This is a genomic window from Gordonia sp. SL306, assembly GCF_026625785.1.
In the GTDB taxonomy this organism is placed as follows: domain Bacteria; phylum Actinomycetota; class Actinomycetes; order Mycobacteriales; family Mycobacteriaceae; genus Gordonia.
Map to the genome: position 1 here is coordinate 686,162 of NZ_CP113063.1, position 56,746 is coordinate 742,907.

Annotated in this window: 58 protein-coding genes and 1 pseudogene (2 of these 59 cut by a window edge); 25 read left to right on the forward strand and 34 right to left on the reverse strand. The window is 67.4% G+C overall.

The window, feature by feature from the left end:
* Positions 1-2,599, reverse strand: partial view of an ATP-dependent helicase gene (locus OVA31_RS03295; RefSeq protein ID WP_267629690.1) — the 5' portion only. Its footprint begins 965 nt before the window's first position; 2,599 of the gene's 3,564 nt are visible here — the first part of the coding sequence; the start codon lies at positions 2,597-2,599; its stop codon lies off the left edge, out of view.
* Positions 2,600-2,702: 103 nt separating this feature from the next.
* Here OVA31_RS03295 and OVA31_RS03300 point away from each other — a divergent pair, with 103 nt between their 5' ends.
* Together OVA31_RS03300 and OVA31_RS03305 are read left to right on the forward strand one after the other, a co-directional pair.
* Entirely contained in the window at positions 2,703-3,503 is an 801-nt protein-coding gene (locus OVA31_RS03300; RefSeq protein WP_267629691.1) for an alpha/beta fold hydrolase, read from the forward strand.
* A gap of 1 nt (position 3,504) precedes the next feature.
* The gene (locus tag OVA31_RS03305; protein ID WP_267629692.1) at positions 3,505-3,807 is read left to right on the forward strand and encodes an MGMT family protein; all 303 of its coding nucleotides are present in this window, start codon (positions 3,505-3,507) and stop codon (positions 3,805-3,807) included.
* Positions 3,808-3,984: 177 nt separating this feature from the next.
* Here the strand turns inward: OVA31_RS03305 and OVA31_RS03310 are convergent, their stop codons facing one another.
* From OVA31_RS03310 to OVA31_RS03345, 8 genes are all read right to left on the reverse strand, one after another.
* Positions 3,985-4,731: a sirohydrochlorin chelatase gene (locus tag OVA31_RS03310; RefSeq protein ID WP_267629693.1), complete on the reverse strand. Its 747-nt coding sequence runs from the start codon at positions 4,729-4,731 to the stop codon at positions 3,985-3,987.
* Complete coding sequence (locus OVA31_RS03315) at positions 4,728-5,906, reverse strand: uroporphyrinogen-III synthase (RefSeq protein WP_267629694.1); 1,179 nt, start codon at positions 5,904-5,906, stop codon at positions 4,728-4,730. Before OVA31_RS03315 ends, OVA31_RS03310 begins: the two co-directional genes overlap by 4 nt.
* Entirely contained in the window at positions 5,903-6,322 is a 420-nt protein-coding gene (nirD, locus tag OVA31_RS03320; protein WP_164308852.1) for a nitrite reductase small subunit NirD, read from the reverse strand. Before nirD ends, OVA31_RS03315 begins: the two co-directional genes overlap by 4 nt.
* Positions 6,319-8,892, reverse strand: coding sequence for a nitrite reductase large subunit NirB (gene nirB, locus OVA31_RS03325; RefSeq protein ID WP_267629695.1), 2,574 nt, complete (start codon positions 8,890-8,892; stop codon positions 6,319-6,321). Before nirB ends, nirD begins: the two co-directional genes overlap by 4 nt.
* A 40-nt stretch (positions 8,893-8,932) precedes the next feature.
* Positions 8,933-10,408, reverse strand: a complete 1,476-nt coding sequence (locus OVA31_RS03330) for a nitrate/nitrite transporter (protein WP_267629696.1) — start codon at positions 10,406-10,408, stop codon at positions 8,933-8,935.
* A gap of 181 nt (positions 10,409-10,589) precedes the next feature.
* Positions 10,590-11,444, reverse strand: coding sequence for a TIGR02569 family protein (locus tag OVA31_RS03335; protein WP_267629697.1), 855 nt, complete (start codon positions 11,442-11,444; stop codon positions 10,590-10,592).
* Positions 11,445-11,568: 124 nt separating this feature from the next.
* Entirely contained in the window at positions 11,569-12,744 is a 1,176-nt protein-coding gene (moeZ, locus tag OVA31_RS03340) for an adenylyltransferase/sulfurtransferase MoeZ (RefSeq protein WP_267629698.1), read from the reverse strand.
* A gap of 101 nt (positions 12,745-12,845) precedes the next feature.
* Entirely contained in the window at positions 12,846-13,898 is a 1,053-nt protein-coding gene (locus OVA31_RS03345) for a DUF3152 domain-containing protein (RefSeq protein WP_420714189.1), read from the reverse strand.
* A gap of 195 nt (positions 13,899-14,093) precedes the next feature.
* Between OVA31_RS03345 and OVA31_RS03350 the strand changes: the two genes are divergently transcribed.
* Positions 14,094-14,738, forward strand: a complete 645-nt coding sequence (locus OVA31_RS03350; RefSeq protein ID WP_267629699.1) for a TetR/AcrR family transcriptional regulator — start codon at positions 14,094-14,096, stop codon at positions 14,736-14,738.
* 71 nt (positions 14,739-14,809) lie between these two features.
* On the opposite strand, the gene OVA31_RS03355 is transcribed toward OVA31_RS03350, so the two are convergent.
* Together OVA31_RS03355 and OVA31_RS03360 are read right to left on the reverse strand one after the other, a co-directional pair.
* Complete coding sequence (locus OVA31_RS03355; RefSeq protein ID WP_267629700.1) at positions 14,810-15,043, reverse strand: DUF3107 domain-containing protein; 234 nt, start codon at positions 15,041-15,043, stop codon at positions 14,810-14,812.
* A 156-nt stretch (positions 15,044-15,199) separates the two neighbouring features.
* Complete coding sequence (locus OVA31_RS03360) at positions 15,200-15,901, reverse strand: ferritin-like fold-containing protein (RefSeq protein ID WP_267629701.1); 702 nt, start codon at positions 15,899-15,901, stop codon at positions 15,200-15,202.
* A 305-nt stretch (positions 15,902-16,206) separates the two neighbouring features.
* Here OVA31_RS03360 and OVA31_RS03365 point away from each other — a divergent pair, with 305 nt between their 5' ends.
* The 3 genes from OVA31_RS03365 to OVA31_RS03375 are packed head-to-tail and all read left to right on the forward strand — an operon-like array spanning position 16,207 to position 19,568.
* Complete coding sequence (locus OVA31_RS03365; RefSeq protein WP_267629702.1) at positions 16,207-17,850, forward strand: DEAD/DEAH box helicase; 1,644 nt, start codon at positions 16,207-16,209, stop codon at positions 17,848-17,850.
* A gap of 41 nt (positions 17,851-17,891) precedes the next feature.
* Positions 17,892-19,175, forward strand: a complete 1,284-nt coding sequence (locus OVA31_RS03370; protein WP_267629703.1) for a hypothetical protein — start codon at positions 17,892-17,894, stop codon at positions 19,173-19,175.
* Between the two features lie 60 nt (positions 19,176-19,235).
* Entirely contained in the window at positions 19,236-19,568 is a 333-nt protein-coding gene (locus OVA31_RS03375) for a VOC family protein (RefSeq protein WP_267629704.1), read from the forward strand.
* Positions 19,569-19,593: 25 nt separating this feature from the next.
* On the opposite strand, the gene OVA31_RS03380 is transcribed toward OVA31_RS03375, so the two are convergent.
* Both OVA31_RS03380 and OVA31_RS03385 read right to left on the reverse strand, forming a co-directional pair.
* Positions 19,594-20,379, reverse strand: a complete 786-nt coding sequence (locus OVA31_RS03380; RefSeq protein WP_267629705.1) for a ParA family protein — start codon at positions 20,377-20,379, stop codon at positions 19,594-19,596.
* 85 nt (positions 20,380-20,464) lie between these two features.
* Positions 20,465-20,884 carry a hypothetical protein gene (locus OVA31_RS03385; RefSeq protein WP_267631388.1) on the reverse strand — a complete coding sequence of 140 codons (420 nt, stop codon included), beginning with the start codon at positions 20,882-20,884 and terminating at the stop codon, positions 20,465-20,467.
* A 216-nt stretch (positions 20,885-21,100) separates the two neighbouring features.
* On the opposite strand from OVA31_RS03385, the gene OVA31_RS03390 reads away from it, so the two are divergent.
* Entirely contained in the window at positions 21,101-22,069 is a 969-nt protein-coding gene (locus OVA31_RS03390) for a diacylglycerol/lipid kinase family protein (protein WP_267629706.1), read from the forward strand.
* Here the strand turns inward: OVA31_RS03390 and OVA31_RS03395 are convergent.
* A complete protein-coding gene (locus OVA31_RS03395) occupies positions 21,997-23,172 on the reverse strand; it encodes an MFS transporter (protein WP_267631389.1) in 1,176 nt (391 codons plus the stop codon). The genes OVA31_RS03390 and OVA31_RS03395 overlap by 73 nt on opposite strands.
* A 434-nt stretch (positions 23,173-23,606) precedes the next feature.
* On the opposite strand from OVA31_RS03395, the gene OVA31_RS03400 reads away from it, so the two are divergent.
* The gene (locus OVA31_RS03400) at positions 23,607-23,861 is read left to right on the forward strand and encodes a WhiB family transcriptional regulator (protein ID WP_161062209.1); all 255 of its coding nucleotides are present in this window, start codon (positions 23,607-23,609) and stop codon (positions 23,859-23,861) included.
* A 190-nt stretch (positions 23,862-24,051) separates the two neighbouring features.
* Here the strand turns inward: OVA31_RS03400 and OVA31_RS03405 are convergent, their stop codons facing one another.
* Together OVA31_RS03405 and OVA31_RS03410 are read right to left on the reverse strand one after the other, a co-directional pair.
* A complete protein-coding gene (locus tag OVA31_RS03405) occupies positions 24,052-25,557 on the reverse strand; it encodes a sensor histidine kinase (RefSeq protein ID WP_267629707.1) in 1,506 nt (501 codons plus the stop codon).
* Positions 25,558-25,630: 73 nt separating this feature from the next.
* Positions 25,631-25,846 carry a biotin/lipoyl-binding carrier protein gene (locus OVA31_RS03410; protein ID WP_267629708.1) on the reverse strand — a complete coding sequence of 72 codons (216 nt, stop codon included), beginning with the start codon at positions 25,844-25,846 and terminating at the stop codon, positions 25,631-25,633.
* Positions 25,847-26,018: 172 nt separating this feature from the next.
* Here OVA31_RS03410 and OVA31_RS24740 point away from each other — a divergent pair, with 172 nt between their 5' ends.
* On the forward strand, positions 26,019-26,093 hold the full coding sequence (locus tag OVA31_RS24740) for a 50S ribosomal protein bL37 (protein ID WP_370452957.1): 75 nt from the start codon (positions 26,019-26,021) through the stop codon (positions 26,091-26,093).
* Positions 26,094-26,258: 165 nt separating this feature from the next.
* Here OVA31_RS24740 and rsrA read toward each other — a convergent pair whose 3' ends face one another.
* Both rsrA and OVA31_RS03420 read right to left on the reverse strand, forming a co-directional pair.
* The gene (rsrA, locus tag OVA31_RS03415; protein WP_223309103.1) at positions 26,259-26,552 is read right to left on the reverse strand and encodes a mycothiol system anti-sigma-R factor; all 294 of its coding nucleotides are present in this window, start codon (positions 26,550-26,552) and stop codon (positions 26,259-26,261) included.
* A 29-nt stretch (positions 26,553-26,581) separates the two neighbouring features.
* On the reverse strand, positions 26,582-27,508 hold the full coding sequence (locus OVA31_RS03420; protein WP_420714190.1) for a sigma-70 family RNA polymerase sigma factor: 927 nt from the start codon (positions 27,506-27,508) through the stop codon (positions 26,582-26,584).
* Between the two features lie 152 nt (positions 27,509-27,660).
* Between OVA31_RS03420 and OVA31_RS03425 the strand changes: the two genes are divergently transcribed.
* A complete protein-coding gene (locus tag OVA31_RS03425; protein ID WP_267629709.1) occupies positions 27,661-28,158 on the forward strand; it encodes an aminoacyl-tRNA deacylase in 498 nt (165 codons plus the stop codon).
* 52 nt (positions 28,159-28,210) lie between these two features.
* Positions 28,211-29,047: an SOS response-associated peptidase gene (locus OVA31_RS03430; RefSeq protein WP_267631391.1), complete on the forward strand. Its 837-nt coding sequence runs from the start codon at positions 28,211-28,213 to the stop codon at positions 29,045-29,047.
* A gap of 6 nt (positions 29,048-29,053) precedes the next feature.
* On the opposite strand, the gene OVA31_RS03435 is transcribed toward OVA31_RS03430, so the two are convergent.
* Together OVA31_RS03435 and OVA31_RS03440 are read right to left on the reverse strand one after the other, a co-directional pair.
* Positions 29,054-30,082, reverse strand: coding sequence for a zinc-binding alcohol dehydrogenase family protein (locus OVA31_RS03435; RefSeq protein ID WP_267629710.1), 1,029 nt, complete (start codon positions 30,080-30,082; stop codon positions 29,054-29,056).
* A gap of 31 nt (positions 30,083-30,113) precedes the next feature.
* Entirely contained in the window at positions 30,114-31,592 is a 1,479-nt protein-coding gene (locus tag OVA31_RS03440) for a flavin-containing monooxygenase (RefSeq protein ID WP_267629711.1), read from the reverse strand.
* 229 nt (positions 31,593-31,821) lie between these two features.
* Between OVA31_RS03440 and OVA31_RS03445 the strand changes: the two genes are divergently transcribed.
* Complete coding sequence (locus OVA31_RS03445) at positions 31,822-32,247, forward strand: globin domain-containing protein (RefSeq protein ID WP_267629712.1); 426 nt, start codon at positions 31,822-31,824, stop codon at positions 32,245-32,247.
* A 21-nt stretch (positions 32,248-32,268) separates the two neighbouring features.
* Here the strand turns inward: OVA31_RS03445 and OVA31_RS03450 are convergent, their stop codons facing one another.
* Positions 32,269-33,468, reverse strand: coding sequence for an ATP-grasp domain-containing protein (locus tag OVA31_RS03450; RefSeq protein ID WP_267629713.1), 1,200 nt, complete (start codon positions 33,466-33,468; stop codon positions 32,269-32,271).
* Positions 33,469-33,678: 210 nt separating this feature from the next.
* Here OVA31_RS03450 and OVA31_RS03455 point away from each other — a divergent pair.
* Positions 33,679-34,825 (forward strand): annotated as a pseudogene (locus OVA31_RS03455) (MFS transporter).
* Positions 34,826-34,831: 6 nt separating this feature from the next.
* On the opposite strand, the gene malQ reads toward OVA31_RS03455, so the two are convergent.
* Positions 34,832-36,985, reverse strand: a complete 2,154-nt coding sequence (malQ, locus tag OVA31_RS03460) for a 4-alpha-glucanotransferase (RefSeq protein ID WP_267629714.1) — start codon at positions 36,983-36,985, stop codon at positions 34,832-34,834.
* Between the two features lie 139 nt (positions 36,986-37,124).
* Between malQ and OVA31_RS03465 the strand changes: the two genes are divergently transcribed.
* On the forward strand, positions 37,125-37,739 hold the full coding sequence (locus OVA31_RS03465; RefSeq protein ID WP_267629715.1) for a cysteine hydrolase: 615 nt from the start codon (positions 37,125-37,127) through the stop codon (positions 37,737-37,739).
* A gap of 12 nt (positions 37,740-37,751) precedes the next feature.
* Here OVA31_RS03465 and OVA31_RS03470 read toward each other — a convergent pair whose 3' ends face one another.
* The 4 genes from OVA31_RS03470 to OVA31_RS03485 form a co-directional block, all read right to left on the reverse strand.
* Positions 37,752-39,107, reverse strand: coding sequence for an MFS transporter (locus tag OVA31_RS03470; RefSeq protein ID WP_267629716.1), 1,356 nt, complete (start codon positions 39,105-39,107; stop codon positions 37,752-37,754).
* A gap of 100 nt (positions 39,108-39,207) precedes the next feature.
* Positions 39,208-40,584, reverse strand: a complete 1,377-nt coding sequence (locus OVA31_RS03475) for an FAD-binding oxidoreductase (RefSeq protein ID WP_267629717.1) — start codon at positions 40,582-40,584, stop codon at positions 39,208-39,210.
* A 48-nt stretch (positions 40,585-40,632) separates the two neighbouring features.
* A complete protein-coding gene (locus tag OVA31_RS03480; RefSeq protein ID WP_267629718.1) occupies positions 40,633-41,280 on the reverse strand; it encodes an SDR family oxidoreductase in 648 nt (215 codons plus the stop codon).
* 47 nt (positions 41,281-41,327) lie between these two features.
* Complete coding sequence (locus tag OVA31_RS03485) at positions 41,328-41,597, reverse strand: GlsB/YeaQ/YmgE family stress response membrane protein (RefSeq protein ID WP_267629719.1); 270 nt, start codon at positions 41,595-41,597, stop codon at positions 41,328-41,330.
* 258 nt (positions 41,598-41,855) lie between these two features.
* Here OVA31_RS03485 and OVA31_RS03490 point away from each other — a divergent pair, with 258 nt between their 5' ends.
* Entirely contained in the window at positions 41,856-42,305 is a 450-nt protein-coding gene (locus OVA31_RS03490) for a MarR family transcriptional regulator (RefSeq protein WP_267629720.1), read from the forward strand.
* Positions 42,306-42,352: 47 nt separating this feature from the next.
* Positions 42,353-44,143 (forward strand): MFS transporter, encoded by a 1,791-nt coding sequence (locus tag OVA31_RS03495; protein ID WP_267629721.1) that lies wholly within the window; start codon positions 42,353-42,355, stop codon positions 44,141-44,143.
* Between the two features lie 122 nt (positions 44,144-44,265).
* Here the strand turns inward: OVA31_RS03495 and OVA31_RS03500 are convergent, their stop codons facing one another.
* From OVA31_RS03500 to OVA31_RS03520, 5 genes are all read right to left on the reverse strand, one after another.
* The gene (locus OVA31_RS03500; protein WP_267629722.1) at positions 44,266-44,556 is read right to left on the reverse strand and encodes a hypothetical protein; all 291 of its coding nucleotides are present in this window, start codon (positions 44,554-44,556) and stop codon (positions 44,266-44,268) included.
* A gap of 16 nt (positions 44,557-44,572) precedes the next feature.
* Positions 44,573-45,223, reverse strand: a complete 651-nt coding sequence (locus OVA31_RS03505) for an LpqN/LpqT family lipoprotein (RefSeq protein WP_267629723.1) — start codon at positions 45,221-45,223, stop codon at positions 44,573-44,575.
* A gap of 114 nt (positions 45,224-45,337) precedes the next feature.
* Positions 45,338-45,847: an O-acetyl-ADP-ribose deacetylase gene (locus tag OVA31_RS03510; protein ID WP_267629724.1), complete on the reverse strand. Its 510-nt coding sequence runs from the start codon at positions 45,845-45,847 to the stop codon at positions 45,338-45,340.
* A 21-nt stretch (positions 45,848-45,868) separates the two neighbouring features.
* Positions 45,869-46,087 carry a hypothetical protein gene (locus tag OVA31_RS03515; RefSeq protein ID WP_267629725.1) on the reverse strand — a complete coding sequence of 73 codons (219 nt, stop codon included), beginning with the start codon at positions 46,085-46,087 and terminating at the stop codon, positions 45,869-45,871.
* Between the two features lie 93 nt (positions 46,088-46,180).
* Positions 46,181-46,666, reverse strand: coding sequence for a hypothetical protein (locus OVA31_RS03520; RefSeq protein ID WP_190265728.1), 486 nt, complete (start codon positions 46,664-46,666; stop codon positions 46,181-46,183).
* A gap of 90 nt (positions 46,667-46,756) precedes the next feature.
* On the opposite strand from OVA31_RS03520, the gene OVA31_RS03525 reads away from it, so the two are divergent.
* The gene (locus OVA31_RS03525; RefSeq protein ID WP_267629726.1) at positions 46,757-47,230 is read left to right on the forward strand and encodes an NUDIX hydrolase; all 474 of its coding nucleotides are present in this window, start codon (positions 46,757-46,759) and stop codon (positions 47,228-47,230) included.
* A gap of 28 nt (positions 47,231-47,258) precedes the next feature.
* Here OVA31_RS03525 and OVA31_RS03530 read toward each other — a convergent pair whose 3' ends face one another.
* Positions 47,259-47,795 (reverse strand): SRPBCC family protein, encoded by a 537-nt coding sequence (locus tag OVA31_RS03530; protein WP_267629727.1) that lies wholly within the window; start codon positions 47,793-47,795, stop codon positions 47,259-47,261.
* Positions 47,792-48,202 (reverse strand): ArsR/SmtB family transcription factor, encoded by a 411-nt coding sequence (locus OVA31_RS03535; protein ID WP_267629728.1) that lies wholly within the window; start codon positions 48,200-48,202, stop codon positions 47,792-47,794. The genes OVA31_RS03530 and OVA31_RS03535 overlap by 4 nt, the downstream gene beginning before the upstream one ends.
* Before the next feature lie 124 nt (positions 48,203-48,326).
* Here OVA31_RS03535 and OVA31_RS03540 point away from each other — a divergent pair, with 124 nt between their 5' ends.
* The 4 genes from OVA31_RS03540 (at position 48,327) to OVA31_RS03555 (ending at position 52,622) form a co-directional block, all read left to right on the forward strand.
* Positions 48,327-49,256, forward strand: a complete 930-nt coding sequence (locus OVA31_RS03540; RefSeq protein WP_267629729.1) for an NADP-dependent oxidoreductase — start codon at positions 48,327-48,329, stop codon at positions 49,254-49,256.
* Between the two features lie 39 nt (positions 49,257-49,295).
* Positions 49,296-50,132: an aldo/keto reductase gene (locus tag OVA31_RS03545; RefSeq protein WP_267629730.1), complete on the forward strand. Its 837-nt coding sequence runs from the start codon at positions 49,296-49,298 to the stop codon at positions 50,130-50,132.
* A 67-nt stretch (positions 50,133-50,199) separates the two neighbouring features.
* Positions 50,200-51,384: a pyridoxal phosphate-dependent aminotransferase gene (locus OVA31_RS03550; RefSeq protein WP_267629731.1), complete on the forward strand. Its 1,185-nt coding sequence runs from the start codon at positions 50,200-50,202 to the stop codon at positions 51,382-51,384.
* 35 nt (positions 51,385-51,419) lie between these two features.
* A complete protein-coding gene (locus OVA31_RS03555; protein ID WP_267629732.1) occupies positions 51,420-52,622 on the forward strand; it encodes a serine hydrolase domain-containing protein in 1,203 nt (400 codons plus the stop codon).
* Between the two features lie 209 nt (positions 52,623-52,831).
* Here OVA31_RS03555 and OVA31_RS03560 read toward each other — a convergent pair whose 3' ends face one another.
* The gene (locus OVA31_RS03560; protein ID WP_267629733.1) at positions 52,832-53,506 is read right to left on the reverse strand and encodes a DUF6891 domain-containing protein; all 675 of its coding nucleotides are present in this window, start codon (positions 53,504-53,506) and stop codon (positions 52,832-52,834) included.
* 113 nt (positions 53,507-53,619) lie between these two features.
* Here OVA31_RS03560 and OVA31_RS03565 point away from each other — a divergent pair, with 113 nt between their 5' ends.
* From OVA31_RS03565 to OVA31_RS03580, 4 genes are all read left to right on the forward strand, one after another.
* The gene (locus OVA31_RS03565) at positions 53,620-54,276 is read left to right on the forward strand and encodes a class II aldolase/adducin family protein (protein WP_267629734.1); all 657 of its coding nucleotides are present in this window, start codon (positions 53,620-53,622) and stop codon (positions 54,274-54,276) included.
* A complete protein-coding gene (locus OVA31_RS03570) occupies positions 54,273-55,172 on the forward strand; it encodes a carbohydrate kinase family protein (protein ID WP_267629735.1) in 900 nt (299 codons plus the stop codon). Before OVA31_RS03565 ends, OVA31_RS03570 begins: the two co-directional genes overlap by 4 nt.
* A 97-nt stretch (positions 55,173-55,269) precedes the next feature.
* Positions 55,270-55,680, forward strand: coding sequence for a RidA family protein (locus OVA31_RS03575; protein ID WP_267629736.1), 411 nt, complete (start codon positions 55,270-55,272; stop codon positions 55,678-55,680).
* Positions 55,681-55,865: 185 nt separating this feature from the next.
* Positions 55,866-56,746, forward strand: the 5' portion of a protein-coding gene (locus OVA31_RS03580) for an FAD-binding oxidoreductase (protein ID WP_267629737.1). It continues 463 nt past the right edge of the window; the window shows 881 of its 1,344 coding nt (coding positions 1-881); its start codon is at positions 55,866-55,868; its stop codon lies off the right edge, out of view.

Consider the following 56,746-nt stretch of genomic DNA (forward strand, 5'->3'; position numbering starts at 1 on the left):
CTCCGCTCCCGGCGCCGGCCACATTCGGCCCGCTCGCTCCGCTCCCGGCGCCGGCCACATTCGGCCCGCTCGCTCCGCTCCCGGCGCCGGTGACATTCGGCCCGCTCGCTCCGCTCCCGGCGCCGGTCACCACTGCGGACCGCAACGTCGCGATCAACGACGGCAACGACAACACTCGATCGACGCCGGGATCCAGCGGCAATTCCGCGAACGGCTCGGCCGGTTCCCCGTCGACCGCGTCCGCCGAGCCCTCCCGACGTGTGGCGAGGGCATCCGCGATCTCCGCGACGAACCGCGACGGCGACGCATCGCCGCTCCCGTCCTCCACGGCCGTCACCAGCAGACGACGCCGCGCCCGGGTGCACGCCACCAGCAGCAGCCGCCTCTCATCGGCCAGCGCAGACGTGGTGCGGGCCACCGTGTCCAGCGCCTCCGGATCCACTCCGTCGAGCAGATCGACCAGCTGACCCGTCCCCAGCACACTGCCCCGGCTGCGCAGCGACGGCCACAGACCGTCCAGTACGCCGGCCACCGCGACGACGTCCCACTCGCGGCCCGCGGCGGCATGGGCCGACAGCACGGTCACCGCGTCGGCACCCGCACCCGGAACGCGGCTGTCCCGTGGGATCTGCAGTGCCGCAAGGTATCGGACAAAACCGGCAGGTCCCGCCGCAGGCAGGTTGTCGGCGAATCCCGCGGCCGCCTCGAACATCGCCATCACCGCGTCGAGATCGCGGTCGGCCTGCTCCCCGGCCGGGCCACCGCGGATCGCACTCGCCATCCACCGACGTTCCAGACCGGTCGCCTGCCAAGCCGCCCACAGGGTTTCCTCCACGCCGCGGCGTGCCACATCTGCGCGATGGGCGGCATCGACCACCTCGAGTACGCGCACCAGCGGCCGAGCCTCGGCGTCGGTCAGAGCTCGGAGATAGCGCTCGGCCTCCATGCGGTCGAGGATCGCGCGCCGCAGGGCGATCAGCGAATCGGTGGCCGCTCCGCCGTCGCCCGTCCGCTCGTCGAAGCGGCGGACCCCGCGACGCAGTCGGCGCATGGCGCCCGGGTCGGCGCCGCCGACGGGACCGGACAGCAATGCGACCGCGTCCTCCACCGCGAACGCCTCCACGGCCTCGTCGTCGGACAACCCTCGTGCGGTGACGGCGCGCAAAACCTGCATCAGCGCCGCGACAGCACGCTGACGGTGCAGCGGCAGGTCGCTGGTCGGCGTGGTGACCGGGACACCCGCGGAACGGAATGCGCGACGCAACGCCGGCAACGCCAGCGATACCGACCGCACGATCACCGCCATCCGGGACCACGGGACCCCCGAGAACAAGTGCGCGCGACGCAACAGGTCAGCGACCGCGGTGGCCTCCTTGGCGCCCGAACTGAAGACCCTGACCTCGGCTCCGCCAAGCGGGTCGTCGTTCGGGTCGGTTCCGTCCCACCTCACCTCCGGCGGCAACGGATAGGGATGAGGACGAGCCCCCGGGAGCCGCGACACCAACGCCTTGCCGACCACGGCGACCGCCGGATGATTTCGAAAACCTTGTGTCAGCACGATGTCCCGGTCGGAACCGCGGTCGGCCAGCTCGTCGGCGAACCGAGGGCTGGCACCCCGGAAACCGAACACCGACTGATCGGTGTCGGCGGCGATCACGGTCGAATCGGTGCCGGTGCCGATCAGCGTCACCAGCGCCGATGCCTGCGGATCGAGATGCTGAGCATCGTCGACCAGGAGATGCCGGATTCGTCGGCGCTGACCGGCGAGAAGATCGGGGTCCGTGGCGAACGCCGACAGGGCCGACCCGACTAGTTCCGCGGCATCGACCGCGGGCGCCGAAGCGCCCGGGGCGTCGGCGCCGACCGCGCCGCGCAACAGCATGTTCTGCTCGTACTGGCCGTATGCCCGGCCGGCCGCCACCCACTCCGGGCGGCGATGACGGCGGCCCAGGGCGGACAGTTCCTCCGGGCCGACCCCACGTTCGGCGGCGCGCATCATGAGATCGCGCAACGCCTGTGCGAACCCATCGGTGCCCAGGGCCGGCCGCAGCCGATCCGGCCAATACTCTGCGCCGTCCTCGAGGTCACCTGCCAGCAGTTCACGCAGCACCATGTCCTGTTCGGAGCCGGTGATCAGCCGGGGCGGCGGATTTCCGTGCGCCGAAGCCTGCAAGCGGAGGACGGCGAACGCGTAGGAGTGGACCGTGCGCACCAAGGGCTCCCGCAACGCGTGGCCGGCGCCGTCGGCATCACCGCCCGGCCGCGCCGCCAGCACCCGGCGGGTGATCTCCTCACGGAGCATTCCCGCGGCACGTCGCGACGACGCCAGGACCAGCACCGACTCGGGATCCACCTCGGGCCGCACCAGCCGGGACACCGCGGCGTCGACGATCAGGGCAGTCTTCCCGGTGCCCGGACCGCCGTGGACGCGGATCGGCGACCACGGACGTCCGGGATCCGCCGACGACGAACCGCTGATCGCATCCTCGACGTCGGCAGGCCACTGCCGGGCGGCATCGTCGGCGCCGACCCGGGTGGCGATCAGTCGGGTGCGCAGCGCGGTGCCCGCCCCGGGCGTGGAATCGACGCGACGTGCCATGACCCTATGGAATCACGGGGCCACGACACCGCTGGGCGCTCGACCCCCGTGCGTGCCCGATCCTTCGATGTCGGGCCCCCTGGCATGCGGCAGGATGGCAGTCATGTCGTTGACCACCTACGTCTTCGGGACCGACACACCCGAGGCACCGCACGTCCTCGCCATCCACGGGCTCACCGGCCACGGCAGGCGATGGGAGTCACTCGCCGCCGATCACCTCACCGACCTGCGGGTGATCTCCCCCGACCTGCTCGGGCACGGGCACTCGCCGTGGGTGCCGCCGTGGTCGTTGGAGGAACACGTCGCGTCGCTGGTCGACGTGGTCGACCAGTACATCCCGGTGGCCGCCCGGCCGTTCGTCATGGTGGGGCACTCGTTCGGGGGCGCCGTCGCGGTGCGCCTCGCCCAGCGGTTGGGCAGCGGATCGGTGCGCGGACTGGTCCTGCTCGACCCGGCCCAGGGCCTCGATCCCGCCATGGCCCTGCAGGTCGCCACCGACAGCCTCGAGCACTGGGACTACCCGGATGCGGCGGCCGCCAAGTCGGCCAAACGCGCCGAAGGATGGGCAGACATCCCGGAATTGCTGTTGGACAAGGAGATCGAAGATCACCTCACCGACAGCGCACCGGGGCGGGTGGGCTGGCGGGTATCCGCCCCGGCCGCGGCCACCGCGTGGAGCGAGATGGCCAGTGACGCCGCGGTGCCGCCGCCGGGTCTACCGACGACGGTCGTCGTCGCCGATCGGGTCGACCCACCGTTCGTCCGGCCCGCCTTTCTCGAGGCCTGCGCCACCGACCGCCCTGACTCTGTGGAGATCGTGCACGCCGATTGCGAACACATGGTGCCGTTCCTGGCGCCCGAGCTCACCGCGCGAGTCATCCGGTCGATGGTCGATCGGGGCTGACATGGCGGCGGTCACCGACGACGAGGTCGAGCAGGTGCGCGCGCTCGTCGGCGCGATCCCGGTCGGTCAGGTCACCACCTACGGCGACCTGGCGGCGGCCGTGGGACTCTCCAGTCCTCGGATCGTCGGATGGATCATGCGGACCGACTCGGCCGACCTGCCGTGGCATCGCGTCATCTCCGCGAGCGGGAAACCTGCTGCCCACCTGGCCGGCCGACAACTCGAACGCCTACGGGGCGAAGGGGTACCGGTCCGCGACGGCAAGGTGATCCTCCGTCAGTGCCGGTGGACGCCGATCGGGTGAGCGCGTGGTCTCGATACGCTGCCCCGCTTCGCTCGGCGGCTACTCGACCAGCGGAACAGGACGCGGCTACTCGACCAGCGGAACAGGACGGCGCCCTCGATCTCCACTGCCGATCGAGTGGCCGGCGAGCCGCCAGGCGAGCCGGTGTATCGAGATCATCCGCCACGACAACGACTTTCAGCGACGGACCACGGCGTTCCGCCGATACGGGCTCACCGCGGCGCGCATCCGGGTGACGATCAGATCGACGATCCGGCGATCCGCGCCGAGCGGATCGGCGACCGCGTCGGCACCGTGGGTGTGCAACCGGTTGTGGAACAGGCCCGGCGCCAGCAGATGACTCGCGATCACCACACGGCGACCTTGTCGGGAGGCACGCTCGAGCGCTTCCGGCACCGATGGTGATGCGGTCGCGATGAACCCCACCTCCACCCGCCCGCCGATCAGCGACTCGAGCTGGCGTGCCGCGAGATGAACCTGACCGCAGGCACTTTCGTCAGAAGACCCGGCAGCGGCCAGCACCACGGCGTCGCCCGGCACCCAGCCCGCCTCGATCAGCCGTAGCCGCGCCACCGCCGCGATGGCGGGGTCCGGTCCGAGCGCGCGGGTCACCACAGTGTCCGCCCGGCCCGCTTCGACGACGTGCCGGGGGATGTCCTTGCGCACGTGATATCCCGACGCCAGGAAGGCGGGCACGAGAACAGCCGGCCGATCGACATCCGCGATCACCTCGGCAGGTGTCGGTCCGAGCACGTCGACGAACGCTGTCCGGGTGGTACCGATCCGATCACTGACCGCCTCGGCGATCTCGGCGATCACGTTGACACCATGCGGGTTCCGGGTGCCGTGGGCGACCAGGACGGGACTGATGTCGCGAAGTCGGTCCCCGGTCGGCAAGATCGGGTCGCTGTTCCTGCGCGTCATTCGGGGTCGTCCTCTCCGTCGTACTCCAGGTCGACCGCGAGTCGGTACCCACGCTTTACCACGGTCTGGATCATCTTGGGGTCCCCCAACGCATTACGCAGGCGGGCAACGGCGACCTCGACGGCGTGCGTGTCACAGCTGTCGCCGGGGAGGCCGGCCAGGAGTTCCTGACGGGAGACGACCCGGCCGGGAGCCGCGGCAAGCGCCTTGAGTAGGCCGAGGCTGGTCGCCGACAGATCACGGAGGTCACCGTCGACGACGACGGCCTGACCGCGGATCGCGGTGTTGTGGCCGTGGATTCGCAGATTGTGACTGCGCCGCGGGAGCTCTTCGGTGATCAGTCGCGCGAGCGCACCGAGACGGAATCGCTTGGGATAGATCGTCGGGATCTGCAAGGCCTCGAGTGGTCCGGCCGTCACCGAACCGACGCACATCACCGGTACCGCGGTTCTCATGGCATGCACGAACTGCGAGAGCTTCCCCAGTTCCTTGGCACGGGTGAGGATGGCTGCCGCGGCAGGCGCGCTGGTGAACGTGATGGCATCGAGGTCGCCCCGGGTGACCGCCCCGACCATCCGGTCGATCCGGTCGACGTCGGGATGCATGTGCCAGCGGTAGACCGGCACCGGCAGCACCCGTGCGCCCGCGGCACGCAGCACCGCACAGAAGTCCGGCAGGGGCTCCCACTCGGTGGTCGCCCCGTGCAGCTGCACGGCGATCCGCACTCCGTCGACGCCCTGCTCGAGCAGCCGGTCGAGTACCTCCGACGACGACTCACTCTCGGGCGACCATTCCTCCCGCAGGCCTGCGGCTCGGATGGCGCCCTTTGCCTTCGGCCCGCGAGCGATGAGCCGACTCTTACCGAGGGCGTCGATCAACGACTCGGCACTTCCCCATCCGTCGGCCGCCTCCACCCAGCCGCGGAAGCCGATACCCGTCGTGGCGACCATCAGTTCCGGCGGATCACCAATGATCTCCTTCGTCACGCGCTCGAGCTCGGTGTCGTCGGTGAGCGGCAGGATCCGGATGGTCGGTGCGGCCATGATCTCGGCGCCCCGCCGGGTCAGCAGCGCCGCGAACTCGTCCGCGCGACGTGCTGCGGTGATCCCGATGGTGAAACCCGCCAACGGCAGGCTCTCCGGGGCATCGGAGTCCTTGTGCTTGTGTGTGCTCATCGGCGCGGGAAGAACACCTCGACCATGTCGTCGACGACATGGACGGCGTAACTCGCCACCGACGTCGTCTCGTCGTCGAGGCACAGCCCGGTGCGCAGGGAGAACACCTGCTTCCCCAGCGGACTCGCAACGGTCGGCTCACCCGAACGGTCGCCGCTCACGCCGCGTGAGAGCACCGCGGCACGAGAGAACGGATCGATGTTGCCGATCGCATACAGCCGTGTTCGGCCGACGACGGCCTCGCGGTCGGTCTCCACCGCAGGCACACGGAACAGAGCGGCCTGTTCGAAATCCGGCCCGAGAACACCGACGCCGCGCCCGATCGCCAGATCGGCCACTGCGCAGGCGCGCACCCACTCCCCGGGCACCGCGTCGGGATGGGTCCCGGGTTCGGCGGGTTCATGAGCGAGAATCACGTCGGCACTCCTTCACGTTCGGGTTCGGTCACGTCACGGACCGCGGTCTGCGCCGCGCTCTCACGTGCCGGCATCGCAGGCATGTCGAGCAGCACCGGCACCTTCCGGTCGACGTCGGCGAATCTGATCGTCGGGTCGACCACGTCGGGTGCGTTCACGAACGAGACGAAGCGCTTGAGCTTCTCCTCGTCGTCGAGAACGGCGGCCCACTCGTCCCGGTACCCGGCGACATGCGCTTCCATCGACGCCTCCAACTCGGTGGCCAGTCCGAGGCTGTCGTCACAGACCACCGCGCGCAGATGGTCGAGACCGCCCTCCAACGACTCCAGCCACGGCGCGGTGCGCTGCAGCCGATCGGCAGTTCGGACATAGAACATCAGGTACCGATCAATGTATGCGACCAACGTCCGGTCATCCACTCCACCGGCCAGGAGTTGCGCGTGCTTCGGGCTCTGGCCGCCGTTGCCCGCGACGTAGAGATTCCACCCGTTCTCGGTGGCGATGACGCCCACATCCTTGCCACGCTCCTCGGCGCACTCACGTGCACAACCCGAAACCCCGAACTTCAATTTGTGGGGCGACCGGAGGCCGCGGTATCGCTTCTCCAGGAACACGGCCATGCCGACGGAGTCCTGGACCCCGTAGCGACACCAGGTCGACCCGACGCAGCTCTTCACGGTGCGCAGACTCTTGCCGTACGCGTGGCCCGATTCCATACCCGCGTCGACGAGCCGACGCCAGATCTCCGGTAGCTGATCGACCCTGGCCCCGAACAAGTCGATGCGCTGGCCGCCGGTGATCTTGGTGTAGAGCCCGAAGTCACGAGCGATCTCGCCGATCACGATGAGCTGCTCGGGGGTCACCTCGCCGCCCGGCATCCGCGGGACCACCGAGTACGAACCGTTCTTCTGCATGTTCGCGAGGAAGTGGTCATTGGTGTCCTGTAACGCGACCTGCTCGCCGTCGAGGATGTGATCGCTGGACGTGGATGCCAGGATCGAGGCGACGGTCGGCTTGCAGATCTCGCACCCCTGCCCGGTCCCGTACCGTTCGATCATCTCCGAGAACGTCCGGATCCCGGTGACGGAGACGATCTCGAACAACTCGCTGCGCGACTGCCCGAAGTGTTCACACAGGGCCTTGGAGAGCTCCACGCCTGACGCGGCGAGCAACGCCTTCACACTCGGCAGACAACCGCCGCACGTGGTGCCCGCGCAGGTTGCCTTCTTGACATCGGCGATCTCGCAGGCGCCTGCCGCGATCGCCGAGCAGATCGCGCCCTTGGAAACACCGTTGCACGAACAGATCTCGGCATCGTCGGGCAGCACGTCGATACCGACACCCGGGCCGGCGGCGGGCGCGATCAACGCGGCCGGATCGCCGGGGATCTCCCGGCCGACCATCGGCTTGAGCATCGCGTAGGCCGATGCGTCGCCGACCAGGATGCCGCCGAGCAGCGTGGTGGCGTCGTCGGACACCACGACTTTCGCGTACCGGCCGGCCACCGCATCGTGATAGACGATCTCGAGCGCGTTCTCCGTCGTCGCCATGGCGTCGCCGAAGCTGGCGACGTCCACGCCGAGGAGCTTGAGCTTGGTCGACATGTCGGCCCCGGGGAAGGTGCTCTCCCGGCCCAACAGCTGATCGGCGACCACCTCGGCGGTGCTGTACCCCGGCGCCACCAGCCCGTAACACCGGCCGTCCACCGCGGCCACCTCGCCGATCGCGTAGACATCCGGATCGTCGGTACGACAGTTCGTGTCAACGAGGACACCTCCGCGCTCGCCGACGGCGATGCCCGCGTCGCGGGCCAGCTGATCGCGTGGTCGGACACCCGCCGAGAACACCACCAGCGCGGCATCGATCTCGCTGTCGTCGCTGAGTGTGACGGTCACACCGTCGGACTCGCCGTCGGCGATGTTCGCGGTGCCGACACCCGTGTGCACGGTCAGCCCGAGGTCGGTGACCAGGTTCTTCAGCACCGCGCCGCCGCCGTCGTCGACCTGCATCGGCATCAGCCTCGGGGCGAACTCGACCACATGTGGCGTCATCCCCATCGACTTCAGCGCATTGGCGGCCTCGAGCCCCAGCAGGCCGCCACCGACCACGACACCCGGGGCGCCGGGACCTGCGGCCTCGGCGGCCACCCGGATCGCGTCGAGATCGTCGAGGGTGCGATAGACGAAACACTTCTCGTGGTCGTGACCGGGGACCGGGGGCACGAACGCGTACGATCCGGTGGCCAGGATCAAAGCGTCGTAGTCGATCTCGCGGCCGTTCGAGGTGACGACGCGACGTCCGGACCGATCGATGTCGGTGACGGTCTCGCCGAGGTGTGTCACGACGAGATCGTCGCCTGCGTAGGTGTTGCCCTCCAAAGCCAGCGAATCACGCTGCCACGAGCCCACATACGACGACAGTCCCACACGATCGTAGGCCGGATCCGGCTCTTCGCACACCACCTCGATGCGCCAGAGCCTCTCGGTGTCGCGATCACGTAGCGTCTGCACGAAACGATGACCCACCATGCCGTGGCCGACCACGACTGCCGTTCTGGATTCGCTGGTCACTGGTAACTCCCTCGCGTTCGACGGCGGACCGGACTCGCGGTCAGGCCATCGCCTTGTCGGTGGACCCGGGGTCCGTGGTCGGCTGGGTCGTCGCGGCGGTGGGATCTGCCACCTGCAGGTCGGTGGTCGCCGCGGCGACGATCGGGCGGCGAGCGTAGAACCACCAGGTGATGATCCCGGCCACCACGTAGAAGACCATGAAGATCCAGAAGGCCACGGTGGCCGACTGATTCGACTTGTAGCTGGCCCGCAGGACGAGGTTGATCCCGACGCCGCCCAGGCCTCCGGCGGCACCGGCGATCCCGATCAGCGCACCCGACATGCTGCGCGACCATTTGGCCTTGCCGTTCACGTTGAGACCGGTGATGCTCTGCGACTTGTGTTCCCAGATCGTCGGGATGATCTTGTACACCGATCCGTTGGCGATACCGGAGATCAGGAACAGCAGGATGAAGCCGACGATGAACGCCGCGAGGACGCCGCCGCCGATGACCTTGCCGTTGGCGTCGGCGATCGAACCCGCGACCACGAGGATCGCGGCCGAGAACGTCATCGCGACGAAGCTGTACATGGTCACCTTGCCGCCGCCGACACGGTCGGCCAGCTTGCCGCCGTACGGGCGGGACAGCGATCCGAGCAGCGGACCGATCCAGGCGATCTGCGCGGCCGCCAGCGCCGGCTTGGCAGCGCCTGCGGAGGTGAAACTGATGTTGAGGACCTGACTGAACGCAAAACCGAACCCGATGAATGAACCGAACGTGCCGATGTAGAGGAAGCAGATCAGCCAGGTGTCGCGGTGCCGGAGGCAGTCCAGCATCGCGCGAGCGCTCGACGTCTGGTGATCGAGATTGTCCATGTAGATCGCCGCGCCGACACCCGCGACCGCCAGGGCCACCAGATAGACGGCACAGACGATCTCGGGCTGATCGGACGCGAGCCAGATCACCAGCAGACCGATCAGCTGGACGACCGGGACACCGATGTTGCCGCCGCCCGCATTGAGACCGAGCGCCCACCCCTTCAGTCGCTGCGGATAGAAGGCGTTGATGTTGGTCATCGACGAGGCGAAGTTGCCGCCACCGAAGCCGGTCAGCGCGGCAACGGCGAGGAACCAGCCGAACCCGAACTCGCCGGGATTCATCATCAGCATCATCGTGAGGCCGGTGGGGATGAGCAACACGATCGCACTGAAGATCGCCCAGTTGCGCCCACCGAAGCGCGCAGTCGCCTGGGTGTAGGGAATTCGCAGGCAGGAGCCGACGAAGGTCGCCGTCGCGGCGATCACGAACTTCTGATCGAGGCTGATGCCGTACTCCGGCCCCATGAAGAGGGCCATCACCGAGAACAGCGACCAGATCGAGAAACCGACGTGTTCGCAGATCACCGACCAGATCAGATTGCGCTTGGCAACGGCCGCATTGCCGCCGTCCCAGGCCTCTCGGTCCTCGGGATCCCAATCGGTGATCTTGTGGTCACGTTTCAGCGCGCTCCGCAAAGAGGCGACGGGTGCAGGCATGGGCCATCCAATCGTGGGTCGGGCTGGTTGGCCGACGACGGTGTCGGACGATTGGATGCCACGTTAGGTAGCCAGTGTTGCCGGCATTTTCCCTCGCGTGACCGAAGAGTCACGTTGTGCTCACTTTGTGGCGCGTTCCCTGTGAGAAGGCGCCGCAAGGGCCTTACCTGCGGCGATTGCCCTAGAGTAGCAATCGAACGAGGTCGACGACCCGCTGCAGACCGGGCAGGGCGCCCGCCGTTGCCCGTGGATGCAACGCGTGGACCCCCAGCCGGAACATGGTCGCGCGCAGCATCATCTGGGGCCACTCCGGCTGATCCGCCCAGCGATGGACGAGGTCGTCGTCGGCGCCACCCCACGCCAGCGAGTCGACGACGACGACGGCGGCAGCCCAGGGCGCGGGCCGCCAGTACGGGACGATGTCGGTGATGCCGGGCGCCGCGGCACCTGCGAACAGCACCGTGCCGAACAGGTCGCCGTGCACGACCTGCGACTTCAGATCCACGTTCTTGCGAAGCGTGGCAAGAGTTTTCAGCATCTGGACGCTCGCCACACCGTCTTCAGAGGTCGGCTCACCCATGCCGGCCGCGCGCGCCGTGCGCATCGGGACGTCCTCCCAGGCGGCGCGGTCGGCGGCGGTGAAGACGTCGACGTCGGTGTGCGGGGGCGCAGGCGACTGCAGCAGGAACCTCGGCCGCTCGAGTTCGGCCGTCGCCGCGTGCAGCCGATCGGCCACCAGGACGACCTCGTCATGGCGCGGCTCGGGTACCCCCGCGATGTAGGTGTCCGCGCGCCAACCCGACACCACATAGCGGCCGTCGGTGGCGCGGAAGGGGCGCGCGACCCGCAGCCCTTCGACGTAGAGCGACTCCCGCACCGATGCCGACCACGCCGCACGTGCGTGGTCGGGAACCAGCGACAACACGACCTCACCGACACGCCAGCCACCGATCCAGGAATCGCCCATGGGGATCGGCGGGTGGGCGGTCAGCCCGAACGTGTTGAGCACGTGTTCGGGTGGCTCGAGGGTCTTCACAACTGCAGAGATTACCGATCGAACCAGGGAGAATGCGGGAGCGACGCGGTGCCGCGGGCTACCGAGATGACCGATCGGGTGCTGTTCGTGCCGCGAGTGCGCACAAACAGCAACCTGCCAGCGGTCAGTAGACCGGCAGTGTCTTGTCCACCTGATTAGCCCAGGCCGTGACGCCGCCCTGCAGATGGCTGGCGTCGGCGAATCCTGCGCGCTTGAGCGCTGCGAGCGCCTCGGCGGACCGAATTCCGGTCTTGCAGTAGAGGACCGTCGGACGATCCTGCGGCACCTTCGCCAGACCCGCGCCGGAGAGGATCTCGTCCTTGGGGATCAGCGTCGCGCCCTCGATGTGGACGATGTCCCATTCGACGGGCTCACGCACGTCGATCAATGCGAGCTTGTCGCCCTGGTCGATCTTCTCCTTGAGCTCGGCCGGGGTCAGTGTGGAACCCGCCGCGGCATCGGCCGCGTCAGTGGAGACCACGCCGCAGAAATCGTCGTAGTCGATCAGCTCGGACACGCGTGCACCCTCCGGATCCTTGCGGATCTTGATGGTGCGGTAGGTCATGTCCAGGGCGTCGTAGACCATCAGTCGACCCAGCAACGGTTCACCGATGCCGCAGATCAGTTTGATCGCCTCGGTGCCCATGATCGAGCCGATGGAGGCACACAGGATGCCGAGCACCCCACCCTCCGCGCACGACGGCACCATGCCCGGCGGTGGCGCCTGCGGGTACAGATCGCGGTAGTTGAGGCCGCGACCGTCCGGGGCGTCCTCCCAGAACACCGACGCCTGACCTTCGAACCGGTAGATCGATCCCCAGACGTAGGGCTTGTGGGCGAGCACCGCGGCGTCGTTCACCAGGTATCGCGTCGCGAAGTTGTCGGTGCCGTCGAGGATCAGGTCGTACTGCGAGAACAGTTCGATGGCGCCCTCGGGTTCGAGCCGTTCGTCGTGGATGTTCACGGTGACGTACGGGTTGATCTCGGTGATCGAGTCGCGCGCGCTCTCGGCCTTCGGACGTCCGACGTCGGACTGGCCGTGGATGACCTGGCGCTGCAGATTCGACTCGTCGACGACGTCGAATTCAACGATGCCGATGGTCCCGACCCCGGCGGCGGCAAGATAGAGCAGCGTCGGTGAGCCGAGGCCGCCGGCGCCGATCACCAGCACTTTCGCGTTCTTCAACCGCTTCTGCCCGTCCATCCCGACGTCGGGGATGATCAGGTGCCGACTGTAGCGCGCCACCTCTTCGTTCGACAGTTCCGCTGCGGGTTCGACCAGCGGGGGCAAGGATGACACGGGCGCCTCCAGTACATCTGACTCAAAAGTGGACTGTTGTGCTCAACGGTCTCGACGCCGCGGTCATTCCGTCGCGGCGGGTGACACGTATGCCGCGAGGCTCACTTGTTGGGGAACGGCCAGGGGTTCGGCTTGCAGACCAGGTTGCGATTGGCCTGCATCTGCGGATCGAGAGCCATGATCTGGCTGTTGGCGACCCCGAACGACTGCTGCATCATGACTGGGGCGAGCGCACCGTTCTCCTTGCAGGGTTCGTGCGACTCGTAGCCGATGCCGTGGCCGGTCTCGTGGTTGACCAGGTATTGGCGATACAGCAGATCGTCGCCCTCATAGGACAGCGCACCCCGCACCCACCGCGCCTCGTTGAGGGTGACGCGTTTCTCCGGCGGATAGAAGCACGATGTCTCGAGTTGGATCTGGTAGCCGCAGAGTTCGCGGGCGGTGGCCGGTGAAGCGAGTGTGATCCGCAGGTCGGGTTCGCCGCCTGCGATCCGGCGGAAGGCCACCTTTCCGTCGCCGATCCAACTGCGCGGGTTGGCCAGAGTGGAGTCGACCATCTTGGCGAACGAGCGGTCACCTCCGAAGTCCTGCGAGTTGACGCCGTTCTCCACCTCGACGGTGTAGGTGTACACCTGCGGACCGGTCCCGACCTGCTTTCCCGCGCCGGGGACCACGTGATAGGACTCCCGGCCCTTCTGCGTGTACGGCCCGCCCGGCGGCAGGGTGCCCGCCGGAAGCGACGCGGCCTGGATGGTGCCGGTGGGCGCACCGATCGGTTTGGTCTCTTTGCTGACGTCGGTGTTGCGCGATGCCGAATCCGGATTGACGTCGGCTGCGGGTGTCACGGCGGCGTCGTTCCCGTCCCGAACGGTCATCACGATGAGCACGATCGTCAGGATCACGAGCAGCGGGATCGCGTAGGCCCGCCACCCGTAGGTCGCCACGAACCGGCCGAGAGCACTCTGCTTCTTCCGCTCCGGCTGGGCATCGCGGTCGACACGGACACGTCCGTTGTCGTCGGTCGGGTCCCAGCGCGCCCGTAACGGCTGGTCCGGTCTGGGGCGGGTCCGGGGACCCGCCTCCATGGTCGACGATCCGCCGGTCGCCGGTCCGCCCGACGACCCACTGTCCCGCCGGGGCGCCCGCGGCCCCATGTCCTTGGCACGTGCTCGCGTGCCGCCGACCCCGGCGTCGGGTGCGCCGGCACCTGCGCTCCCGGAGTTCGGCCCGCCTCCTGGGTGACTCACAGGGTCAACTTTCTCACAGGTCAGCGTGGATCCGGGGAACCGAGGGCCGACGACGGTCTGTGCGAATCGGTTCCGCCGATGGACCCCGAGTACGCTCAACGCATGTCGACCACCACGAACTCTGCGCACAGCGCGGGGCGCAGCACGCGTCTGCCACGTAGTGCACGTCGGATGCAGCTACTCGACGCCGCCAGCGAGATCTTTGTGGAGCGTGGCTATCACTCGGCCGGGATGGATGAGATCGCGGTACACGCCGGGGTGAGCAAACCTGTTCTCTACCAACATTTTCCGTCGAAGCTCGACCTGTACATCGCCGTCGTGGATTCGCATGCGGAGAAGTTGGTCAGCGATGTGAACCGCGCGCTGCTCACGACCACCGACAACAAGCAGCGCGTCCAGGCAGCCGTCCAGGCCTTCTTCGATTTCATCGATCAGGACAACTCGGGATACCGACTGATCTTCTCCTCGGACGCGATGGACCCCGCGGTGATCCGGCGGGTCGAGGGCGCCACCGAGGCCTGTGTCGACGCCGTTTACGGACTGGTCATGCACGACTCGGGTCTGGATCCGTATCGATCGCGGATGCTGGCCGCCGGACTGGTCGGTGCGAGCCAGGTGAATGCGCGCTACTGGCTCGAGGCGAAACGTCCCGTGGGCAAGCAGGCCGCCGTCGACACGACGGTCGCGTTGCTCTGGGGTGGACTGTCGCACGTGCCGATGCACGAATCGGCAGACGACGAATCCTGATCGATCGGCGGCTGCCGGGCACCCGGAGCGCAATGCCCGGTCCCGACAGCAACCGATCGCAGGAGGTCGGGTCAGGTGGCGCCGAAACCGACCCGGCGATTCTCCGAGCTACCCACCTCGACGTAGGCGATCTTCGTGACCGGCACCAGGAACCGTGCACCCTTGTCGTCGACAAGTGCGAGCAGTTGCTGCTTGCCCGACAGTGCAGCCTCTACCTCGGCGTACGCCTTGTCACTGGTGAGCGTGGTCTGAATGGACAGCTCACGTGAACTGTCGGTGATACCGATCTTCACTTCAACGGCCATGGCCACCCTTCTTCTCCTCTGACGGCGCCCACGCCGACGGGCCGACACCGGTGGTGCCGACGCCGATGGCGCACGACGACTCTGTGCCGCACCAGGCTAGTTCAGCCCGCGACGGCGCCGACAGCGGCTCCGCTCACAGCGCAAACAGTGGGCGCCTCATCCGAGACCGAGCTCGCTCATCCTCTTGCCGTGCTCGTCGGCGATCGCATCGAAGAAGCTCGCGACCCCGTGCAGGGACGCCGCCCCTGCGAACAGCAGATCGGTGACCTCCTCCTCCGCCGCGAGGACCCACTGCGCATGGGTGACCGCCTCGCCGAGCAGCCGACGCCCCCACAGCGTGAGGGGCGACTTGAGCGCCGGATCGGCGGCCACGGCCGCCGCCACCTGCTCCCGGGCGAACCGCGAGTTGGCGGTCTCCGCCATCACCTCGCCGACGATCGCCTGGGCCTCGACGGGCAGCACGCCCGCGACCTCGGTGTAGAAATCAGCCGCGAGCCCATCACCGAGATACGCCTTGACCAACGCCTCATACCAGGTCTTGGGTGTCGTGACCTGGTGATACTGGTCGAAGATCCCGCGATACCGTTCGACGGCCTCGGTCGGGTCGATCCCGCGGGACGCCACCTGCGCGGCGAGCGTGTCGAAATGTCCGATCTCCGAAGCGGCCATGCGGGCGATCGCGATCCGGCTGTGGACGTCCGGCGCCATCCGCGATTCGTCGATCAGACGGTAAAAAGCGGCGTACTCACCAGCGAGGAGTACGGCGAACAGCTTGGCGATTCCACCACCGTCGCCGTCGATTACTGGACGGGCTGCGGGATCGGGCGTGACTCCGGATGGGGGCGGCGCGGTCGACATGGTGGAGATGGTAGGCGGGGCCGAAGCGTTCACCAAGTACACTTGACAACGGTGCACTGACGCGACCATGACGATCCGGTGTCAGCCCGACTGCCGCATGGCCGGTCGACCGATCCGGATCACCCGCGCAGGCACCGGACAATGTGCGCGCACTCATGTCGGGCGATGCAGCCCGACCTGGCCACCACACAGTCACCGACCACGGTTTGCCCGGTCCACCCGGACCCCTTTCTCCGCAAGCCGCTCGATCCCACTGTGGTGCCTTTCGTGCGTGCGGGAAAATGCAGAAAGGCATACAACCTCACATGAGCGATTCCATCGCGACACAGACGAACGACACCGCGCCGACCAGCGGCACGGACGACGACGTGAAGACCACCATCGTCGACGAGACCCACACCTCCCCCACGTTCGCCGAACTCGGCGTCGACGAACGGATCGTCTCGGCCCTGGCCGACGACGGCAAGACCCACACCTTCGCGATCCAGGAACTGACCCTCCCCCTCGCTCTCAGTGGCGACGACCTGATCGGACAAGCCCGCACGGGCATGGGCAAGACCTTCGGCTTCGGCGTTCCCCTGCTCCACCGCCTCGCACACGCCGAGGAATCGGGCCTGCGCGCCCTCGACAACACGCCGCGCGCCCTGATCATCGTCCCGACCCGCGAGCTGTGCCTGCAGGTCACCGGCGACCTGGAGGTCGCCGCACCCAAACTCGACGTCACCCTGGCCGACGGCACCAACCGGCCATTGAAGATCACGTCGATCTACGGCGGCCGGCCGTACGAGTCGCAGATCGCCGACCTCCAGTCCGGCGTCGACGTGGTGGTGGGTACACCGGGCCGATTGCTCGATCTGGCCCAGCAGGGCCACCTGGTCCTCGGCAAGGTGTCGATCCTCGTCCTCGACGAGGCCGACGAGATGCTCGACCTCGGCTTCCTCCCCGACATCGAGCGGATCATGTCGGCGCTGCCCACGCCGCGGCAGACGATGCTCTTCTCGGCGACCATGCCCGGCCCGATCGTCACCCTCGCCCGGACGTTCCTGCATCGACCGACGCACATCCGCGCCGAGCACGCCAATGATTCGGCCATCCACGAACGCACCACCCAGCACGTCTACCGCGCCCACGCACTGGACAAGGCAGAGCTCGTCGCTCGTATCCTGCAGGCCGAAGGCCGTGGCGCCACAATGATTTTCACGCGAACCAAGCGCACCGCGCAGAAGGTCGCCGACGACCTGGGCGAACGCGGGTTCTCCGTCGGCGCCGTCCACGGCGACCTCGGCCAGGTGGCACGCGAGAAGGCGCTCAAGCGATTCCGCACCGGCGACATCGATGTCCTGGTCGCCACCGACGTCGCGGCCCGCGGCATCGACATCGACGACGTCACCCACGTCATCAACTACCAGTGCCCTGAAGACGACAAGACCTACGTGCACCGCATCGGCCGCACCGGTCGCGCGGGCCGCACCGGCATCGCGATCACCTTCGTCGACTGGGACGAGATGCACCGCTGGGAGCTGATCAACTCGGCACTCGGCCTCGACATGGCCGACCCTGTCGAGACCTACTCGACCTCCGAGCACCTGCGGTCGGAACTCGGAATCCCTGAATCGGCCACCGGACGGATCGCCGCGCCGAAGACCAGCTCGGACAGCGACTCGAAGTCGGAGCGACGTCCGCGGTCGGAGCGCCCCAAGTCGAATCGGACCCGTCGGCGCACCCGCGCCGGCCGCCCCGCGTCCGCCGACGGCTCGCCTGCCGGTTCCGAGAAGTCCACGAGCACGACCCCGGACACCCCGGCCGCCGACAACACCGACGCCTCCGCGGACGAGACCGGCGACAAGCCACGTCGACGTCGCCGTCGCCGTGGCGGTGCCAAGCGCGGCGGTTCCTCGTCGAACGGACAGCACACCGAGGAGACGCCGGCCGCCTCGGCCGCCGAGTGATCCCGGCCTAGTCACTTCCCAGCGCGGCGACCGGAGGGTGCGTGGTACGAATCCGACCTGAGCGACGAACACCGGTCGACCTCGTCGTCAGTGCTGCCATCGTGGTGATCCTGCTCGTCGCCGGACTGTTGGTGTGGGCCCACAGCGCGGTGCGTCACACCGACAGCGCACAGGCCGCAGCGTCGGTGCCCGACGTCGCCCCGGCCACCGCCGTACCGGCTGCATTCACGCCGCTCTGGCGTGCGCGATCGGCGGTCACCCACACCCCCGCGATCGCGCGGTCGGTGGTGGTGACGGCCGACGGTGGCTCCGTGGTCGGCCGGGATCCCGCCACCGGCCACGAGGTCTGGCACTACCGGCGCGATCTCGGCCTGTGCGCCGTACTCGCGGCCTGGCCGTCGAGCAACAACGAGGTCCTGGCCGCCTACCGGAATTCGCGCGGGTGCGGCGAGGTCACGGCTCTCGACGGTTCATCCGGGCAGCGCCAAGGCGGCCGAAGCTCGGACGCCGACGACCGCATCCACCTGGTCTCGGACTCGGGTTATGTTGTGTCCCAAGGCTCCACGCGACTTGAGACCTGGGGGTCGAATCTCGTCCGCGGTATCGAGTACGGACGTGTCGACGCGCCCGTCAAACCGGATGTGCAGCCCGGCCGGACCGGATGCCGACTCATGTCGGCGACAACGGGAGGCGATCGCGTCGCGGTCATCGAACACTGCGGAGACGAACCCGGGTACCGGCTGACCGTCCTCGGAGCGGTACTGAACAAGGACGAGGAGGTCCAGCAGTACGGGTCGTCGCTGATCACCGACGGCACATCCGGGCCTGCGCCGGTCGCGATCGCCATGAGCAGCTCCGGGATCGCGGTCTACGACGGCGGCGGCAATCGTCCGGCCCCGGCGTCGAACGACGCCCCGGCGGGACCGGTCGCACCGTCGGTGCGGCAGTTCACCACCGACGGCGCGCCCACCGTGGTGAATACGGTCGCCGGCGCCCCCGCTCCACCCGACGACGTCGAGCCTGTCACCAACGGCGGGCTGACCTCCTATTTCACCGGCGGTACCACTGTCGTGCTCGACGCCCAGAACGTGCGTCCGATCTACCAGGTGCCGGGTGCCGTCGGCACCGGCGACGTGATGGCCGGTCAGCTGCTTCTCCCGACTGCGACGGGGATCAGCGTGCGCGACGCGGCCACCGGCCGTGAGGTGCGATCGATCCCGGTCCGGCGTGACGGATACACCCGCGGGCCGATCAGCCTACGAGTACTGGGTTCCACCGTGATCGAACAGTGGGGATCGACGGTCGCAGCATACGGACCGGCGTAGCGTCGGCAACGAAGGCTGCGGCCGACGCCGTCGCGGCGATTTCCTCGAGGACGGAGCGCGATGACGATCCACGGAGTGCTGGCCCAATCGACGGTGGCGGATCTCGCCCGTGCCGAATCCTGGTACACCGCAGTACTCGGCACCGGCCCCACCGACCGTCCGATGGACGGTCTCGTCGAGTGGCAGTTCGGAGAACAGTACGGACTGCAGGTCGAGCTCGAGCCCGAGTGGGCGGGCCGATCGACAGTGGTCCTGGTCGAGTCGGACCTCGACGCGTTCGAACGTCATCTCGACGCGGTGGGCGTCGATCACCCCGAGATCGTCGATGCGACGGCGGTGCGATTCCTGCAGCTCGAGGATCCCGACGGGAATCGGGTCGTCGTCGTCCAATGACGCCAGGCGGCCCGTCCCGTGGCGGTCAGGCGGAGGTACGGACCGGCTCTCCGGCGTCCCAGTACTTCCACAGATTCTCGGCAAGTTCGCGATATGCATTGGCGCCCTTGTTTTTTCGGCCGCGCATCACTGATGTTCCGGACGCCGACGCCTCCGCGAACCGGACCGTGCGGGGAATCGGCGGTTCCAGTACCGGGAGGTCGTAGCGGTCCGAGACGTCGGACAACACGTCACGGCTGTGAGTGGTCCGCGCGTCGTACAGCGTGGCCACCGCCCCGAGCATGGTCAAGCCGGGATTCGTGATCTGCTGCACCTCGGTGACGGTCCGGAGGAGTTGCCCCACGCCGCGATGGGCCAGCATCTCACACTGCAGTGGCACCACCACCTCGTCCGCGGCGGTCAAACCGTTGAGGGTGAGCACCCCCAGCGACGGTGGACAGTCGATGAGGATGACGTCGTAGTCCTCGGTCACCTCGGCGAGCGCCCGTTTGAGTGCGTACTCGCGCCCCGGCCGCATCAGCAGCAGTGCCTCGGCACCGGCCAGATCGATCGTGGCCGGCAACAGGGTCACGTTGTCGTCGGTGTCGAGGAGGACGTCGGCGATCTCCTCCTCGCCGAGCAGCACGTCGTGCACCGAGACCTCGAGTTGGTCGGGATCGTGCCCCAGTGAAAAGGTAAGACAGCCTTGGGGATCGAGGTCGACCACGAGGACGGAGACGTCGAGGTCGGCAAGCGCCGCCCCGAGCGACGCCACCGTCGTCGTCTTGGCCACCCCACCCTTTTGGTTCGCGATGGCGAGCATACGGGTCATGTGCCAACTGTACGGCCCATCAGCGCCGTCGTCGGGGTTAACGCCGGGGCGGGCCGAGGAATCGCGGTCGGCGGCGCGAGAAAACTCAGCGCTTGCGCGCCCGGGAGCCGTTGTCGGACGGGCCGTCGGGCTCGTACTCCCCCACCAGCCAGCGCGTCGACGACGGACTGAAGATCAGAACCAGGACCGCCAGCGCGGCGATGGCCAGCGGAATCCCGAACCACGGCTGATGACTGTCGGTGAGCAGTGCGTAGGCGACCGGTAGCAGCAGGATCTGGGCGACCACCGCGATCGCGCGCCCCCAGCGGCGCCCGGTCAGCAGAGCGATCCCGCCGATCACCACGCCTGCGCCGATGATGCCGAACCACGCTGCCGTTCCGTAGCCGCTGATCGCGGCTTCCCGGTGACCGCCGGCCTCGCGAATCGCCAGGACGACGGCCACGATGACCGCGATCGCACCCTCCATCGCGGTGACCGCCCCGGCCACCCGGATCGTCGTCGGCACCTGCTCGGAATCGGCCTGTTCATCCGGCTCCCGGTGCTGGTCGTCGCCTCCATCGGCGTTGCCGCCCCGCTTCGTGCTCACCCGTCCAGACTATGGGTGAGTACTCGTGCGGCGCCGCTCGCCCCCGGACGAGACGCCGCCCGAGACGGACGCCGCGCCCGCACCGACGACGGGCGGATGTACGTCACACCTGCACACCCAATATCGTGGGGTCTCGTGCGCGTCATGCTCATCGTCAATCCATTCGCGACGGCCACCAGTCCGGCGGGCCGCGATGCGCTCGCGCACACCCTCGGTTCCCGGTTCACCCTCGACGTCGAACACACCACGCACCGCGGACATGCGGGCGAACTGGCGCAACGAGCGGTCGCCGAGGGCGTCGACGTCGTCATCGTGCACGGCGGCGACGGATCGGTGAACGAGGCCGTGAACGGAATCCTGGGGGCCCCGGGCGCCACCGATCCGACCCGCAGGCTGCCGAGCGTCGGAGTGATCCCCGGCGGTAGCGCCAACGTGTTCGCCCGCACCCTGGGCATGCGCTCGGACCCGCTCGCGGCCACCGCGCAGATCATCGAGCTCCTCGAGGCCGGTCGGTGCAGGCGGATCGGCCTGGGTCACACACAGGACCGCTGGTTCCTGTTCAACACGGGCATGGGTATGGACGCCGTCGTCGTCCACGCCATGGAGGACAAGCGCCACGCGGGCAAGGCCGCGACTCCTTCTCGGTATCTGTGGACGACCGTCGCGTCCTTCGTCCGCCATGCCGCCAGCCGCGCGTCGTTCACGGTCGAGATCCCCGACCACGAACCCATCACCGACGTCCGATACGGGTTCGTCAGCAACACCAGCCCGTGGACCTACTTCGGCGACTACGAGATCCGGACCAACCCGACGACCGGATTCGACACCCGCCTCGGGCTGTTCGCGGCGACCTCGACATCGGTGGCGCGGAATCTGCCCCTCGCCGCGCGGTTGCTCACGCACCGCAACCCGAAGGCCCGGCATCTCCATCGCGACGACGACGTGGCGTGGGTGCGGTTCCGGGCCGACGAGCCGATCGACGTCCAGATGGATGGTGACTACATCGGGGCCCATCAGTCCATCGACTTCGGCTATCGCCCGGAGGCCCTCGCGGTGGTCGCACCCGACGACGAGACCATCAACACCACGGCGAGCACGGCGTAGGGGACGGCGGCCAGGGCGAACGATGTCGTCGGCGCGAGCCACTCCGATCCGGCCGCCCACGCACCGAAGGCGGCGATCGCGACCGTCTCCTCTCCCACTCCGACCACCGATGTGATGGTGGCACGGGCACCCGACGGGATCCGGTGCTGCATCATCGCATCGGCCATCACCAGCGACCAGCCGAAGACGCCGAATGCGAACGCCACCAAGATGATTCCGGCGGGATGACCGGAAGCGGCACCGATCGCCAGTGCCACGGCGCCGGCCAGCAGCCAGGGCGCCAGACGACGCGGGCGGAAGTCGGTCACGTCGGTGCGTGATGCCGCATGGCCACCTGCGATGTCCCCGACGGCCACCACCACCATGAGCATCGAGACGCCGGTGGCCGCCGCCGGGCCCGGCCACGTGGCGCCCGACCACATGGCGTCTGCCAGCAGTGGCAGATATTCGTCGAGCGCCGCCACCCAGGTCAGCGCGATCAGCAGGACGACGAGACGACGTAGCATTCGATCGCCGCGCAGGCCGGTGACCGCTTCGCCGACGACGATGCGCCACCCGGCCGCGGTTCCACCGCACTCTGGATCGGCATCGTCGTGCTCGGCCTCGCGCCGTGGCGGCGCATCCTCGGGCAACATCGCCGACGCCGCCGAGCAGACGATGCAGGAGACGACGCCGGCCGCCCCCGCGGCCGAATAACCGCCCCACGCGGTCAGCGGGATCGCTGCGGCGGTCCCGAGCAGGACTCCGGTCGCCCCCATCGCCCGCACCCGACCGGCGACGGCTGCGTACTGCAGGGCCTGCCCACGAGCGGCGAGAGTGTCATAGAGCAGTGCCTGCAGCGAACCCGAGCGCAGCGCGGCACCCGCGGCCCACAGCACGAATCCGGCAGCAAAGGCGCCGAACGACGGCCACCAGGTCCACAGGGCGAAGCCCGCCCCGCTGCACAACGGCCCTGCCACCAGCAGCATTCGTCGCGGTACGCGATCGGCCAGCACGCCGGTCGGGATCTCGAACAGGAAAGAGCATGCCGACCACACGATGAACAGTGAGGAGATCGAGGCCGCCGACAACCCCGCCCCCGGTACCGTGGGGTCCGCGAACATCACCGCATAGAGCGGATAGAGCGGGATGGCGTCCTCGGCCAGAGCGGCAACGTAAGCAGCCGCCCTCAGTCGATGTGATGAAGATCAACATCGTCGTCGTGGCATGGCTCACAGAATACTGCGGTTGACGCCAATGCCACCAGTGATCTGTGACGACGACCTGGGAAATCGGGCGAATTCCACGTGAAGAACGCGTAGACTAGTCCATCGGTGCACAACGAGTGCAAGCACCCCCAGGAAATCGGGGTGGTCACCACAGTGATATTGCACACGTGTTAACGGAACACCATTGACTTCGCCTGGATTCGTGAAAGTATTCACAAGCAACAGTGCGGAAACATTTGGTGGGTCCGCGTGAACTAGCGGTTACAGCCACAACAAACCAGACATGGGAGTTGTCGAGTGGTGCGCAAAACGCACCTGAAGGAGAAGGAATGGACTGGCGTCACAACGCAATCTGTCGCGACGAAGATCCGGAACTGTTCTTCCCAGTGGGAACCAGTGGCCCGGCCATCGCACAGATCGCTGATGCGAAGCTCGTCTGCGCCCGGTGCCCCGTCACGGCCGAATGCCTTTCGTGGGCCCTGGAATCCGGCCAGGATGCAGGCGTCTGGGGAGGCATGAGCGAAGATGAGCGGCGTGCGCTCAAGCGGCGCACCGCACGTACCCGGACGCGCAGCAGCGTCTGAGAGCATGACCCCGAGCCGCGTGAGCGGCCATGAAAGAAACCCGGCCGAGGCCGGGTTTCTTTCGTTGTGTGGACCGTTGCCGTCAACCTGACCTGTTGAGCAAACGTCGTTTCCGTGCCTGTTTTGTCGTAACCCGAACCGGTACCCGACAATTCGGCTAGACGATCCTGCAATCGGTTGTCGCGCACGGCTAACGCAACGGAACGACGATGTTCACCTCGGTACCCCGGACCATCGGGTTCGGGCCCATCGTGAGGGTGCCACCCAATTCGATCGACACCAGGGTCTGCACGATCTGCAATCCGAGTCGGTCGGACGTCGCCACCTCGAATCCCTCAGGGAGTCCGGAACCGTTGTCACGCACCGCGATCCGCAATTCTCGGACATCACGGTCGGCGACCACCTCGATCTCGCTGTCGCCCGTCTGCCCGGTGAACCCGTGCTCGATGGCGTTCTGGATCAACTCGGTCAGCACCATCACCAGCGGCATCGCCAGTTCGGCGGTGAGCACGCCGAGTCGATCGCGGTGGGTGACCCGAACCGTGGCATCCCCGGACGCTACGTCCACCAGGATGGGGACCAGCCGATCGACCACCTCGTCGAGGTCGACCTCCTCGTCGACGCTCCCCGACAGCAGTTCGTGGACGAGGGCGATCGATGCCACCCGGCGGACCGCCTCCGTGAGAGCGCCGCGGGCCTCAGGGTTGGTGGTGCGGCGGGCTTGTAGTCGCAGCAGCGCCGAGACCGACTGCAGATTGTTCTTCACCCGGTGGTGGATCTCCCGGATGGTGGCGTCCTTGCTGATCAGTGCCAGGTCGCGGCGCTTCACCTCGGTGACGTCACGGATCAGCACCACCGCCCCGGTGCTGGCACCGCGCGGGCGCAGGGGAACGGCCCTGAGCAATGCCGTCGCGCGCCGTGCGTCCGCTTCCATCCGCATCCCGACGTCGCGGTACGGTCCGGCGGGCGGTGCGGCGGTGCCGACTGCCTCATCGATCATCACCGCGACGTCCTCGGATTCGAACGGGTCGGTCAGCAACGACGCGGCGACTTCGGACAGCCGGGTCTGGGTGAGCTCGGTCGTCCACCCCATCCGGTGGAACGCGGACAACGCGTTGGGACTTGCGTAGACGACCATGCCCTTCTCGTCCACCCGGACGAAGCCGTCGCCCGCACGCGGTGTGGACAGGCCTCGCGGATTGCCCTCCACGTGCGGAAACGAGCCGTCGGCGACCATCTGGCACAGGTCGTTGGCCGAATCCTGATACGCGAGTTCCAGCGGCGAGGGCAGACGCGGATGGGTCAGATCGATGGCACGGGTCAGCACGGCGATCACACCATCGGCGTCGGTGAATCCGACCGGCACGGCCTCACGCCTGATCGCCACCGCACCCAGCCATTTCGGATCCTCGTCACGCAACACCCGGTCGGCGGAGAACGCACGTTCGAGCTGCCGGTTGACCGTGGGGTCCGCGATACGTCCCACCTCGTCGCTCGGGAAGACGGTCGAGGCCGTGTTGGGCCGGCACTGGGCCACCGTGACGATGTCGCCGTTCTCGGTACGCACCGACATCAGGAAGTCGGCGAACGACAGATCGGCGAGCAGCTGCCATTCGGCGACCAGACGCTGCAGATGCGCGGCCGCGGCATCCGACAACGTGGTGTGCTCGGCGAGAAGGTCGGCAAGGGTGGACATGACGTGATCGGCTCAGCGGGGCTGCGATCGCAGCGGCGTCGGCGATGGAGGGTTCAGTGGCACCGAGGACGGACTACTCGTAGACCGCGATGGTGTCGCCGGCCTGGATGACGTCACCGACCTTGACCTTGATGTCCGCGATCGTGCCGGATTCCTCTGCGAGGACAGGGATCTCCATCTTCATCGATTCGAGCAGGAAAAGCGTGTCGCCGACGTCGACCTGTTGACCTGCGGTCGCCCGCACCTCCAGCACGCTAGCCACGATCTCTGCAACGACGTCTTCAGCCATGCACATAACCTAGCCCACTTCCGATGGCCCCACGACGGGGTCCGGGTACCTCTCGACGGCTTCTCGACGAGCTGCGCACCAGGCCCCTGCGGCGCCCGGAACGATGCGATTGGGACCACGGACCCCGGACATGGGACAATCGAGGACGCACACAGCACGAAGGAGATCCGTCATGGGTAAGCGCGGACGCAAGAAGCGCGCTCGGAAGAAGAACGCTGCCAACCACGGCAAGCGTCCCAACTCCTGAGTCGAGCACGACTCAGCCGAGTACGAGCACAACGTCCGGGCGCCTGCCGACCACTTCACGTCGACACAGCGCCCAGAAAACATCGAGAGCATCCACCCGCTTCGAGAGCACGACTCTCTGGCAGTTGGATGCTCTCGACGTCTCTGGGGGGTCGTCGAGACCGGGTCAGTCGGCCGAGCCGCCGGTCTCCCGAACGATGACGGTCTTGCGGATCTCGATCCGCAACCGGTCACGCAGCCCCTCGGGTGCGTGTTCACCACCGCATTTGCGGTTGATCAAGGTCTTGAGCTGCTGCTCGATGCCGTAATGGGCGAAACACGACGGGCAGCTGTCCAGATGCCCCTGCAGGCGCGATCGCGCGTCCGAATCGCACTCGTTGTCGAGCAGCAACCACACATCGGCGATCACCGCCGAGCAATCGAGCTGCAGAAACTCCGGATCGATGTCATCGGAGCCCATCCGTGACTCCTCGGGACGAGGTGTGCCGCTCATCGCGCCGCCCCGCTCTCCGAGGTCTGGGCGGATCGATTGAATCCACGTTCGCGAGCCACGTCGGCGAGCAGCTCGCGCAGTTGACGGCGTCCGCGATGCAAGCGCGACATGACGGTGCCGATCGGCGTGTCCATGATCTGGGCGATCTCCTTGTACGGCAGACCCTCCACGTCGGCGTAGTACACCGCCATGCGGAAGTCCTCGGGCAATTCCTGCAGCGCCGCCTTGATGTCGTCGTCCGGCAGGGCGTCGAGCGCTTCGATCTCGGCCGACCGCAAGCCGGTCGAGGTGTGCTCGGCAGTGGCGGCGAGCTGCCAGTCGGTGATCTCGTCAGTCGGGTACTGCGCGGGCTGCCGCTGCTTCTTGCGATAGCCGTTGATGTAGGTGTTGGTGAGGATCCGGTACAGCCAGGCCTTCAGGTTGGTGCCCTCGCGAAACGAGGAGAAGGCCGAGAACGCCTTGACGTACGTCTCCTGGACCAGGTCCTCGGCATCGGCCGGATTGCGCGTCATCCGAAGGGCCGCGCCGTACATCTGGTCGAGCAGCGGCAACGCGTCGCGCTCGAAACGCTCGGTGATGGCCTCGGGCGACTCGCCCGGATCGGCGCGGCGCGGAGCCTGTGACCCGGCACCGGCGGACTGCGATGCCGACTCGGACGCTTTCGCCTGGGCCGGCTCTGCCCGGTCGATGTCCTGGGGCGGCTGATCCTGTGAATCGGGTTCGACCACTACGATCCCTTCGGTGACGGCATGCGCGGAGATGATGTCCGCAGCCGGCGTGACCTTGCGGGACGCCGGCGCGATCTTTCCGCTGTCGGTCAAGCTTACCGATGCCTTCGCGGTCGCGAGGCCGCGCGGGTCGACGGCCTCGGAGAACCTGTCGTGAACCGCTGGAGTGGGTGCGAGCAAGCCGGTGGTCATCAGGCTGATCGACCTTCCTTCGGAGTCGGGAGAAGTGCAGTGGTGGCGACGACACGGCTCTCGCCCTCATCGCCAACCCTGTCAACAGACGAACCGCGACAAATGTTCCAGAACGACCGATGCGTTTCGGTCCCGACCAGGAAGGAGGCGATCGAATGGCAGCGACTCCGGCCGTGACGGCGCTCGAACGCGCCGGCATCGACCACGCCGTACACCGATACCCGCACGATCCGCGCAGCGACTCCTACGGCGACGAAGCCGTCGCCGCTCTCGGTGACAGTCTCGGCGTCCACGCGAATCAGATCTTCAAGACGCTGGTCATCGACATCGCCGGCACACTCGCCGTGGCAGTCGTCCCGGTGCCACGGCGTCTGTCGCTCAAAGCGGCCGCCACCGCATTGGCGGAGGCGACCTCGGGTGGGACCAAGGCACGGATGGCCGACGAGAAATCGGTGACCCGCGCGACCGGTTACGTCCTCGGCGGGGTCTCACCGATAGGTCAGCGGACCGTGCTGCCCACCGTGGTGGACCGGACGGCGCTCGACTGGCCGGAGGTCTTCTGCAGCGCCGGGCGACGTGGTCTGGAGGTGTCGCTGGCGCCGGCGGACCTGATCTCCGTCATCGGTGCCGTCGTGGCCGACGTCGCGACCTGACGCCGCGCGGACGCGAGCACATCGTCTCCGATCGCGTGACAGCATGGAGACCATGTGCGGACGTTATGCGGTGACCACCGACCCGGCGAAGCTCGCCGCGGAGATCGACGCGATCAACGAGGTCCCGGTCCCCTTGGACCCGGGCAGCGGCTCAGGTCGCGCCGAGGATTCGTCCACAGCCGAACCGGTCGCCGCGGAGTCTGCCGACAGCGAGCCGACCGATACCGACAGGACCGCTCGGCGGGCGCCCGGCCCGAACTACAACGTAGCCCCGACCAGCACTGTGATGACCGTGGTGAAACGTCACTCCCCCGAGGATCCGGACGACCACCCGGCCCTGCGCATCCGCGCGATGCGCTGGGGTCTGGTGCCGCCCTGGGCGAAGGAGGTCGGCAAGGGTCCGCTCCTGTTCAACGCCCGTGCGGAGAGCGCCGCCGAGAAGAGCTCGTTCCGCACGTCGGTCAAATCCAAGCGATGCCTGGTCCCGATGGACGGCTGGTACGAGTGGAAGAAGGGCCCGGCGGACGCCAAGGGCAAGCCGACGAAGGTGCCGTTCTTCATGTCCCCGCACGACGGCACCCGGTTGTTCATGGCAGGCCTGTGGTCGGTGTGGCGCCCGAAGGGCGCGTCGAAGGACGAGCCTCCGCTGCTGAGCTGTTCGATCCTCACCACCGATGCGGTCGGTCAGCTCCGCGACGTACACGACCGGATGCCGCTGATCATGCCGTTCGCGCAGTGGGATCAGTGGCTCGACCCCGACCACACCGCACCCGAGGACTTCTTCGCGCCACCGACCGAGGAGATCGCGGACGCCATCGAGATCCGTGAGGTCGCACCGCTGGTCAACCGGGTCGCCAACAATGGGCCGGAGCTCCTCGAACCCGTGTGAGGCCGCTCAGTCCGGAACCAGGACGGCCGCGCCGTCGAATCGTCCGGCCTCGAGGTCGCTCAGCGCGTGATCTGCTTCCGACAGCGGATAGGCATGGGTGGTGGAGGTGATGCCGTGTCGCGCCGCCAGTCGCAGGAACTCGTGGCCGTCCTCACGAGTATTGGCGGTCACTGATCGGATCTCTTTCTCGTAGAACAATTCCCGCTCGTAGTTCAAAACCGGGACATCGGACAGGTGGATGCCGGCGATGGCGAGGACTCCACCGCGATCGAGTGCCCGCATCGCGACCGGGACCAGTTCGCCGACGGGCGCGAAGGTGATCGCCGCGTCCAGCGGCTCGGGTGGACCGTCGGCCGCGTCGCCTGCCGACGCCGCACCCAGGGCGAGCGCGAGTTCCCGTGCAGGCGCGGCCCGCGTCATGACATGCACGCGTGCGCCCAGAGCGACGGCGAGCTGGGCACACAGATGAGCGCTCGCACCGAAACCGTAGAGCCCGAGTCTCGGCGGCACCGTGAACGTGGTGTCGTCCGATCCGGCGACCGGCCCGGCCCGCTTCAGCGCCCGATACCCGATGATGCCCGCGCACAACAGGGGTGCCGCGGCGACGCTGTCGATGCCCTCCGGGATCCGGTAGGCGAACCCCGCCGGTACCGTCGTGTACTCCGCGTATCCACCGTCGGCATCCCAACCCGTATACGACGAGGCGGGACATAGGTTCTCGGCGCCGCGTCGACAGTAGGCGCACGTGCCGTCGGTGCTGCGCAGCAACGCCACCCCCACGCGATCGCCGACCGCGAATCCCGTGGTGTCCGCACCGAGTGCGACAACCTCCCCGACCACTTCGTGACCGGGTGTTACCTGCTCCCGATGAACCGGGAGATCGCCTTCGGCGACATGCAGATCGGTGCGGCAGACCCCACACGCGAGTACCCCGACCACGAGCTCGCCCGCAGCCGGGTCGGGTGTCGGCTTCTCCACCAACCGCAACGGGTGTTCGTCGATCGGTCCCGGCCGGGTTACCGCCCACGCGTGCATGTGGTCAGGATAGGACGATCTGGGCCGATGCTCAGCTGTACCGGTAGGCGTCGAGGGGGAAACGTTCCATCTGGCGCAGGGTGCTGAGGGTCGAGTTGGGGCGCAGCAGCGCGGCCTCACCGTGCTGATTGAAGTAGTAGCTGCGTGCCGACGCGCAGTTGCCGTTGTAGAACACCGACGACTGCAGGTTGTCGGTGACCTCCGCGAGGAACCTGTCGTTCGCGTCCGCGGTGACCTCGAAGGTCGTTCGGCCGCGGCGTCGCAACTCACCGAACAGCCGGCGCATGTGCTTCATCTGACCTTCGATGGTCGTGAAGTACGACAGGCCACTATAGGAATAGGGGCTGTTGAGCGACAACAGGTTCGGGAACGCCGGGACGGTGATCCCCTCATAGGCCTGAAAACGGTTGTCCCGCCACCACTTCCCGAGGTCTTTCCCGTCCCGGCCGATGATCTGGAAAGCCGGGAAGTTGACGTCCCACAGATTGAAGCCGGTGGCGAGCACGAGCGTGTCGACGATGACCTTCTCGCCGTCGGCGGTCACGATCCCGTCGGGTTCGACGCGCTCGATCGAACTCGTCTGCAATGAGACGTTGGGCTTGTTGAAGGTGCGGAAGTACGTGTTGGAGAACGTCGGACGCTTGCAGCCGAAATCGTAGGACGGCGTCAGCGACCGCCGGGTCGCGCGATCGCGCACCTGAGCGCGCAGGTGCGCCTTGGCGATCAGCGCCGCGAGGCGATTGCCGGGTTTGGCCTGTTTGAAGTGCAGCACCCCGAACACCATGAGCGCCTCGAGCAGGGAGGTGTTGACCATTCGCGCGATCCGTTGGGTGAACGGCACCCTGGCGAAGATCTTCTGCACACCGGGCGGGATCGCGAAATCGAGCTTGGGCACCACCCAGATGGGCGTCCGCTGGAAGACGGTCAACTCAGCTGCGCTCTCGGCGATCTCGGGGATGAGCTGGACCGCGGTCGCGCCGGTGCCGATGATCGCAGCACGCTCACCGGCGAACTCGTGGCCGTCATCCCACGCGGTGGTGTGGATGATGGTGCCCGCGAAGGAGTCGATCCCGGGAAAGTCCGGCGTATGGGGCTGTGACAGGAACCCGGTCGCGGTGACGAAATAACGGCAGGTACGCACGCCGCTCCCGGTGGTCACCCGCCAGACCTGATCAGCATCATCCCATTCCGCCGTCCGGACGACCATGCCGAACTCCATGTGCCGCTTGAGGTCGTACTTGTCGGCGACGTGCTCGGCATACCGTTTGAGCTCGACACCCGGGGCGAACAGCCGCGACCAGTACGGATTGGGCTCGAACGAATAGCAATAGGTCACCGATGCGATGTCGACCGCGAGGCCCGGGTAGTGGTTGACGTGCCACGTCCCGCCGAGATCGTCCTCTCGTTCGAGAATGGCGATGTCGTCGAGGCCGAGCCGCTTCAGCTCGATTGCGGCACCCATGCCACCGAACCCCGCACCGACGATCACCACGTCATGATCTGGCCGCATGTCCCACTCCCGTGTGACGTCAGAGGGACGTCGTCCCCAGAGTTACTGTTACTCGAGACACACTAACCTCCCATTCGCTCTGTGGCCAGGGTCGCCACCCGCGATCCGCCGGTCACACCCGACCTCACCGCTCGCCGCCCGGCGTGTGAGATTTCCTTTACCAGGGCTGTCACCACGTTTGTCGCCTCGGTAATTGCCTGGTAACGCTCTGTACCCACAATCGTTGTGCATGGACAAGACACTTCTCGAGCACAGCCTCTCGCTCGTCGATCTCCCCGACGACGGGCTCACCGTTCGGTTCTACGACATCCTTTTCGCCCGCTACCCCGAGGTCGAGCCGATGTTCAGTCGGGAGACCCGGCAGCAGGCGGCCATGCTGCGGACCGCGATCGTCTCGGTCGTCGATCACCTCGACGACACGGCGTGGCTGTCGGCCAATCTCGGCGCTCTCGGTCGACGACATGCCGGGATGGGCGTCACCGAGGCGATGTATGGCGCGGTCGCCGAGTGCATGATCGCCGCGATGGCCGAGATCGGGGGCGAACGGTGGACCACTGAGATGACCGAGGGGTGGGGCGAAGCACTCACCGCCGTCGCATCGTTGATGCTCGCCGGCTACCCGGCCGAGAACGAGGCCGCGTCCGGCGCCGCGTGACCGAATCCGGGCGTGCGGGACTCAGACGATCGCCGAGCCGTCCCACGACACATCGAAGAATTGTGTCGCCATCAGTTGCTCACGGGTGTTGCGATCGATGCCGAGTTCCCTGCGGTAGTGCAGCACGTGCTGAAGGGACAGCGCCGAGTACAACAGCGGCAGGCGATCGCCCTTCTGGTCGTACACGCCGGTGGCGCCGCGAGCCGCCACGAGGTCGGTGTGCAGGTGACCCGGATGCTTCAGGACATCGCGGAGCACCGCAGCGGTGATCATCTTCTTGCGGCCGGGCGGAACGACGACGAGACCGGCGGGGTCGAACAGCGCGGTGGCGAACTCCTCGGCGGTCGCGACGGTGCAGCCCGCCGTCGGACGGGGGTTGCATTCGACCATGTGGTGTACACCGTCGCCGGTCATCAGATAGTCGAAGCTGAGCTGCCCGTGCCAGTTGAGCGCTCGTGCCACGGTCTGCGCCGTGGCGAGCGATTCGGGTGACTCGACCGACTCGAACACGATGCCGCCGCGGTTGTCGATCGCGAGCGGGTGTTCGTAACACGAGTGCAGGACCACCTCGCCGTGGTGGACCACACTCCAACTGCAGCGATCGACGCCCTTCAGGTACTCCTGCACCAGCCACGGGTCCTCGGGGGTCGGATGGATCTCGTCGAGGTCGGTCTCACCGGCGAGCGGACCGGAATTGGTGATCACGTCCAGGCCACCACGCCCGAACGCCGCCCGGGCGAACCACGCATCCCACCGCCGGACGGCCGCACGCAGTTCGCGGGCCGACGTGGCCGTGATCGATTCCGCCACGGGCAGTCCCAGGTCCCGGCACAGACCTGCGAACGAGACCTTGTCGTGCACCCTCGCCAAGACGTCGAACGAGGGGAAGAACAGCTCCAGGTCCGGCCTGCCCGCCGCGAGGCGATCACGATGCGCGGCAAGGTAGAACACCTCCTCGAACATCGGCAGGAGCCAGGTGATCTCGAATCTGTCCAGTGTGTCGATGACCGCCGCGAGGAATTCCTCCGTGTGCTGCGTCGGGGCGGGAACCTCGACATGCCGGTGGGCACCGCGCGAGTGACTGCCCGGCGATGCCGAGAAGGTGTCGGCAGCGGTGACCTCGTGGCCGGTGACTCCGAGTTTGTGGATCTCGTCGACGGCGAAGGGCATCCGGGACGTGGTGGCGAGGACACGTTCGACTGACGCGGCGGGACCGTCCATCGACCGACCGTATCCAACCCTGTGTCACGACGCCGGGCGGACGCGAATCCTCGGCCCCGGCGAACGCACTCGTGATGAGGAATAGTGTCCGAGGTGATGATGCTGGGTAGGGGTATGCGCCACGGACACCCGAGATCGCACGGCGACGCACCACGGGACGCCGCGGGTCTACGCGCATTCGTGTCCGTGGTCTTCGCGTTCGCCGTGGTCATGCTCGGGACCACGCTGCCCACTCCCCTCTACGCCATCTACTCCGGCGAACTCGGTTTCGGGGTGACGACCACGACCGTCATCTTCGCGATCTACGCGGCGGGTGTGATCGCCGCGCTGATCGTCTTCGGACGCTGGTCCGACGTGGTGGGTCGCCGGCCACTCCTGGTCGCCGGGGCGCTGTTCTCGGTCGCCAGCGCAATCGTGTTCATAACCGCAGGCCCCGTCTGGCAGCTCATGATCGGACGCGTCCTGTCCGGACTCTCCGCGGGCATCTATGCCGGCGCGGCAACCGCCGCCGTGATCGAGCTGGCACCACCGGGATGGCGGCAGCGCGCGCCCGCGATCGCGACCGCTGCCAACATCGGCGGGCTGGGGCTCGGGCCGCTGATCGCCGGATTCCTCGCCCAGTTCGCGCCCGCGCCGCTGCATCTGCCGTTCGCCATCGACCTCGTGCTCCTCGTGCCGGTCCTGGTCGGGATCTGGCTGATCACCGAGCCCGTCGAGGTCAAACCGGGAGCGCGGCTCTCGGTGCAACGGCTGTCGGTGCCGCCAGAGGTGCGCGGGGTGTTTCTCCGCGCGTCGATCGCGGCAATCGCGGGATTCGCCGTGATGGGCACCTTCACCGGTGTGACGCCGTCGTTCATCTCGCACATCCTCGGCATCGACAGCCATGCGGTCGCCGGCGCCGTCGTCGCGGTGCTCTTCTTGTCGTCGGCGGTCACCCAGATCGCCGGACGCGGCTATCCCACCGAGCGTGCACTGGTCGCGGGGCTGCGCGATCCTGGTGGCCGGCACCCTGGTCCTGATCGTCGGCCTGCTCGCGTCATCGCTCGCCGCACTGATCACCGGGGCCGTCGTCTGCGGTGTCGGACAGGGACTCTCGTTCAGCAAAGGCCTCGCTGCCGTGGTCGCGGCCAGCCCGGCCGACCGGCGCGCAGAGGTCACCTCGACGTACTTCGTGGTCGCCTACGTCGCCATCTCGATTCCTATCGTCGGCGAGGGAATCGCAGCCTCACACTGGGGATTGCGGACATCTGGCGTGGTGTTCAACGTCGCGGTCGCCGTGCTGGCGCTGCTGGCGCTCGTTCTGACCGTGGCCGCGGTCGCCCGGTCCCGGCGCACCGACGACGGCCCCGCGACCTAGCCGACATCACAGGTCGCCGGAGCCGACTCCTGCGTCGCTCAGCGCCGCGACGAGACGCGCGAAACGGGCGTTGCCTGCGAGATCCTCCACGAGCACCGGATCGCCGTGATCGTCGGCGAGCGGAATACACCAGTTCGGATACTGCGCCGACCCGGTGCCGGGCTGGTTCTGGATGCGCCGCTCCCCCACCGCGTCGACGAGTGCGACACCCAGGAGTGCCGACGGAGTGGCCGCGATGAGGCGGTAGAGCGCCTCGACCGTTCGCTGGTCCGTGAGCGGAATCCCGTCCGGCAGCAGCCCACGATCGCGCGCCATCGCCAGCACGGCGTCGCGCTCACGCTCGTCGCGCGCCCGTTCGGCTTCCTCGCCGGTCTCCAACAGACCCAGCCGGGAACGCAATTCGATGTGATCCCCGGCGAGATAGCCGACGGTCGGCGGTAGATCGTGCGTGGTCACGGACGTCAGGCAGAGCTGTCGATACTCTTCCGGAGGGATGGCACCGTCGGGGCCGTGTTCGAACCAGAGGATAGATGTACCGAGAATTCCTCTCTGCGCCAGCGCATCCTGGACATGGCGCTCGAAGACTCCGAGATCTTCGCCGATCACCACGGCGTCGGCACGCTCGGCCTCCAATGCGAGGATGCCGATGAGGGCATCGTGGTCGTAGTGGACATAGGTGCCGTCGGCCGGTCCCATGCCATCCGGAATCCACCACAGTCGGAACAACCCGAGGATGTGGTCGACGCGCAGCCCTCCGGCATGCCGAAGAACGGTCCGGAGCATGTCCCGATAGGGCGCATAGCCTGCCTCGGCCAACCGCCGGGGATGCCACGGCGGCTGATCCCAGCCCTGGCCCTGCTGATTGAAGCCGTCCGGAGGCGCGCCGACCGTGGCTCCGCTCGCCAGGACGTCGCCGAGCATCCAGACGTCGGCACCGTGCCGGGCCACCCCGACTGCCAGATCGGCGATGATCCCGATGTCCATCCCCGCCGAGCGTGCTGCCTGCTGCGCGCCGGCCAGCTGCTGGTCGCAGATCCACTGGAGCCACGTGTAGAACTCGACCCGGTCCGCCAGGCGACGACGTTGTCGTTTGACAAAGGCCTTGTCCTGCAGTTGATCGGACCATCTCGGATCATCCGGCGCGTATCGCTCGGTCAATGCGCACCAGGTCGCGAACCTGCGTAGCCCCTTGCCCTCCCGTGTGCGGAACGCGCGGTACTCGGCCGCCCGGTCCTCATCCAGCGGTTGTCGATGGATCAGCTCGAGGGCCGCCAACTTGGCGCGGAAGGACTTGTTGCGCTTGATTTTCAGTGGATTCAGGTTGTCATCGAGAAAATCCCGCCGAAGCGCGCGCAGCTTCTTGCGTGCGCTCTTGTCCAGATCCGACAGCTCGGGGATGTCGGTCACGCGGATGTAGAGCGGGTTGACGAATCGACGGGTCACCGGCAGGTAGGGCGACGCCTCGATGGGCGCGTGCGGCTGCGCGGCGTGCAACGGATTGACCTGCACGAAGTCCGCGCCGTAACTGCTCGCCGCCACTTCGCAGATCTGGGCGAGATCGGCGAAGTCACCCACTCCCCACGATCTGGCCGATCTCGTCGAATAGAGCTGGACCGCCAGCCCCCACCGCTTGCGACCGGTCAGCCGTGCCGCGGTGGACAACCGTCGCGGCGTGACTATCAGTGGACGCTCCGCGGTCACCTCCGACACGGGATCGAGCGCGTGCAACATGTGATAGCCGGGCATCAGATCACGTGGGACCTCGAATGTCGCACGGCCGACCAGGATCTCGTCAACCTCACGGGGCTCCACCCAGACATCGATCTGGGGCGGGTGCGCGTCACCACCGTCTTCCGTGGTGATCCACACGTGCACGGGATTCCAGTGCGGGACATGGACGACAAACGTCGATCCGGACCCCTCGGTGGACACCGTCACGGGCGGGAGCATCATGCGCCATGGCTCGTCGTCGAGAGCGGCATGCGCCGTGGCGATCTCGTCGGCCGAACCGGCTGCGATGCCCAGCGAACCGAGTACCGCGACGATCGTCTCCGAGCTCACCTCGTGATCGAGCTCGTCCCAGCCCACGTAGCTCGTTGCCACACCACACCGCCGGGCGAGTCCGGCCAGCTGCCCGCGGGCCACATCGTCGGTCGTCACGCCTGCATCGTCTCAGGATTCGGGCAGCAGCGCGCGTCATCGCCGCTCTGCGGGCGCCCGTCGAAACGCTCCGCTAGTGTGATCGCCATCACCACAATCGGTGGGCGCCGGCGAGCCCCACCGCATCGAAAGGGACACCATGGCCGACACCCTGACCCTCGACCCCGCCACCACCGCTCTCGTTCTCATCGAATTCCAGAACGAGTTCACCAGCGACGGCGGTGTCTTGCACGATGCCGTCTCCGAGGTGATGGACAAGACCGGAATGCTCGCCAACACTGTCGCGCTGGTCGAGAAGGCCCGCGACGCGGGTGTGACGATCATGCATGCCCCGATCACTTTCGCACCGGGCTATGGCGAACTCACGCGACATCCGTACGGGATCCTCAAAGGTGTCGTCGACGGCAATGCGTTCGTCAAGGACTCGTGGGGTGCGACGATCGTCGACGATCTCACCCCGGCCGACGGCGACATCGTCATCGAGGGCAAGCGCGGACTGGACACATTCGCGAGCACCAACCTCGATTTCATCCTGCGCAGCAAAGGCATCACCACGATCATCCTCGGTGGATTCCTCACCAACTGCTGTGTGGAATCGACCATGCGATCGGGGTACGAGAACGGGTATCGCGTGATCACGCTGACCGACTGCACTGCGGCCACATCGGTCGCCGAGCACGACAACGCGATCAGTTTCGATTACCCGATGTTCTCCCAACCGGTGGAGTCGACCGCGGTACTGTCCGCCCTCTGATCGGACTTTCGTTCACGGTGCCCGGGTCCCCGTCACCAGGTGCAGATCGCGTTGCCGGATCAACGAGGTGGCGATCACGCTGATGACCGCCGTGATCGCGAGGTATGCCGCGGCGAGCCATGGAGACCCACCGGCCGCACCGATCAGGGCGGTCAGGATCAGTGGCGTCAGCCCGGAGGCGTAGATGCCGGAGAACTGATAGACCACCGACAGGCCGGTGTAGCGGACTTCGGTGGGGTACAGACTGGCGAAGAGCGTGCCCTGTGCGCCGTAGAAGAGTGCGTGCACCACCCCGAAGACCACGACCAGTGCGACGGTGAACCACACCAGGCTCTTCGTCCCGAACAGGGCGAACACCGGGAACACGACCAGCCCGTACGCCGCGATGCCGATCAGATAGATGCGTTTGGGTCCGTAACGGTCGGTCAGCAGCCCCGACACCGGCAGCAGCAGTGCCATCACCACCGATGCGATCGTGACGGAGATCAGCACCGGCACCTCGGCGAGATCGAGTTCCTTGGTCGCGTAGGCGATCGCGAACACACCCCAGGTGTTGAACGCCGAACCCTCACCCCAACGCGCCAACATGCCGAGGACCGTGTTGCGCGTGTTCGGGGGCAACACGACGTCGCGCAACGGCGCCGACGATTTCTTGGCGAGCGCCGCCACCTCGGCGAACGCCGGCGTCTCGTCGACCTTGAGCCGGACGATGAAGCCGATCACCACGAGCACGACGCTGACGAGGAAGGCGATCCGCCACCCGTAGGTGAGGAACGCATCGTCGTCGAGGGTCACCTGCAGGATCGCGAAGACCGCCGTCCCGAGGGCGAGTCCGAGTGCCAGACCGATCTGCGGGATGCTGCCGAACAATCCACGACGACGGCGTGGGCTGTGCTCGACGGCGAGCAGGACGGCGCCCGCCCATTCTCCGCCGAGCGCGAAGCCCTGCAGCACCCGGAGCGCGAGCAGCAGGATGGGCGCGAGCACGCCGATCGATGCCGCGGTGGGCAACACGCCCATCAGTGCGGTCGCGGCACCCATCAGCACCATGGTCAACGCCAGGGTTCGCTTGCGCCCGATGCGATCTCCGATGTGCCCGAAGACGATCCCGCCGATCGGACGGACGACGAACCCCACCGCGAAGGTGGCGAAGGAGAGCAGGGTGCCGACGAATGAGCTCTGATCCGGGAAGAACACCGTGTTGAACACGAGACTCGCCGCGGTCGCGTACAGGAAGAAGTCGTACCACTCGATGGTGGTGCCGAGCAGACTCGCGGCGACGACGGTACGGAGCCGCTTGCGGCGCTCCTCGTCGGTCTCGTCACCCAGGACGCGGGTGTCCGGAGCGCTGAGCGTGGTGGTGGCCATGACCGACGTACGTTAGCGACTCAGCGGCTCGTACCCCAGGGTCCGAATCACGGTGATCAGAACTCTCCGGCCGCGACGTCCGCGCGGTCGGACGGCACACTCAGCCGAACAGGACACCCGGGTTGAAGAGACCTGCCGGATCGAATGCGTCCTTGACGGCACGCATCGCCGCACGGTCGACCTCTCCCCGGCCGAGATGGGTCCACGCGGTCTTCGCACGCCCGATCCCGTGCTCGGCACTGATGCTGCCGCCGTTGGCCGCGACGATGCCGAACACATGTGCGGTCAGCTCCTCGACGCGGTCCTCGGGGACGTCGAGCAGATTGACATGGATGTTGCCGTCACCGATGTGCCCGAAGAGGATGGGGCGGCACGCGTGGTCGACCATCCCGGCCACCGCCTGGAGTTCGGCAAGAGCCTCGGGGAGCGCCCGGATCGGCACCGACACATCGAGTTTGACCACCGGTGTCGCACTCGATCGCGCAATGGACTCGGTGTGCTGTTCCCGGGCCGCCCACAGAGCTCGGGCCGGGCCCGGCTCGAGCACCGCGTCGGCGACCGGCGCATTCTCCAGCGCCTCGAGCACCACGGCCTCGACGTCGCCCGTCCCGGATGTCTCGACGAGCACGTAGAAGGGTGCGCGCGCGGCAACCGGGCGTCGTGGTCCGTACTCCTCGACGAGCGTGATACCCGCCTCGGTCATGATCTCGGCGGCCTCGATGTTCAGCCCCCGCTCGGTCAAGGATCCGAGGAAGTCGATCGCGTCCGCGGCATGGTGCACGGCCGCCACACTGACGATCGTGTCGCCCGGTGGTGCGACGAGCCGGAACAGCACGCGGGTGATGACCGCGAGGGTGCCCTCGCTGCCGGCGAGCAGTCCCGGAAGGTCGTAGCCGACATTGTCTTTCACGAGCGATGTCCACCGGCGCAGGATTTGGCCGTCCGCCAGGACAGCCTCGACCCCGAGGACCTGGCTGCGGGTGTTGCCGTGCCGGATCATCCGGATTCCGCCCGCATTGGTGGCGACCAGGCCGCCTGCGGTCGCCGATTCCCGGGAAGCGAGGTCGACGGGAAACCTCAGTCCGAACTCGGCGGCCTGGCGATCGATCGCGTCGATCGTCGCACCGGCCTGCGCCCCGACGCACCGACCGATGGTGTCGACGCCGTCGATGTCGGTCATCCGCGTTGTCGTCACGAGGACCAGAGGACGGTCGGCGGGGTCCCCACCGACGGGTGGCACCGACCCGCCGACCAGACCGGTGTTGCCGCCTTGCACGCAGATCGCGATCCCGGCATCGGCGCACACCGCGACGACGGCGGCCACCTCCTCGGTGGTGCGCGGTCGGATTACCGCATCGGCCCGCCCGGTCCACCGGCCGGTCCAATCGGTCAGGTAGCCGGCGGCCGCATCGACGTCGTCGAGCACGTGCGCATCGCCGACGACGGCACGCAGGTCGGCCAGCGGTATCGGGCTCATCCGTCGATCCCGGTCATCTCTCGAGTATCGACCAGAAACGCGGGCTTTTCAGGCGAGCGCGTCGGCGATCGGGGTGTCTCCGTCGTCGAACTCGATGGTGCGCTTGATGGTCGTCGGGTCAGCGAGCACCGCGGCGGCCACCAGCGCGACGTTGTCGCGGCTGACCTCGCTGCTCGCCGAACGGTTCCCACCCACGGCGATCCGACCGCTGCCCTGCTCGTCGGTCAACCGGCTCGGTCCCAGAATTGTCCAGTCCAATCCCGAACCCCTCAGATGCGTGTCGGCCGCCGCTTTGGCCTCGGCGTAGGGGTAGAACGAATTGTCCTCGGGAACACCATGATCGGGTCCGGCACCGAAATAGGACACCATGACGTAGCGCTTCGCGCCTGCCGTCGCGGCGGCATCCATCGACCGGATCGCCGCGTCGCGATCCACGGCGAAGGTCCGGTCGGGGTCACCGCCCCCCGCTCCCGCGGACCACACCACGGCGTCGTGACCGGCCAGCACGGATGCGAGTCCGGCACCGTCCAGGTCCTCGACGTCGGCCACGACGGGGGTGGCGCCGGTGGCCGCCACATCGTCGACGTGCGCCTCGTTGCGGATGATCGACGTCACGTCGTCACCGCGCTCGGACAACGTCTTCGCCAAGCGCAATGCGATCTTGCCGTGTCCTCCGATGATTGCCACGCGGGCCATCCTGGGCTCCTCTCGATCGGGATCGTCTCCGATCCACGCTACCGACGTCAGACCTTGGTGCGCCCCCGTACGAGGCCGACCAGCCAGATCAGCAGGCACGCCCCCGCCAAGCACGTCACGAAGCTGAAGATGAGGCCGCCGCCCTCGACGTCGACGCCGAACAGTCGGAGGATGAACCCACCGATCAGCCCTCCGACGATGCCGACCACGATGTTCAGCAGAATGCCCTGTTGGGCGTTGGTTTTCATGATCATGCTGGCCACCCACCCCGCCAGTCCGCCGATGATGACCCATCCGATGATTCCCAGTCCGAGCACGGCTCCTCCAGATCTTCGGCGTCGGCACACCGTCGCCGCTGCGATCGGTGGCGTGTACAGGGCGGACGCTACGCCCGCACCGCTCAGGGCGGACCCACGACACCGAATTCGTCGCGAAGACGAGACCACCGACACTCCCGCCGGCCACCGAGACCTTTACCATTCGCTTACTTAGCACTAAGCAACTAACGTGCTGGGCAAGCGACAACCACTGGCCGCGGTGTTCCACGCGACCTCTCAGGGCGAAGGAATCAGGCCATGACACGAGCCGTCTCCGGTGCGGAGATCGTCGGCAACGCCGACGTCGCGACGCTCTATCACCAGCTCACACGTATCAACCGGACGCTGCGCACCCGAGGGGGCAAGAGCAATCTCACTGCCGGGGTCGCCGCAGCGCTGTGGACGGTCATCAATCACGCCCCCATCCGCCTGTCGGAACTCGCCGAGCGTGAGTCGGTGACCGCGCCGACGATGTCCCGGATCGTCGCGGCACTCGAGGAACAGGGTTTCGTGGAGCGGACTCCGGACCCCGACGACGGCCGGGCACGGTTGCTCACCCCGACCCCGGCCGGGGTGGAACTCATCGCGAACGCACGGACCGAGAGAGCGCGCGTGCTCGCGGCGGCCCTCGACCGCCTCGACGACGACGACCGATCGACCGTCAGCCGCGGGCTGATGATCCTCGCCCAGGCGCTCGGCACGACCTGATCTCACCGACCCGATCCGTCGACTCGCCAATTCCCCCAAGGACTTCCATGACCTCCGCCACCCTCGCCGCTCCTGCCGCGGCCGACCCGGGTCCCGATCCCGGGTACAAATGGATCGCGCTGTCCAACACCACTTTGGGCATGCTGATCGCCACCATCAACAGCTCGATCGTCCTGATCGCCCTCCCGGACATCTTCCGCGGGATTCACGTCAACCCGTTGCTCCCCGAGAACACCAGCTACCTGCTGTGGATGATGATGGGCTTCCTGGTGGTCACCGCCGTGCTGGTGGTGAGCTTCGGACGCCTCGGCGACATGTTCGGTCGCGCCCGCATGTACAACTTGGGTTTCGCGATCTTCACCGTCTCGTCGGTCTTTCTCGCCATCACCTGGTTCGACGGCAGCGCCGCCGCGATCTGGCTCATCGCCTGGCGCATCGTCCAGGGCGTCGGCGGCGCCTTTCTGATGGCGAACTCGTCGGCGATCCTCACCGACGCCTTTCCCGCCGACCAGCGCGGACTCGCGCTCGGCATCAACGGCGTCGCCGCGATCGCCGGCTCGTTCCTCGGCCTGTTGGTGGGCGGCATCCTCGCGCCCATCCACTGGAACCTCGTCTTCCTCGTGTCGGTGCCCTTCGGCGTCATCGGGACCATCTGGGCCTACCTCAAACTGCGCGACACCGGTGTGCGCCGCCGCGCGCAGATGGACTGGTGGGGCAACATCACCTTCGCGGTCGGGCTCGTGGCCGTGCTCGTCGGCATCACCTACGGCATCCAGCCGTACGGCGGACACAGCATGGGCTGGTCCAGCCCGATGGTGCTGTCGTGCCTGATCGGCGGCACCCTCATGCTGGTCGCCTTCGTGTTCATCGAGACACAGGTGCCGAGCCCGCTGTTCAACCTGCACCTGTTCGCCAACCGCTCGTTCACCTTCGGCAACATCGCCAACCTCATGTCGTCGATCGGCCGTGGCGGACTGCAGTTCATCCTCATCATCTGGCTCCAGGGGATCTGGCTCCCCCAGCACGGGTACAACTTCGAGCAGACGCCACTCTGGTCAGCCATCTACATGATCCCGATCACCATCGGATTCCTGCTGACCGCACCGCTGTCGGGCGCTCTGTCGGACCGATTGGGCACCAAATGGTTCACCACCACCGGCATGCTCATCACCGCGGGGACATTCGCCGCGCTCATCGCGATGCCGGTCGACTTCTCCTACCCCACGTTCGCAATCGTGTTGTTCCTCAACGGCGTCGGCATGGGTATGTTCTCGTCGCCGAACCGCGCCGAGGTGATGAACAGCCTGCCCGCGGACGCCCGTGGCGCCGGATCGGGCATGATGACGACCTTCCAGAACGCCGCCATGGTGCTGTCGATCGGACTGTTCTTCAGTCTGATGATCAGCGGACTCTCGGCTCATCTGCCGGCAACGATGGGCGCCGGACTCACCGCGAACGGGGTGCCACCGGTGCAAGCCGACCAGATCGCGCACCTGCCGGCGGTCGCCGTCCTCTTCGCCGCCTTCCTCGGTTACAACCCGGTGGAACAACTGCTCGGCCCGCAACTGTCGAGCCTGCCGCAGGGTAATCAGGACACGCTGACCGGACTGGACTTCTTCCCCCACCTCATCAGCAGTCCGTTCGCCGACGGCCTCAGCGCCGCTTTCACCTTCGCGATCGTGTGTTGCGTGATCGGTGCGCTCGCATCTTTGTTCACCAGCGGCCGCAGGTCGAAGGCCGGCGAACTCGAGGAGATCGACGAGGAGACCTCCGGCGGGGCGACCGCAGACGTCGTCGAGCCGGTCACGTCCGAACTCTCGCCGCCGCTTCGGTCGTGACCTCTTGAGCGAGCTCGCGGAGCCGTTCGCGATGCCGGTGCCCAGGCCGCCCTGTGCACCGATGGTCGCGATCGTCGTCGGCCAAGCCGCATGCGATCGTCTCGGATCGAGCCGATCGCCCCTCAGCCGTGGAACTCGTTCTTCGGCAAGCGCGGTCGCGCTCCGGCAGGCCAACGTCGACCCGGCACGCGCAGCGTCCATCCGGCCGGCGCCACGGTGAAGTCCATCCACCGACCGTCGCCGAGCCAGAGCGACCACAGGTCCTCGTCGGGAAAATCGCCGATACGCACGAACAGGTCCTGGCGGCCGACGTGTGCAGTCATCCAGCCCTGGTCGTCGGGATCGTCGACGAAGACCGCCGTCGCGGCGAGCGCCGCCTCCAGGTCGTCGACGCGATCGGAGCGTTTGACCATCTGATCGTCTCCCCCCTCAGTCCTCGAAGCGGACCGAGCTGACGGCCGATGCGATCGACCGCCGGAACGTGTCGCCCTCGCGGGCCGGCGCAGTTCCGGTCGCGTGCAGGAGATACGCGACGTTGCCGCGGCGGTAGGCGGCGTATCGAATTGCGCAATACCAGGTCTGATCGTCACCGACGTAGGTGCCCGTCTGCATCGACGAGCCCTCGGTCCGGAAGCCCGGTTTCGTTCGGGACGCCTCGTTCTCGGTCCACTCGGGCAGGGCACGCGGTTCGACGAAGGCGTGATCGATGAGGCGGGAGACATCGGCACCGTGGTCGACGACGAAACGGGTCACCACGACCGCCACTGTTCCGTCGTTGCCGTGGTCGGCGATGAACAGCTGGAGGTATCCCGGCGCAGTGGCATGTCGCCAGACGTCGCGGTCGACGTCGATCAGCACCTCACCCGGGATGGATCGCTCATCGGTCACGCGACTGGCGGTGACCGCCATCCGTTCGAGGCGTTCGAGAATCGGTGTCTCGTCGCCGTCACGTGAGCGGTCGATCCGACGAGCACGCGCCGCCGCGTCGTACGCGACCGCATACGGTCGCAGCAGCGTCGGCTCCACCAACCGGTTCTCGTCCCGGGATGGGCGGTCGAGGTGATCGGTCTCAGCGGTCACCTCCGGTCACGCACCCTGCCACCTGCGGCTTCGGCGCGCGTATCCGCGCCCGTCGCGTCCACCCAGTATTCGGCCACCAGCCGAGGATAGTCAGGAGGACCCACCAATGGGTGATCAACTCAGCGCACGGCGTGTGAGATCCGCGATCTCGTCCGAAAAGGCAACGAGCATAATGGATTCGACAGTTGAATTTGCATCTTTGACAGCCCGAACCTGCTGGTCGACGGCGTCGTCGAGTGGCCATCCGTAGGCACCACCGGAGATGAGCGGGAAGGCCAGGGATTGCGCACCGATCGCGACCGCCAGACGCAGGCTGCGGCTGTAGCACGACCGCAACACCTGCGACCGGTCCTCACGGTCGGAGTACACCGGGCCGACCGTGTGGATCACCCAGCGCGCCGGCAGGTCACCGGCCGTGGTGGCGACGGCGGCACCGGCCTCGAGACCGGACGGCAACGTCGTCTCACGAAGCAGACGGCATTCCCGGAGGATGGCGGGGCCGCCGGCGCGATGAATCGCACCGTCGACGCCACCGCCGCCGAGCAACGAGGAGTTCGCGGCGTTGACGATGACGTCGGTACGCACCGAAGTGATGTCACCGGTGACGACGTCGATACCGCTCATGTTCCCCGATTGTAGGCGCGCCTACAGCGACGAGGAACCGTTCTGATGTTTGCCCGACTTGGACCGGTAGAGCATGTAGCCGCCGTAGATCGCCAGGCCGAACAGCGCAATCCAGAAGAGTCCCTTCAGAAGTGGGCCGACCATCGCGAGGGCGAGGAGCACCACCGCGATGATGCCGAGCACTTTCCAGAAGCCGAGTCCGTTGCCGGTCATGTTTGTGGGGGTTGTTGGTGTGGTCATGACTCCACTGTGGACTTCCCGCGGCCGGAAATCATCAGGTGACGGTCGAATTCGGGGAAAGATCAGGGGCTTCCCTGACTCGCCGTCGCGCACTCATCGCGACGCCGACCGCCCGAGCCGCGCCGGCTCGGTGTACGAGCAGCCGAGATCGCCCGGAGACGGGAAGCCGCAGCGGTCCCGAAACCATGCGACACCGATCTCGGCGACGCGGCGACGGGAACGGCTCATCAGGTATCCGTGGGTGCACTCGTCGAAGACGTCGTCGTAGAACCAGGTGTCGAGCGCGGTGCGCGGCACGCTGAACGACGCGAGCAGCGGCGCCGACATGACCACGGTGGAGAGCCGGAGCAGGAAGGTCTCCGAGCTCAGCGACTGGATCTGTGCGCATTCGACGTCGTCGGTGTCGTCGACCCGGACGCCGGCCGGGCCGATGTCCAGGATGGCGGCGCGGGGCATCTCCGCCATCGATTGCACGAGCCACCGTTCCATCGCATCCCAGGTCATCGTCGGCGAAGCACCGGTCCCGCCCGACTCCATGCCGTGCATGTCCGGATGGGGATCTGGTTGCTGCGCGTTCACGGGCACCTCCTGTGGTCGGGATGGCGTCAGTGAATCACCGGCCACCGACAGTCTCCGTCGCCCGCCGGTCGTGTTGGCAGGATGGATTCCGTGCCCATCCCAGATTTCATCCGTGACCTGCGCCGCCACATCGGACACGAACCTCTCTGGCTGTCCGGTGTCAGTGCGGTGGTGCTCGACGGCACCGGACGCATCCTGCTCACCCATCGTGCGGACACGCATGAATGGGCGGTGGTGTCCGGTGTCCTCGAACCCGGGGAGGAGCCCGCTCAAGCGGTGCTGCGCGAGGTCGCCGAGGAGACCGGCATCCGGGCCGAGCTGGTGCGCCTGACCAGCGTTGACGTGACGCCGATGATCACCTACCCCAACGGCGACCACTCGCAGTACCTCGACGTCTGTTTCCTCGCCCGCCACGTGGACGGTGAACCGCACGCAGCCGACGACGAGAACACCGACGTCGCCTGGTTTCCCGCGGACGACCTACCCGAGGACCTCGCCGAGACGTCGCGGCTCCGCATCCAGAACGCGCTCCGCGACGATCCGGCGGCGTGGTTCCGCCGGTAGTCCGGGCGGGTCCGTCGACCCGAATGCGTCAGGGCTGCGGCGATCCGGCGTCACCGGTCACCGATTGCCGGATCGCCAGGTAGTAGTCGCGCTGCGCCGGGTAGTAGTCGTCGAAATCGATGGCGTCCGGATCGGAACCGTCGATCGCGGCCGACAACCGGTCCAGGTAGTACTCCCAGCCCGGTCCGGTGTTCTCGATCGTCGATGGATCGTCGATGATCTGGCTGAGCACCAGCGTCGTGACCCCGTCGGCCTCGGACAGTTCGACGATCAGATCCCAGGTGCCGAAGTCATCGGTGGTGTGCACCCGCAGCACCCGAGGCGGCTCGCAGCGACGGATCTCGTACCGGGTGGGCGACATGTTCTCCTCCCCCTCGGCGTTCATGGTGAAGTCGACGTGGCCGCTGAGCGGGTCACCGCTGTAGAAACCGATCCACCGGGCCAGTCGATCGGATTCGGTGACCGCCGCCCACACGTCGTCGATACCGGCACGAAACGTACGGGTGAACGCCACGGCGTCCCCTTCGGCGCGGGCGAGGTGACGGCCGGACGGATCTGTGGTCATGCGGAATCCTCCTGTCGGTCGACCGCCGCCCTGCGACGGTCGCGCCTGGTGCGATACACCTCGGTGTCGAGGGCATCGAGCATCTCTTCGTCGATCCTCGATCGGCTGGTGCCCGCCCGTCTGGCGCCGGGCGACGTGTCGGGGCGCGAACCGAGTTCTGCCAGGAACGTCCGGACGTCCTCCAGCGGTGCCGGATCGAGGCGGTAGTGACGTTCCCGGCCCCGCTCGGTGACGTCGGCCAGCCCCGCGGCTGCGAGTATCCGCAGGTGGCGGCTGATGGCGGGCCGGGAGATCGGGTGCTCGCCTGCGAGGGTGTCGGTGATGTCGACGACCCGGCAGGGACCGTCGGCCAGCATCCCGAGGATTTGGCGACGGACCGGATCTGCGATCGCATCGAAGACGCCCATACGAGGAATGGTAACTGATCGGTTACCAATTGCACCACAGCCCGACGACAGGACCCTCGGGCGTGACGACGCCGGCCGACTTCGGATCGGAATACTCGCCCCGGTCCGTACCCTTGGAACAGACATGGCCAAGAGATTCGTCGCGACCGCCTATGGCGACCCTGCTGATGTGCTCGAGTATGTCGATCACGAGATTCCGGCCCCGGCGTCGGGACAGGTGGTCGTGCAGACGCGGGCCATCGGGATGAACCCGGTCGACGTCAAGTCCGTCCGCGGCCAGACCGGCACCGACGGGTCGAAACTGCCCCTCGCGATCGGCTACGAGCTCGCCGGAACGGTGACCGCGGTCGGCGACGTCGCAGGTCCCTTCGCGGTGGGTGACGAGGTCATCGTCTACCGCGCTCGCGGCGCGTACGCCGACAGCGTGCTCGCGAACGTCCGCGCCGTTCATCCGCGACCTGCCGAACTCGACGTCGAGCGCGCAGCCGGGCTCCTCCTCGTCGGGGTCACCGCGGCCGATGCCGTGCGTACCGCAGACGTGACCGAATCCGATGTGGTTCTCGTCCACGGCGGTTCCGGCGCGGTCGGCTCGATCGCCGTGCAGCTCGCGGTGACGGCGGGTGCGACCGTCATCGCCACCGCGAGTGCCGCCAACCACGAACATGTGCGCGCACTCGGTGCGACCCCGGTGGCCTACGGCGACGGACTCCTCGAGCGCATCGCGGCGCTCACGCCTGCGCCGGTCACCGCCGTGATCGACACGGTGGGCAACGACGAGGCCATCGACACCTCACTCACCCTGGTCGACAACCCGGGGAGGATCGTCAGCATCGCCGCCTTCGCACGCGCTGCCGACGGCATCGTCCTGGTGAACGGCAGCACACCGGAGAGCAGACGATATCGGGCCGAAGCCGTCGAGGGTCTCATCGCCGGCGCCGCGGCGGGAACACTCGTCACCGAGGTGGCCGCGACCTTCCCGCTCACTGACGCCGCGACCGCACTCATCGAACTCGAACGCACACATCCACGGGGCAAGTTCATCCTGCTGCCGTGATCAAACCGAAAGCTGATCCAACCGAAAGGAAGTAGCCGAATGTCGGTTCCCACAATCACTCTCAACAACGGTGTCCAGATCCCCCAGCTCGGTTTCGGTGTTTTCCAGATCCCGCCGGAGGAGACCGAGGCGGCCACCCTGGCTGCGCTGGAGGTCGGTTACCGCCACATCGACACCGCGGAGATGTACGGGAACGAGAAGGGCGTGGGCGCCGCCCTCGCCAAATCGGGGCTCGATCGTCGCGACGTGTTCATCACCAGCAAACTGAACAACGGCTTCCATGCCTATGACGACGCCCTCAAGGCCGCCGATCAGACCCTCGCCGACCTCGGTCTGGAGCAGATCGACCTGTTCTTGATCCACTGGCCGCTGCCCGGTGTCGGTGACTATGCCGAGACCTGGCGGGCGCTCGAGAAGTTCCACGGCGACGGCAAAGCGCGAGCGATCGGTGTCTCCAACTTCCAGCGCGCCCACCTCGAGCGGTTGTTCGCCGAAACCGATGTGGTGCCGGCGGTCAACCAGATCGAGGTTCATCCCTACCTGACACAGAATGCCTTGCGCGCATTCAACTCCGAGCACGACATCGCGACCGAGGCGTGGTCGCCGATCGCCCAGGGCGACGTCCTCGACGACCCGGTGCTCGTCAAGATAGCCCAGGAGAAGAACCGCAGCACTGCTCAGGTCACCTTGCGCTGGCACATCCAGCGCGGCGACATCGTGTTCCCCAAGTCGGTGACCCGCGCACGGGTCGAGGAGAACTTCGCCCTCTTCGATTTCGAGCTGTCCGCTGAGGACGTGGCTGCCATCGACGGGCTGAACAAGGACCGTCGTCGCGGACCGAACCCCGACGAGTTCAACTACATCCCGGAGAGCTGACCCGCGGCGTGCCGGAACGATCCGGCCCCGTTCGCACGGCCTCGGCCGCCGGGACCACAATGACCCCATGAGGATCTCCCAGCGCGCCGAGGCCGTCGCGCCGTTCTATGCGATGGAGTTCGGCAAGCGTGCCGCCGAACTCGAGGCGGCCGGTCACGACGTCATCAAATTGAGCATCGGTGAGCCCGACTTCGGTGCACCACCGGCCTTCCTCGCCGCGGTCCGTGAGCTGACCGACGGGCGGCCGCTGACCTATACCGGGGCACTCGGCTTGCCCGAATTGCGCACGGCGATCGCCGGGTTCTGCGGCACCCGATTCGGCGTGGACGTCGACCCACGGCGAGTGGTCGTCACGTCCGGGGCCTCCGCCGCATTGTTGTTGAGCTGCGCGGCCCTCGTCGATCCGGGCGACGAGGTCCTCGTCGCCGATCCGTCGTATCCGTGCAACCGGCAGTTCGCGGAGAGCTTCGGCGCTCACGTGCGTCTGGTCCCGACCACCCCGGCGACGCGTTTCCAATTGACCGCGGAACTCGTCGCCGACACCTGGGGCGAGCACACCCGGGGAGTGATGGTCGCATCACCGTCCAATCCGACCGGGACGTCGGTGCCGCACGACGAACTGGTGCGGATCTGCACCGACGTGGCCGACCGCGACGGATGGCGGATCGTCGACGAGATCTATCTCGGCCTGGCCGATCCCGGGCCCGACGGCACCGCCCCGACGAGCATCCTGGCCGCAGACCCCGGGGCGATCGTCATCAACAGCTTCTCCAAATACTTCGGGATGACGGGCTGGCGTCTGGGCTGGTGCATCGTGCCCGACGACCTCGTCCCGGTGATGGAGCGACTGGCGCAGAACTACTACATCTGCCCTCCGACACCGGCGCAGTACGCCGCCCTCGAGTGCTTCACCGACGAATCGCTCGCCTTGGCCGAGGCCCGCCGCGAGGAGTTCCGTATTCGGCGCGAATTGGTCGTCGACGGCCTGGCGCGGATCGGACTCGATGTGCCGGTGGTGCCCGACGGCGCGTTCTACGTCTACCTCGACGTCTCGCGGACCGGACTGACGTCGTCGGAGTTCTGTGACCGAGCACTACGCGAGGTACACGTGTCCCTCACCCCGGGAAAGGATTTCGGCCACCACACGGCCGACGATCACGTTCGGCTGTCGTACGCGGCATCGACCGACGACCTGACCGAGGGGTTACGGCGGCTCGGCGAGTTCGTCGGCACGCTCAGGCCACCTGCCTGAGTCCGACCGTCAGCGCATCGAGGAGGATGACCGCCATGGGTACAGAGATCATCGATTCACGGAAGATCGAGCGCGCGGTCGGCGAGGTACTCGACGCCGCGGTCTCGGGCTCACCCCGCGTGCCCGGTGTGGTCGCAGGCGTCACCACCGACACGGAACTCCTGACGCTGTCCGCGGCGGGCCTGCGCGCCGGCGACGGCACCGATCCGATGACCGCCGACAGTGTCTTCGCCCTGTTCTCCACCACCAAGGCGATCACCGCGACCGTCACACTGCAACTCGTCGAGCGTGGTCTGCTCGATCTCGATGCACCGGCCGCGGAGTATGCTCCGCGGTTGCGCGACGTCCAGGTGCTCGAGGGCTTCGCCGACGACGGCAGCCTCCGCCTCCGCTCACCGAAATCCGACGTGACGACACGTCAATTACTCACCCACACAGCCGGTTTCGGATATGACTTCTTCAACGAGAACTATCGTCGGCTGACGCGTGACCACGGCGTCCCAGGTGTCATCAGCGCCACGATGGAGTCACTGTCCACTCCGCTGCTCTTTGATCCCGGCACACGGTGGGAGTACGGCAGCAGCATGGACTGGGCCGGACTCGTCGTCGAGGGCGTCACCGGCCACCGACTGGGCGAAGTGATGTCCGAGCACGTCTTCAGCCCCCTTGGCATGTCCGACACGTCGTTCACCCTCGCCGACGACCTGGCCCGACGACGTGCCGTCCTGCACCACCGGGCGCCGGACGGTTCGCTGTCCCCCAATCACAAGTGGAAGATGCCCGACGACCCCGAGGTGCACATGGGCGGGCAGGGCCTCTACTCGACCGCACGCGATTATCTTGCGTTCATCCGGATGTGGCTCAATGACGGCCTCTCCGACTCGGGCGAGCAGATCTTGCGGCCCGAGACGATCGCCGATGCCTCACGCAACCACCTCGGCGACCTCACAGTGACCACCCTGCCCGGCGTGATCCCCGCACTGTCCCACGATGTGGACTTCTTTCCAGGAATCCCCAAATCCTGGGGGCTCAGCTTCCTGATCAACGACGAGGACGCACCCACGGGCCGGCCCGCGGGATCGCTCGCCTGGGCCGGGCTGGCGAATCTGTACTACTGGATCGATCGTCGCACCAAGATCGGCGGATTCTGGGCGACCCAGATCTTCCCGTTCGTCGATCCGACCGCCCTCGACGGCTATCTCGACTTCGAGCGGGCCGTCTACCGCTCACTCGTCTGAGGCCGCACCGCTCCGGATCCCAACCCCGCCCACGGGCGCACCCACTCGCCGATCGGGCACAGAACCTCGCCGATCGGGCACAGAATCTCAGCGACCGTGCCCAGAACGTCGCCGATCGTGCGAGGAGGCTTCGCCTGGGCGGCCATCGCATCTCGCAGGGCCGACCACGCGGTCGCCCGGCGTGAACTCCAGTGCGCGAAAGATGAATCCTATGCCCGATCGGTGAGATTCTGTGGCAACGGTTTACGCCATTCCTTGACGTTGATACCGATCCGGTCGTGCCGCGAACCCGACCATGCGACATCGAGTCCGTGCCTGCGGAGGGTCCCGACTATCTGCTCACCGAGCAACGTCTCGGTGCGCTCGTACGCGACGTGTTCGGCATCGGTGTCGCCGGCCGACATCGCGTCGAGCAGTGCATCCGGCAGGGTGGGATGCGGACGAAAGGCGCTGTAGCCCAGGTAGAGGACCGCGTCGTCGTCCGCGAGCCGTTCGGCGTCCTGTTCGTGGAAGAAGACATAAGCCCATTCGCGGAACTTGTACCAGTCGTCGCGGTCGGGATCCGGGGTGCGTTCGCTGTCGATCTCCTGCGTGGCGCACCGACTGCAGCACGAGAAGTTCATCCGCGCCAGCACCCCGTCCGCGTCGAGGTCGTCGAAGGCTGCGAGGAGACGCGCATAGTCACCGGTGTCGGTCCACTGCCGTTGCGCTTGCGCCCGATCGTCCCACAGCCGGCGGACCTCGCCGACGGCGTCGTCGGGCGACTCACCGGCGTCCTCGGCCCAGTCCCGCGCGTCCGCCTCGATCTCGACGAGCCCGGTGAACCCCGGGATCAACCGAGACCTGACGAGATCACGCAGATCGGCGAGGTGCGCTCCCTGCATATGACTGCTCCATCCAACGGGTCTGATTGGCCATTGGACGCCGCCACCGACCGAATGGTTCCGGCGATGGCGGCGGTTCGTCTGTTCGGACGACACCGCGTAATCTCTCCGACGTGCGCTTCTCCGAGGAACGTGCGGCGCTCGCCGCCGCTGCCCAGCGACTTGCCCGCGCGGGGATGACCCACGGCACCGGCGGAAATCTCTCGGTCCGCGTGGACGATCATGTCCTCCTGACCCCGTCGGGCTGCCGGCTCGCCGATGTCACGCCCGAGCAGATGGTCGCCGTCGACCTCGACGGAACGGTCGTGGAGGACACGCCCTTTCAGCCGACATCCGAGCTACGCATCCACCTCGACGTCTATCAGCACACGTCGGCGGCCGCAGTGGTCCACGCACACCCGATCGCGTCGATCGCCGCTGCCAACGTCGTCGACGAGCTGCCCGTGGTGCACTACACGGCCGCCCTGATCGGGGGTGCAATCCGGGTTGCGCCGTATGCCGTGTTCGGCAGCAGCGCACTCGGCGACGCCGTGGCCGCGGCCCTGACCGGGCGCACGGCCGCCCTGATGCGCAACCACGGTTCGGTCGCATACGGCGACGACCTCGACTCGGCTTGCGACCGAATCGAACTCGTGGACTGGCTGGCCGAGCTCTACCTGCGTTCCGCGGCGATCGCACCGCCCGCGACCCTCACCCACGACGACATCGTCGACGTCGTGGTCACCGCGACACGACGGCAGTATTCACCGTTCCCCGGGAGGAACCCATGAGAGTGGCCACGTTCGGAGCACACGTCCTCGACGTGCTCGCACAGCCTGTGGACGAGATCCCCGGCGGTCAGGGCGCTGCCCTCGTGCAGAACATCCGGATGTCACCGGCTGGACCGGCAGGCGGGACCGCGGTCACCCTCGCCAAGCTAGGCGTCGAGGTCTACACGGTGGGCGCGATCGGCCGCGACGACGCCGGCGACCTGCTGACCACGATGCTCGATCGCAACGGTGTGAACACCGACCATCTCGTCACCGTCGACCAACCGACATCGATGAGCATGTTGCCGATCCGCAGCAACGGCGACCGACCGGCACTGCACCTGCCCGGCGCCAATCTCGCCTACCCACTCGGCAGCGCCCCGCTCGAGCTCCTCACCGGGATGGACCACGTCCACATCGGTGCACCAGAACTCCTCAACCCGCCCGAACTCGCTCCTCTGCTCGCAGACCTCCGCAGCACCGGTACCACCATTTCCGCGGACATCCTCGCCGACGGCGATCCCGGTCTATTCGCCTGGATCGAACCTGTTCTGCCACAACTCGATTACCTCCTCCCCAACGACGACCAGGTCCGCGGATTCACCGGCGAGTCCGACCTGATCGCCGCGTGCCGACGCCTCATCGACCGTGGCGTCAGCTGCGTGGCGGCCACCGCAGGCGCCGACGGAGCCCACGTGGTGACCGCCGACGACGCCGAGCACGCCCACGCCCGGGATGTGACCGTCGTCGACACCAGCGGTTGCGGCGATTCCTTCTCGGCGGGCTTTCTCGCCGCCCGAGGACACGATCTGGGACTCCTCGCCGCCGCGGAGATCGGCTGTGCGGTGGCCGGGATCGTCGCGACCGGACTGGGCAGCGACCACGGCGACTTCACCTGGGCGTCGATCGCGGGCTGACGCGTCGATCGATCGCATGACCCCCAGAAATCTGGGCCGAGAAATCCCCTGATGATCGGGATGGGAATCGTCTTGCGCACGAGCCAGTCTCGAAGGCGTGAACACATCCACTCCCACCACCGTGCGGATCAACCCGTCGACGTGGAACGTGCCGTTTCGCTTCGATCACGCCCAGCTGCGCCCGGCGCCACGCGAAATGCTGACCATCGCGGGTCAGGCCTCCGTCGACGACGACGGGCGTGTTCTCCACGAAGGTGATGTCGCAGCGCAACTCTCACTCGCCGTCCACCATGTCGAGGAGATCCTGGCACGCGCCGGCATGACGCTCGCCGACGCTTTCTCACTGACCATCTACACCACCGACATCGCGGCAACCCTGGCCGCCTACGAGGCGCTCACCGAGCGCCTCGACGCGCACGACGCGACGCCGCCCGCCGCACTCGTCGGCGTCACCGCCCTCGCCCTCCCCGGTCTCGCGGTCGAGATCACCGCACAGGCCGGCCGCTGAACCTCCCCGGCGAGGTTGGTCTCGATACGCCCCTCGCCTGGCGGCTCGCGGCTACTCGACCAGCGGAAAACCTCGCCCACTGATCTACCACATTCCGCTGATCGAGTCGGCAGCGAGCGCAGCGAGCCGCCGTATCGAGATCACCTCCACACCCCCTTCACGCCCTTTCACAACCAGGAGAATCCATGTCCCTCACCACCCCCGACGCCGCCACGGTGACCGGCCCCGTCCTCACCCCCACCGATCCCGGATACGCCGACGAACTGGCCGGCTTCAACCTCGCCTGCGTCCAGACGCCAGACATCGTCGTCGGCGCCACGTCGGCCGACGACGTCGCGGCGGCGGTCCGCCATGCCCGCGGCCACGGTCTACGAGTCGGCGTTCGCGCCACCGGCCACGGCCCGGTCATCGAAGGCGACGGACACCTCACCATCACCACCTCCCGGATGACCGAGGTCAGCGTCGACCCGGTCGCGAAGACGGCGCGAGTCGGTGCGGGCGCCCGGTGGCGCGACCTGGTCGCCGCCACCGCACCTCATGGACTCACCGGTCTCGTCGGGTCGTCGTCGTCGGTCGGTGTCGTCGGGTACACACTCGGTGGCGGACTCAGTCCCCTCGGACGGCAATTCGGCTATGCCGCCGACCTCGTCCGCAGCATCGAGGTGGTGACCGCCGACGGCATCATCCGCACGGTCGACGCCGGCGCCGGGTCCGATCTGTTCTGGGCGCTGCTCGGCGGCCGGGACGGCTGCGGGATCGTGACGTCGATCGAGTTCGACCTGATCGGCCTCACCACGATCTATGGCGGCGGCATCTTCTTCGCCGGCGCCGCGGCCGAACAGGTCCTGCACGCCTGGCGGCGATGGGCACCGACCCTTCCGGTGGAGGCGGGAACCTCGGTGGCCATCCTGCGCCTGCCGCCGGACCCCACGCTCCCACCGCCGCTGCAGGGGCAGATCGCGGTGCACGTGCGGTTCACCTACACCGGAGATCCCGCGGTCGGTGCGCCGTTGCTCGCCCCGATGACGACCGCCGGACCGGTGCTGCTGGCCAACGTCGACGTGAT

Coding starts and splice junctions, on each gene's coding strand:
- OVA31_RS03395 (WP_267631389.1), bottom strand. CDS start 23,172: ATGTTCGCGGACCCCACGGTACCGGGGGCGGGGTTGTCGGCGGCCTCG.
- OVA31_RS03540 (WP_267629729.1), top strand. CDS start 48,327: ATGGCCAAGAGATTCGTCGCGACCGCCTATGGCGACCCTGCTGATGTG.
- OVA31_RS03360 (WP_267629701.1), bottom strand. CDS start 15,901: ATGTCGACCGCGCCGCCCCCATCCGGAGTCACGCCCGATCCCGCAGCC.
- OVA31_RS03365 (WP_267629702.1), top strand. CDS start 16,207: ATGAGCGATTCCATCGCGACACAGACGAACGACACCGCGCCGACCAGC.
- OVA31_RS03315 (WP_267629694.1), bottom strand. CDS start 5,906: ATGAGCACACACAAGCACAAGGACTCCGATGCCCCGGAGAGCCTGCCG.
- OVA31_RS03440 (WP_267629711.1), bottom strand. CDS start 31,592: ATGCGGCCAGATCATGACGTGGTGATCGTCGGTGCGGGGTTCGGTGGC.
- OVA31_RS03410 (WP_267629708.1), bottom strand. CDS start 25,846: ATGGCTGAAGACGTCGTTGCAGAGATCGTGGCTAGCGTGCTGGAGGTG.
- OVA31_RS03470 (WP_267629716.1), bottom strand. CDS start 39,107: ATGGCCACCACCACGCTCAGCGCTCCGGACACCCGCGTCCTGGGTGAC.
- OVA31_RS03345 (WP_420714189.1), bottom strand. CDS start 13,898: ATGGGGCCGCGGGCGCCCCGGCGGGACAGTGGGTCGTCGGGCGGACCG.
- OVA31_RS03475 (WP_267629717.1), bottom strand. CDS start 40,584: ATGAGCCCGATACCGCTGGCCGACCTGCGTGCCGTCGTCGGCGATGCG.
- OVA31_RS03300 (WP_267629691.1), top strand. CDS start 2,703: ATGTCGTTGACCACCTACGTCTTCGGGACCGACACACCCGAGGCACCG.
- OVA31_RS03375 (WP_267629704.1), top strand. CDS start 19,236: ATGACGATCCACGGAGTGCTGGCCCAATCGACGGTGGCGGATCTCGCC.
- OVA31_RS03530 (WP_267629727.1), bottom strand. CDS start 47,795: ATGACCACAGATCCGTCCGGCCGTCACCTCGCCCGCGCCGAAGGGGAC.
- OVA31_RS03555 (WP_267629732.1), top strand. CDS start 51,420: ATGGGTACAGAGATCATCGATTCACGGAAGATCGAGCGCGCGGTCGGC.
- OVA31_RS03445 (WP_267629712.1), top strand. CDS start 31,822: ATGGACAAGACACTTCTCGAGCACAGCCTCTCGCTCGTCGATCTCCCC.
- OVA31_RS03355 (WP_267629700.1), bottom strand. CDS start 15,043: ATGGCCGTTGAAGTGAAGATCGGTATCACCGACAGTTCACGTGAGCTG.
- OVA31_RS03350 (WP_267629699.1), top strand. CDS start 14,094: ATGTCGACCACCACGAACTCTGCGCACAGCGCGGGGCGCAGCACGCGT.
- OVA31_RS03425 (WP_267629709.1), top strand. CDS start 27,661: ATGGCAGCGACTCCGGCCGTGACGGCGCTCGAACGCGCCGGCATCGAC.
- OVA31_RS03570 (WP_267629735.1), top strand. CDS start 54,273: ATGAGAGTGGCCACGTTCGGAGCACACGTCCTCGACGTGCTCGCACAG.
- OVA31_RS03560 (WP_267629733.1), bottom strand. CDS start 53,506: ATGCAGGGAGCGCACCTCGCCGATCTGCGTGATCTCGTCAGGTCTCGG.
- OVA31_RS03400 (WP_161062209.1), top strand. CDS start 23,607: ATGGACTGGCGTCACAACGCAATCTGTCGCGACGAAGATCCGGAACTG.
- OVA31_RS03465 (WP_267629715.1), top strand. CDS start 37,125: ATGGCCGACACCCTGACCCTCGACCCCGCCACCACCGCTCTCGTTCTC.
- OVA31_RS03430 (WP_267631391.1), top strand. CDS start 28,211: ATGTGCGGACGTTATGCGGTGACCACCGACCCGGCGAAGCTCGCCGCG.
- OVA31_RS03495 (WP_267629721.1), top strand. CDS start 42,353: ATGACCTCCGCCACCCTCGCCGCTCCTGCCGCGGCCGACCCGGGTCCC.
- OVA31_RS03310 (WP_267629693.1), bottom strand. CDS start 4,731: ATGACGCGCAGGAACAGCGACCCGATCTTGCCGACCGGGGACCGACTT.
- OVA31_RS03405 (WP_267629707.1), bottom strand. CDS start 25,557: ATGTCCACCCTTGCCGACCTTCTCGCCGAGCACACCACGTTGTCGGAT.
- OVA31_RS03510 (WP_267629724.1), bottom strand. CDS start 45,847: ATGAGCGGTATCGACGTCGTCACCGGTGACATCACTTCGGTGCGTACC.
- OVA31_RS03305 (WP_267629692.1), top strand. CDS start 3,505: ATGGCGGCGGTCACCGACGACGAGGTCGAGCAGGTGCGCGCGCTCGTC.
- OVA31_RS03490 (WP_267629720.1), top strand. CDS start 41,856: ATGACACGAGCCGTCTCCGGTGCGGAGATCGTCGGCAACGCCGACGTC.
- OVA31_RS03435 (WP_267629710.1), bottom strand. CDS start 30,082: ATGCACGCGTGGGCGGTAACCCGGCCGGGACCGATCGACGAACACCCG.
- OVA31_RS03550 (WP_267629731.1), top strand. CDS start 50,200: ATGAGGATCTCCCAGCGCGCCGAGGCCGTCGCGCCGTTCTATGCGATG.
- rsrA (WP_223309103.1), bottom strand. CDS start 26,552: ATGGGCTCCGATGACATCGATCCGGAGTTTCTGCAGCTCGATTGCTCG.
- OVA31_RS03330 (WP_267629696.1), bottom strand. CDS start 10,408: ATGCCTGCACCCGTCGCCTCTTTGCGGAGCGCGCTGAAACGTGACCAC.
- OVA31_RS03500 (WP_267629722.1), bottom strand. CDS start 44,556: ATGGTCAAACGCTCCGATCGCGTCGACGACCTGGAGGCGGCGCTCGCC.
- OVA31_RS03515 (WP_267629725.1), bottom strand. CDS start 46,087: ATGACCACACCAACAACCCCCACAAACATGACCGGCAACGGACTCGGC.
- OVA31_RS03535 (WP_267629728.1), bottom strand. CDS start 48,202: ATGGGCGTCTTCGATGCGATCGCAGATCCGGTCCGTCGCCAAATCCTC.
- OVA31_RS03480 (WP_267629718.1), bottom strand. CDS start 41,280: ATGGCCCGCGTGGCAATCATCGGAGGACACGGCAAGATCGCATTGCGC.
- OVA31_RS03450 (WP_267629713.1), bottom strand. CDS start 33,468: ATGGACGGTCCCGCCGCGTCAGTCGAACGTGTCCTCGCCACCACGTCC.
- OVA31_RS03380 (WP_267629705.1), bottom strand. CDS start 20,379: ATGACCCGTATGCTCGCCATCGCGAACCAAAAGGGTGGGGTGGCCAAG.
- OVA31_RS03545 (WP_267629730.1), top strand. CDS start 49,296: ATGTCGGTTCCCACAATCACTCTCAACAACGGTGTCCAGATCCCCCAG.